Genomic DNA, 57,671 nt, shown 5'->3' with positions numbered 1-57,671 from the left:
AAGAGTAGGTGACAGCTGATGCAACGAGTAACCAATTGTGTGCTGCATCACGAAGATCAAGTTCTCTTGCTGCAAAAGCCAAGACGGGGCTGGTGGGTAGCACCGGGCGGCAAAATGGAAAGCGGAGAATCGGTCAAGGATTCAGTCGTTCGAGAATATAGAGAAGAAACAGGTATTTATATTTTAAATCCGCAGCTGAAAGGTGTTTTTACCTTTATCATAAAAGAAGGCGATCAAATCGTTCAAGAGTGGATGATGTTCACCTTTATGGCAGATTCATTTACCGGAAAAAACGTAACAGAGTCAGAGGAAGGCATTTTAAAATGGCATGACGTAAAGGATGTGCCTCATTTGCCGATGGCTCCAGGAGATTCCCATATTCTTGATTTCATGCTCAAAGGAAAAGGACTTCTGCACGGCACTTTTACGTATACACCCGATTTTGAGCTGATTGCTTATCGGTTAGATCCTCAGGGAGAATAATACATGAACCGTTTTCATAAAGAAGGAGAGGAAGCAGGCATGAATACACAAAAACAAGAAGATATTCAGCTTGTGATTATTACAGGAATGTCAGGTGCGGGGAAAACCGTAGCCATTCAAAGCTTTGAAGATTTAGGCTACTTTTGTGTTGATAACCTGCCGCCATCACTTTTACCGAAATTCCTAGAACTCATGAAGGAATCGAATTCCAAGATGAGCAAGGTCGCTCTTGTGATGGATTTGCGCGGTCGCGAATTTTTTGACAGCTTAATTGCGGCATTAGATGAAATGAGTGATCTTGACTGGATCACGCCAAGAATTCTATTTTTAGATGCAAATGATAAGGTACTTGTCTCAAGATACAAAGAAACGAGACGTTCGCATCCCCTTGCGACAACAGGTTTGCCGCTTGAAGGAATTGCAATGGAGCGTGAGCTGTTAGAGGAGTTAAAAGGCCGGTCTCAAATGATTTTTGATACATCGGATTTAAAACCAAAACAGCTGCGAGAAAAAATCGTCACGCACTTTGCCACGAACCAAGGTCAGGTGTTTACAGTAAACGTGATGTCCTTTGGCTTTAAATACGGTCTGCCGATTGATGCTGATCTTGTCTTTGACGTGAGATTCCTGCCGAATCCTTACTATATTGAGAGCATGCGTCCACAGACTGGAAACGATGAAGAAGTGCGCTCTTATGTGATGAAATGGAGTGAAACGCAAAAATTCACAGAGAAATTAATCGATCTTCTCAGCTTTATGCTTCCGTCGTATAAGAGGGAAGGAAAAAGCCAGCTTGTGATTGCCATCGGCTGTACAGGCGGGCAGCATCGATCCGTGACACTAGCCAACTATTTATCGGAGTATTTTAAAAACGATTACTATACACATGTCACTCACCGGGACATTGAAAAGAGAAGCAGAAAATAGATGACAACACTACCAAAGGTGGTCATTCTTGGCGGAGGCACTGGCTTATCTGTTTTGCTCAGAGGGCTAAAAACGAAGCCAGTGGACATTACCGCTATAGTAACGGTTGCTGACGACGGAGGCAGCTCAGGCAGACTGCGGCATGATTTGAATATTCCCCCTCCAGGTGATATTCGAAATGTCCTTGCGGCTCTCTCTGATGTTGAACCGCTTGTAGAAGATTTATTTCAGCACCGTTTTAACAAAGGGAATGACTTAACAGGCCACTCACTCGGCAACCTCATTCTTGCGGCCATGACAAATATAACCGGTGATTTTTTTCATGCCGTCACTGAAATGAGCAAGGTTTTAAATGTGAGAGGAAAAGTATTGCCAGCAGCAAATTCAAGTGTTGTTCTTCATGCGGAATTAGAAAATGGGCAAATGGTGACAGGAGAATCGAAAATTCCCACCTATGGTGAGCGAATTAAACGAGTGTTCCTCACACCCGATACGATTGAACCGCTGCCAGAATCTATTCAAGTCATTCGTGAGGCGGATTTGATCGTCATTGGGCCTGGCAGTCTGTATACGAGTATTTTGCCAAACTTGCTTGTCCCGCATATTGGAGAAGAAGTGATTCGCTCAAAGGCGAAAAAAGTGTATATTTGTAATGTCATGACGCAGCCGGGGGAAACGCTTTCCTACAGTGCAGCTGATCATGTTCAGGCATTAAATGATCATATGGATCGTCCATTTATTGATACAATTTTTGTGAACAATAAAGAAATTCCAGAAGAAATCAAAGCAAAATATGCAGAAGAACAGGCACAGCCTGTCCAATTCGACACAGATGCACTGAAAGCAATGGGATTAGAAGTGATTCCTGGAGAAATCATTACATATGACCAGCATGTCATTCGTCATGACACGCTGAAAGTAGCCTCGCTGCTTGTCGATCTGCTGCATCAGAAAAAATAGGAATGGGGGTGGCAAGGATGTCATTTGCATCCGAAACAAAAAAAGAGCTGACTAATCTGGACGTGAAGGACTGCTGCACAAAAGCAGAGCTTTCTGCCCTCATCCGTATGAACGGTTCATTATCTTTCTCTAATCGAAAATTGATTTTAGATATACAGACAGAGAACGCAGCCATTGCAAGACGGATTTATACGCTGCTCAAGAAAAAATACGATGTGACAGTCGAACTGCTCGTACGTAAAAAAATGAGATTGAAAAAAAATAACGTGTATATTGTCAGACTGGTAGAACGAGCGAAAACCATTTTAGAGGACTTGAAAATATTAGGTGAGCAATTTGTATTTGAGCGCAATATTTCAGAAGAGCTTGTGAAGAAAAGATGCTGCAAGCGCTCCTATATGAGAGGTGCTTTTTTAGCAGGCGGTTCTGTGAATAACCCAGAAACGTCCTCCTATCACCTTGAGATTTTTTCACTATATAAAGAACATAATGATGCCCTTTGTGAGCTGATGAATCAATTTCATCTCAATAGTAAAACACTTGAGCGCAAAAAAGGGTACATTACGTACATGAAGGAAGCAGAAAAAATCACGGAATTCTTAAGCGTTGTGGGCGCTCATAACTCACTGCTTCGCTTTGAAGATGTGCGAATCGTCCGAGACATGAGAAACTCCGTCAACCGGCTCGTCAATTGTGAAACAGCAAACTTGAATAAAACGATTGGTGCTTCACTGCGTCAGGTCGAGAACATTCAATTTATTGATGAAAAAATTGGACTTGATGCCCTGCCGGATAAGCTTCGTGAAATTGCCAAACTGCGAGTCGACTATCAAGAGGTCACGCTGAAGGAACTTGGAGAAATGGTGGAAAGCGGCAAGATTAGCAAGTCAGGGATTAACCACCGTTTAAGAAAGCTAGATCAAATCGCAGAACAATTACGAAACGGACAAGCTGTTACACTCAAATAGGAGAATGAAAAAGGGAGGCAGATCATATGGTGGAAAAAACGGTCACCATCCAGCTGAAAACAGGCTTGCAGGCACGTCCAGCTGCTTTGTTCGTACAAGAAGCCAATCGCTTTGGTGCTGATATTTTTCTTGAGAAAGATGGAAAAAAAGTCAATGCGAAAAGCATTATGGGTCTCATGAGTCTTGCGATCAGCTCTGGGGTTACTGTCACACTGATTGCAGATGGTGCGGATGAACAAGAAGCCATTGAGGCGTTAACAGATTTTATCAATCAAGAAAACTGAGTCTCTTCAAAGGCTCAGTTTTTTTAGGAGGGAATGTCATGATTCAATCAGCTTTTTTACAGAAGATCGGTTATGAAGGCAAGTCCATCACCTTTAATGACTTGCCTGTATTATTAAAAAAAATGGCCTATACCTTTCCATTCGAAAATAGATCTGTTTTGAACAAACAATCCTACGCTTTGAATCAAGAAGGATTGAAGCAGCATCTTCTGGAAGAAAACAGAGGAGGTCTTTGTTACGATCTCAATCCTCTCTTATACTATGTATTAAAAGAGGCTGGGCTCTCTGTACAGCTTCTTCAAGGGACAGTGTATATCAAAGAAGCGGACACGTGGGCCATTGATGGCACGCATGTAGCCATCATGTTGAAGCATCATAACGAGCGCTTTCTCATTGATGCGGGATTTGGTGTGAATTTACCTCTTCAGCCTGTGCCTTTTACAGAAGATTGGGTGGAAGGAGCGTCTATTCGGTTTCGCGTCAAAGCAGAGAAAACCGAGAAGGGGACATATCTGCTCCAATTAGATAAGGGAGATGGTGCTGAAACAGGCTATGCTTTCAAATTGAACGAGGTGGACGAGGCTGCATTGGTCCAATTGAGACACGAGATTTATGAAAATGAATCCTCTACTTTTAACAAAAGACCACTTGCGTCAAAGCTCACGCCAACAGGACGTGTGGTCGTTACTGAGGATCATGTCACCACACATGAACATGAAGAAGTGTCGAAAAAGCCGCTTCCGGTTCCTTTTGAGGATTACGTGAAAAAGCTTATACCGTAAACCCATACTAAAAGACAGCCCCTGATGAAACAGGGCTGTCTTTTTTATTGATTATCGAATACGTGTGAAAGTCGCATAATGGTCTGTTGTTTTGTAAATGAGCCAGTCGCTTGAATACACAAGACGGTCAGCATTGCGGAAGCCTGAAACGTAGTTGATGTCTGCCTCACGCCATGTGCGGCCGCTTGCTGAAGGAAGACGTCCTTCCCGGTTTGAGAAAATATCTCCACCGATGCTTTTACCTGGCGCCACTTCTGCTAGATTTCCCTTAGATGCCACCCATCCGAGAGCACTTGCTTGTGATTTCGTAATGTAGTTATCAGGCAATCGTTTGTAGCGAATTAAATAATCTGCTACACCATCAAACGTATTAATGACGGCAAGGGTACGTACATCTGGCGTGAGCTGAATAGAAGCAGTTTCAGTTGTGGCTGTTGGTGTAAGGGGTGTTTCTGCATGAGCTTGCTGCGGGACAAATCCAGAAAACAGAATAGCAGCGATCAGAGCGAACATAGTCAAAACTGAACTCAATCTTTTCATCTTCATCCTCCTATTAAGGAAATCCGATGCCGTCCTCTTGATGCTTGTCTACCTCATATTATAGCACCCGAACATGAAGGAAATGTAAAGAATCAGGATCTTTGCTAAAATGAGACTTTTCTCCTGAATCCTCTTAAAGAAATAAATAAAAAGACGCAGTTCAGTTCCCTGCGTCTTATTTGATCAAGAGGAAGCAAGCTCCTTCACAACATCAACAGGCGCCTTCCCATCTATTCCATGAATCACATTATGAATGGCTCGTTTCAGCATGAGATCCCTTGTTGTTTCAGTAGCGGAACCGATGTGAGGGGCTAGGGTGACATTGTTCATCTCTTTGAAAGGATGATCCTCTTGAAGCGGTTCCTGCTCATACACATCAAGACCAGCGCCTTTGATCCATCCCTTCTGAAGTGCTTGAATGAGGCTTTTTTCATCCACTGTTTTCCCACGGGAAATGTTTACAAATAAAGCCGTTTGCTTCATTAACTTCAATTCTCGTTCCCCAATCATATGATACGTTTCCTCGGTCAGCGGTGTAATCAACACAATGATATCAGCTTGTTTTAAAAGATCATCAAGTGCACAATAGACAGCGCCATACGCCGATTCAGCCTTTTCATTCCGGCTTCGGTTATGATAAAGAACATTCATATCAAAACCATGTGCTGCCCGTTTGGCAACTTGTTCTCCAATACGTCCCATGCCAATAATACCGAGCGTTTGGTGATGTACATCGATGCCAAAGATCTCTTCTTCCTGTACGAATTTTGTCCATTTTCCTTCACGGATAAAACGATCAAGCTCGGCGATTCTTCGCGCAGAGGAGAGAATGAGCGAAAAGGCAAGGTCAGCCACGGTATGATCGAGCGTATAAGGGGTGTGCGTACCAATCACGCCTCTTTGCCTCATCGCTTCTATATCGAAATTGTCATAGCCGACAGAGTTATTACTCACTACCTTGAGTTTTGGTGCGTGATCTAACAGCTCTTGATCGATTTTCGTTCCAGACGTTAAAAGACCATCAGCGTGCTGCAGCTTTTCAAACAAAATGTCTCTTGGAATAGGGTCTTTGGATTGCCAAACCTCGTATGTACAATGTTCCTTTAGCATTTCCTCAAAAGAAGCAGGTAAGGGTTTGGCGACAAAAATGTGTGGTGTCACAGTCAATTCGCTCCTTTCACATGGTCATCTTACTCCTTTTATTATAAAGCAACCATTTCGGCAGAACACGTTTGAATGTTAGCAGCTCAATATTTAATATACTAAAATAACGGTAAAGAAAGACATTTTCTTAATGAAAAAGTAGATTCATATGCCATCTGATGCATTTTTATCTATATAAAAATAAGCGGATAGTAGAGTATACATGTGAATTTGCAAGATTTTACGAGAGATTATCTGACAAACTGGAAAATAGATCGAGACTTTTTGATAGAAAATTTATTATATTTGAAATGTATTAAACGGGATGGTCATTTTCTACTAAACCATTTTATTGTCTTTTAGTGTGATGAGAACAATAGATTGAAAACAAACCCGCGAATCCGCTGGGATGCAGCGTAAAATAGAGAAAATAATGATATTTCTTCTCATCGTTTTCTCATTTTTTTCTTTTTTTTCTATCATTTTTCTTCTCTATTCTTGAGAACACGAGAAGGAAAAGGGGGACGGGCACGAGCTTACGTTACTTAAAAAAAGATGGGAGATGGCAAAATGGGATCAAAATTAGAACAGATTCTTCAGCACAATTCAGAGTTTGTGAACGAGAGACATTATGAGCCTTACAAAGCGGGGAAATTTCCTGAGAAAAAACTGGTCATTTTAACGTGCATGGATACCCGTCTTTTGGAATTATTGCCGCAATCTATGGGACTGCGCAATGGGGATGCAAAGATCATTAAGAATGCGGGCGCCATCGTGACACATCCGTTCGGCAGTGTGATGCGGAGTATCCTGCTAGCTATCTATGAGCTAAAGGCAGAGGAAGTATGCATTGTAGGTCATCATGAATGCGGAATGGCAGGTCTTGCGGCGGATCCTTTACTTGAAAAGGCGAAAGCACGTGGAATCGAAGAGAAATGCTTAAGCATTGTGAAAAACTCAGGAGTCGATTTAAAGGGCTGGCTGACAGGCTTTGATTCAGTTGAAGAGAGCGTGGCCCAAAGTGTGAAATTAGTGAAAGAACATCCACTGATGCCAAGTGATGTGGCTGTTCATGGACTGGTGATTCATCCAGCAACAGGAAAGCTGGATGTCGTTGTGAAAGATAAACTGATTGACCCGCAGTATACCTAAATCATCTACACATACTTAAAGGAGGCCAACACATACCATGCGTTTTTATGGAAGATTTGAAGGGTACAATTCATCAAAGTTTAGACGCGATTTAATCGCTGGGCTTGTCGTGGGGGTTGTGGCAATTCCTTTAGGCATGGCATTTGCCATTGCATCTGGTGTCGGACCAGAATATGGATTATACACAGTCATCGTTGCCGGCATTTTGATTTCATTGTTTGGTGGTTCAAAGTATCAGATCGGCGGGCCGACTGGGGCGTTTGTTCCAATTTTATTCGGGATTGTCAGCCAGTACGGTATTGAAAACTTGCTTATTGCCGGTTTTATGGCAGGCTGTATGCTTGTATTATTCGGAATATTCAAACTAGGAAAGCTCATGAAGTTTATTCCTCGTCCGGTTATCATCGGTTTTACTGCTGGCATTGCTGTCATTATTTTTTCAGGACAGATTGCCAACTTCCTCGGATTAAAGGGTGTTGAAAAACATGAAAGCTTTTTCCTCAATATGAGAGAAATCGTGGTCCATCTCGGTACCACAAACAGTCTCGCCATCATCACAGCCGTCACCGGGCTCATTGTGATTTTGGCGGCACAAAAATACATTCCCAAAATACCTGGTGCTCTATTAGGTCTATTGGCTTCTACGTTTCTCGCCGTTCTTTTCTTTCAAGGACAAGTTGAAACGATTGGCTCTGCATATGGTGAAATCCCTCGTCAGCTGCCAACCTTCGCTTTTCCTGAATTGACGATTGAAAAAATGATATACCTCCTGCCTCCAGCAATTATCATTGCACTTTTAGGCGGCGTGGAATCGATTTTGTCCGCAATGGTTGCTGATAATATGAAAGGCTCTAAACATGACAGCAATAAAGAGCTTGTTGGACAAGGAATTGCCAATATGGCGGCACCGCTTTTCGGAGGAATTCCAGCGACGGGCGCTATTGCCCGCACGGCAACGAACATAAAAAATGGAGGAGCAAGTCCGATTTCTGGTGTTGTGCATGGCGTTGTCGTCTTGCTAATCTTAATGGTATTTGCGCCATATGCGTCAATGATTCCACTTGCTGCAATGGCACCAATTTTAATGTTTGTTGCTTGGAATATGAGTGAGAGAAAAGAATTTATCAATATTGTGAAAGTGAAAAATGCCGATTCGCTTGTACTTGTCGTGACCTTCCTGCTCACAGTGATCGGTGATTTGATTATTGGCGTCACCGCTGGTCTCATTTTAGCGTTTATCGCTTTTATCAAAAAAATGAGCCAGACGACCAATATCCATACAAATGTCGCTGTTCCTCAAATGGAAACAGCAGCTGCTTTAGAAAAACAGACAGACGAGAAAGGGATCAGTATGTATTCCATCGAAGGGCCGCTCTTTTTCGGAACAACAGATTCATTGGAAAATTCGATTTTGGACCATGTTCAAACAAAACCAAAAACACTTATTCTGCTTATGAATAAAGTCAATTATATGGACACGTCGGCAGAAGCGGTTCTCATGAATATCTCCAATCGGTTAAAGCATCATAATGGAAAGCTGATGATCGTTGGGCTTCAATCACAGCCTAAGGAGCTTTTGCATCGAACAGGTCTTTTCCATCATATCGGAAAGCAGCATTTCTTTGAACGAACAGATGACATCTCACCACAGCATCTTTAAGGCTTAGAAAAACACGTGACAGCTGGTCACGTGTTTTTTACTGACTCTTTTTCTCCAGAAAAACGCTTTGTGAGTTTCTGTTGATGAGCGCTGAAGACCTCTTCTACTGTGACGTCATAGAGATCCGCTAAAATGAGGAGGTTTGCTAAGACATCTCCCATTTCTTCAATGAGTTCTTTCTTCAGCTCAGATGATTCCTGTCTCTGCTCATCAGGCCGGTCTCGTCCAATTTCTATTGCTCTAACAGCACGAGCGAGTTCTCCCGTTTCTTCCATTAAGAAGCCTAACCGGATAAACGGTCCATATTCTGTCCAATTTCTCATTTGATAAAAATCCTTGATCCACTTCTCCATTTCAGTTGTTTGCATTCTCTCTATACAGCTCCTTATATGGTGTTCACTCTTTTGATTTTACACTATATATAGAAGAAACGGCTGTTTTTTTACAAATCATTATAGTAGAATGAGTGAAGAAATCATAGAGAGAGATGGAGCTGTTTTGATGAAAACGATTTGTGTGTTTGCTGGTTCAAATCCAGGTGTAAACGATGTCTACAAACAAAAGGCTGTAGAGCTGGGGGCTTATATGGCGAAGCAGGGCATTCGTCTTGTTTACGGCGGATCGCGTATTGGGTTAATGGGCGCGATTGCCGATGAGGTCATGAGACATGGCGGGCAAGTGATCGGTGTCATGCCTAAGGGGCTTTTTAGAGGAGAAGTCGTGCATCAAGAGCTGACAGAGTTAATTGAGGTAACAGGCATGCATGAACGAAAAGCGAAAATGAGCGAGCTGGCCGATGGGTTTATTGCGATGCCAGGTGGCTTTGGTACATATGAAGAATTATTTGAGGTGCTGTGCTGGGCACAAATCGGCATCCATCAAAAGCCGATTGGATTGTATCAAGTGAATGACTATTTCAACCCGCTTATGGACATGGTGAAGTTTAGTGTACAGGAAGGCTTTTCAAATGAATCACACCTTCAATTGTTACATGCTTCGAGCGAACCGGAGGAATTAATCACGCAGATGGCTTCTTATCAAACACCGTCTCTTCAGCAGAAATGGACGGAGCTGTCTTAAAGTATGTTTAAATGACAAAAAACCGTCTGTTCAAGGAACAGACGGTTTGTGTTGTGATCATTATTTTTGGTCTTCTGTATTACGGGTCAAGACTTTGTCAATGAGTCCGTATTGAAGTGCTTCTTCCGCTGTTTTGAAGTTGTCACGATCTGTATCGCGCTCAATGACTTCAATTGGCTGACCAGTACGTTCAGCAAGTACTTGGTTCAGTTTATCGCGTAAAGAAAGGATTCGTTTTGCCGCAATTTCAATTTCTGTTGCTTGACCTTGGGCTCCGCCTAGTGGTTGGTGAATCATGACTTCACTGTTTGGAAGAGCATAACGCTTACCTTTTTCACCAGCAGCAAGCAGGAACGCACCCATAGATGCAGCCATACCAATACAAATAGTTGATACCTTTGGTTTAATAAATTGCATCGTATCGTAAATGGCCATACCAGCTGTGATTGAACCGCCAGGGCTGTTAATGTAGATAGAAATATCTTTTTCTGGATCTTCAGCTTCTAAGAAAAGCAGCTGTGACACGATGGAGTTGGCAACATTGTCATCGATCGCAGAACCAAGCATGATAATACGGTCTTTTAAAAGACGAGAATAAATGTCGTAAGCTCTTTCCCCACGATTTGTTTGCTCAATGACTGTAGGTATTAAATTCATAATGTTCCTCCTTCACCTTTTAGGTAAGTATGTAATTCTTAATTCAATGATACATTTTTGGTCAATAAAGGTCAAACAAAACGCTGACCTAAATTCAAATACCCCTATCCATTTTCCCCAAAATCATTCCACTTCAAACCATCATAATAGTTTATGTATCCAAAGTAAGAAAATACATCATCATGACGAATGATTAATCATTGCTTTCTCGCAGTATTTCCCTTATAATTTGATATGCTGACGTTCAAAAAACATATCGTGCGCTCGTAGCTCAGTTGGATAGAGCGGTGGTTTCCGGTACCACGTCTGCCGGGGGTTCGAATCCCTCCGAGCGCGTACTTGACCTTGTTTACGATAGACAATGGTCTCAACGAAGCCCTCTCCTTTGGAGAGGGTTTTTTTGTTCCGCCTCATGTATGATTCACTTTTAAAACGTTTCATCTATGAATGTTTATTTATGCTATAATTAATAATCATTCTCAATTAAAGGTGGTTTTGTAAGTGAAAAAAATGATTTGGCTAGTCAGTCTGCTGGCACTGCTGTTAGTAGCATGCGGGCAGAAAGAGAATAAAGAGCAAGCAGCAAGTACGCGTACATATACAACGGAAACGGGTGAAAAGATCACGATTCCTGCCAAGCCGAAGCGGATTGTTGTGTTAACAGCGCAGCTTGGGAACTTTAAAAAGTTAGGTGTGACACCTGTTGGCATGACAGATGTTTATCCTAAATCATCCTTTTTAGATGAAACAGGTGTGAAGCGGGTGCCGATGGAAAATGTGGAGGTGATTGCAAAGCTGAAGCCTGATTTAATCATTGCTTATTCACAAAACGAACAGATTGAAAAGTATAAAAAGATTGCCAAAACGATCACGTTTACGACAAGTGAACATAGCTTCAAAGAGATGCATATTGAAATTGGAAAGATTCTTGGAAAAGAAGCGTTAGCGAAAAAACAAATACAAGAAATGGACGAGAAGCTGAAGAAAGACGGAGAAGAAGTGAAAGCGAAAATTGGTGATGACAAGACATTCTCCATTATGGATGTCCAGCCAAAGCAAGTGTACTTATTTGGTACGGACTTTGGCCGCGGCGGGGAAGTCATCTATCAAGGCTATGGATTCAGCTTACCTGAAAAGGCAGAAAAGGCACTTCCAAAGGAAGGCTATCTTGGAATTTCATTAGAAGAAATGAATGAGTATACAGGAGACTATTTACTTGTACCAACAAAGGATGGAAAAGAGCCAAATCTTGATATTACGAACAGCGGTGTATGGAAGAAAAATCAAGCGGTGAAGCAAGGGCATGTCCTGTACTATTCAATCAAGGAATTTATCTATGCAGATCCGATCTCCATTGAAAAACAGTCTGATGTATTTAAAAAAATGCTGCTCAAATCATAATGTGAAAAAGACAAAGTGCTTATTAGGAGACTTTGTCTTTTTTTCTGCCACTTTATCATGAAATACTGGACATAAGACTCATTTCTCTCCTTTTCAGGCGTATTTGTTGAGCCGGCTTGCTGTATATGATTAACATGGAAGGGAATTGACAATGAGGAGGAATTTCTTGTGGCGAAGATTTTATTGATTACGTTTCCAGCTGAAGGACACGTGAACCCTATGTTAGGAATGATTAAAGCTTGGGCGGATCGAGGCGATGAAGTGCATGCGGTCACAACTGTACATTATGAGGAACGAATCAAACGCTTAGGCGCTCACGTACATATACATCCAGACTATATTCGGACATTACATGTGGAAGAAGGAGATTTAGATTCCATGCAGCCGTTCTTTCATGCCATGCTGCAAACATCATATGATATTTTAGAGGTAGTGGAAACACTTTCTGATAAGCATTCATTTGATTTGGTCTACTTCGATATGTTTGGGGCAGGGGAGCTTGTTCGAGATTACTTGCGCATTCCGAGCATTGGATCCAACCCATCTTTTGTGCTGCAAGAGGCGCATTTTGATACACCGCTATACAGAAAGGATGAGAAAGCCGATCATCTGTTAGAAAAAATACAAGAGCGTTTTGGCGTTCAGCCAACGCGTTTGATGCAATTTATGAAAAACCGTGGAGAACTGAATATCGTTTATACAAGTGAATATTTCCAGCCTTCTGTTGATTCATTAAACGATTCGTTTGTTTTCATTGGACCGAGCTTTCTAAAAAGAGCCGACCAGCATGATTTCCCGCTGGAAGCACTTGAGCAAGAAAAAGTCGTTTTTATTTCCATGGGCACCGTTCTTGGGGATACAGAAGCATTTTTTAATATGTGTATAGATGCCTTCGCAGACTTTGACGGAAAAGTAATCATCGCAACAGGTGAAAAAGTAGATCGTTCTCTCTTAAAAGAGGCGCCTGCTCATTTTCTGATCGAGCCTTATGTGCCGCAGCTTGAGGTGCTCGAATTGACAGATGTGTTTGTAACGCACGGCGGAATGAACAGTGTCAATGAAGGTATTCATTACCACGTTCCGATGGTCGTCATTCCAGTCGACAAAGATCAGCCGATGGTGGCACAAAGAGTGACCGAATTATCTGCTGCCTGTGCACTTGATAAAGATCAGCTGACAGCAGAGGAGCTAAGAGAGACCGTTGAGACGGTTTTAGGCAGTGATACGTACCGGGCGGGGATTGAGAAAATTGAAGAAAGCTTCCAAGCAGCAGGTGGAACAGAAAAAGCATTAAGGGTGATCGATCAATTTATACAAGCGAAACAGACTCAATCATGAGTCTGTTTTTTTATGAAAAGACGTTGTATTTCCCATTTCTGTATGCTAATATTCAATTCGTAATCATTTCGATTAAAAATCGTAATGATTACGATAATGTTGAATTGGAGGAAGTACATATGAGTGATCAACCTGTTTACATAAAGAAGAAATATGAGAAAAAGCATCCCTATGTGACATACACTTTGATGCTGTTTTCAGTGATGGCTTGTTTTTTATTGGCCTCATGCTCTGGAAACAAAGCATCTTCCAGCATGAATGATAGAGAAGAAGATGAGCTCGTGTATGCAAGTACAAAAGATATCAGGGACATTAATCCCCATCTATACGGCGGAGAGATGGCTGCTCAAAATATGGTGTTTGAATCGCTTGTCGTCAATACAGAGAAGGGCGTTCAGCCTGCCTTAGCGAAAAGCTGGGACATTTCAAAAGATGGAAAAACCTACACCTTTCATCTTCGAAAAGGTGTGACTTTTTCAGATGGTGAGCCTTTTAATGCAAAGGCAGTGAAATTGAACATTGATGCTGTCGTCAAAAATATTGAAAAGAACGCTTGGCTTAATCTCGTATCCGAAATCAAATCCACAAAGGCGTTAGATGACGATACATTTGTTCTCACGTTGAAAGAGCCTTATTATCCTACGTTAGAAGAGCTGGGCTTAACACGCCCCTTCCGTTTTATTTCTCCAAAAAGCTTCATTGATGGAACGACTGCAAAAGGAGTCAAAAGCTATGCAGGTACAGGTCCTTATGTTCTAAAGGAACATAAGAAAAATCAATATGCTGTTTTTGAAATGAATGACCACTATTGGGGGAAAAAGCCGAAAATTTTAACCGTGAAATGGAAAGTCATGCCGGATCACCAGACCATCTTACTTGCGCTCCAAAAAGGAGAGGTAGATCTTTTATTTGGAGCAGATGGTGACATGATCGATGGAGACTCATTCCAGGCTTTAAAAGAAGCAGGTCAATATGGTGTAACCGTGAGCCCTCCTGTTGGTTCAAGATCGATTGTCATTAATTCAAACCAGCCAATCACAAAAGATCCGAAAGTAAGAGAAGCGTTTCAATACGCCATTCAAAAGGATATGATCACAGAAGGCATTTTAAATGGAACGGAAAAGATGGCACACACATTGCTTGCCCCTTCTGTCCCTTACGCAAATATTCCATTGAAAAAGAAAACTTATCAAAAGAAGAAAGCAGAGGCAATATTGGATGAGGCAGGCTGGAAGATGAAAGAAGACGGCTATCGCTATCAAAATGGCAAACTGCTGAGTGTGGCTATTTATTATAATTCCGATAATGCGGGTGAAAGAACGATCAGTGAATCAATTCAACAAGATTTCAAGCAGGTGGGGATCAAGCTGGATATTAGAGGAGAAGAAAAACAGGCATTTTTAGATCGGCAAAAAACAGGAAAGTTCGATCTGATGTACTCGCTGTCTTGGGGACTTCCTTATGATCCACAAACTTATGTCTCTTCATTCCGTGTAGCATCTCATGCTGATTATCAAGCCCAATTAGGACTGAAAAAGAAAAAGTGGCTGGACGAGACGATTACGGAAGTATTAGTAGAACCAGATGAGCAAAAGCGGAAACAAATGTATCAAGAAATATTGACGTATATCCATGATGAAAATGTCTACATCCCAATCTCTTATTCTGTGACAAAGGCCGTTTATAATAAGCGCCTGAAAGGCGTAGGTTTTCATGTGTCTCAGTATGAAATCCCATTTGACCGTATGTATTTTGCGTCATAAAACGGAGGTAGAGACATGACTCGCTATCTCTTAAAACGAATATTGATGCTTTTCCCGCTTATGATCTTCATCACCTTCTTTGCTTTTGTACTGCTGACGATGCGGGCAAGTGATCCAGCTGAGGTCGCTTTGCGAGTGAATCAAGTCACACCAACAGAAGAAATGATTGAATCGATGCGTCAGGAATTAGGCTTAGACCAGCCGTTTTTCATCCGCTATGCCACATGGCTTAAAGATGGATTAACAGGTGATTTTGGTAAGAGCTATGTCACACAGGAGCCGGTTTTTAATCTTATCATGGAGGCGCTGCCTGCTACATTGCAGCTTGCAGGAGCAGCGCTCTTTTTGATCATATTGCTCAGTTTGTTATTCGGGGTGATTTGTGCATATGCTGCTCATTCCTGGGTGGACCGGATCTTGAGAGCCTTTGTGTTTATCGCCGCTTCAATGCCTAGTTTTTGGCTGGGGATATTGTTGATTTGGCTTTTTTCTGTCAAATTCAATTGGGTCAATACGAGTGGAATGGAAGGGTTCAAATCGATTCTTCTTCCAGCTGTCACATTATCATTAGGCTACTTATCGACCTATGTGAGACTAATACGTAATCAAATTCTAAAATTTCAGCACGAGCCCTTTGTTTTTTACGCAAGAGCACGTGGTTTAAAGGAACGAACCGTTCAACTGAAAGTCATGAGGCATGCCCTGCAATTAGCGGTGACAGCACTTGGCATGTCTATTCCAAAGCTCATTGCGGGAACTGTTATTATTGAGAACCTTTTTGCTTGGCCAGGGGTTGGCCGGTTGTGTGTAACAGCTATTTTCCATGCTGATTTCCCCATAATTCAAGCCTATTTGTTTGTGATGGGGTTCCTGTTTGTTATGTGCAACCTCATTGCTGATGTGATGCAAATGACCATGAATCCGCAGTTGCGAAAGGAGGTATGACAACGATGATAGGGTGGCATCAATTAAGAAAAGACCGTATGGCGATTCTTTCAATCTGGCTGTTAGCACTTGTCGCATTAGCTGGACTGTTTGCGCCAGTGTTAGCACCACATGACCCAACAAATACGAACATTCTTCAAAAATATGCCGGTATCAGTCTTACTTATCCACTCGGAACGGATCATCTAGGGAGATGTGTATTGTCTCGGCTTTTATATGGAATTCGGACAACAATGCTTGCGGCCATGCTGACGATGTGTATCACGATGCTCATTGGCAGCGTACTTGGACTCATGGCAGGCTTTTTTCGAGGAAAGGTGGATGGAGTTTTGATGAGGCTGTGTGATGTCATGCTGTCCTTTCCGGCAGAGGTGATGATTCTTGCAGTTGTGGGAATACTCGGACCTGGACTATTCAATATTATTTTGGCGAATGTCCTAGCGAAATGGGCCTGGTATACAAGAATGATTCGTTCGTCTGTCCTTCAATATGCGAATGAACCTTCTGTTCAGTTTGCAAAGGTATCTGGCGGCACACCCTTTTACATATTGAGGAGACATCTATTTCCTCGCATCTCAGGAGAAATTGCTGTTTTTGCGACACTTGATGCGGGCTGGGTAATCTTAAATATATCAGCACTGTCTTTTCTTGGGTTAGGTGTGAGTGCACCTACACCAGAATGGGGCATGATGCTCAACGAGGCGAAGAATGTTATGGTGACACATCCAGCCCATATGCTTGCCCCTGGACTTGCCATCTTGTTTGTGGTCATGGCGTTGAACTTTTTAGGAGACAGCCTTCAGCATGCCGCGAATCCTGCCATGCATCATACCAGAAAGAAAGGGGTGAGGCCATTTGCCTTTAATCGACGTAAAAAATCTGTCCATACATGATCCACAGCAGCAAAGGAATATAGTGACGAATATCACATTTTCTTTACACCAACAACGCTGTTTAGCCGTCATTGGAGAAAGTGGCAGTGGAAAATCAACTGTCGCAAAAGCGTTAATTGACCTTGTCTCACCTTCGCTAGAAGTGAAAGGAACGATCATTTTTGACGGCAAAACATTGACAAATCAAGAAGCGCATCAATGGCGGGGGAAACGAATAGGTTTCATCTCACAGGATGCCATGAATGCATTCAACCCTATTGAAACGATTGGTCATCAAATGATGGAAACATTTCAGCAGCACTTGGGCTTACGCGGAAAAGAAGGGAAAGCCCATGCTATGGCTGGGCTTGCACGTGTCCATTTAAAAAATCCATATGATTTGATGAAAAAATATCCGTATGAACTGTCTGGGGGGATGCTTCAGCGTGTGATGATTGGCATCACGATGATGCTTTCTCCTGACGTGATCATTGCAGATGAGCCAACTGCATCGCTTGATGCCTTCAATCGGCGTGAAGTCATCAGACAATTACACAGACTAAAGGAAGAAACCGGTGTTACCTTGATCGTTATATCGCATGATTTAGGCGTCGTTCAGGCAATCGCCGATGAGTTGATGGTCATGCACCAAGGAGTAATGCTTGAGCATGGGTCAGCCAAGGAAGTGTTCACATCACCCGAGCATCCCCAAACAAAGCATTTACTTGAGACGAGGCTTCGATTATCTGCCCCTACTGAAGCACTGCGGCAGCAGAAGAGAGTGGAGGCGTTCCCATGTTGATCACAGCTTTCGATCTAGTCAAACACGGTGAGAAGAAAGGGCTTTTTTCAAAACAAAAGAAACCAAAAGACCGCATATCAAATGTTTCGTTTCAAATCGAAAAAGGACAATGTGCCGGATTAGTCGGTGAGAGCGGCAGTGGCAAAAGTACATTGGCACGTATACTGCTCGGTTTAGAAAAATTAGATAGAGGCGATGTGCAGATTGAGGGCATGTCAGCTGACAAGTGGCGAAGGATGAACCGGGGGAAAATGAGTGTTGTCTTTCAGGATTATCTATCTTCTGTTCATCCTTCCTTTACGGTGAAAGAGATCATAGCAGAACCGATGCGTTTGTTAAAGCAGAATCAGAATCTGGATCAGAAGGTTTTGTCATTACTTGAGCAAGTCAGACTGCCTTCGTCTGTGCTGAATCAATATGCTCATCAGCTAAGCGGTGGTCAGCTCCAGCGAGTGTGCATCGCACGAGCCATATCGACGCATCCAGCCATTCTTATACTAGATGAAGTCTTGAGCTCACTGGATGTCTCTGTTCAAGTACAAATATTGGAGCTGCTTGAGACATTAAAACAAGAGCTAGACATGACCATGCTTCTCATTACTCATGATGTAGAAGCAGCGGTGTATCTATGTGACAGCCTTCTATTTTTACATGAAGGAAGCCTAGTGGAAGAATGCAAAAAGGACGAACTGTTTGAAGTGTCCCATCCATTTACACTCCAGTTAATCGATTCACTTATGCCATTTCAGCTTGACAAAAAATAACCAATCTTTTATCGTATACGTAACAAACGACGGAAGGGTGACCCAATGCAATGAAGTACTAATCCTATGACTTGTAAGCAAAATGAACGAACGAAGGCAGTGAGCAAACGATCGGTTTGCCATGTTTGCTGCGTTTTCATTTTTTAGCTTCGGAATAGGATGGTACAGCTTGGGAATCAAAAAATGAAGTGATTGATACGTGGGATGTGTGTGTTCAAATATGAACGGCACACCATACTGGATCAATCTGCTTATTTTTGTACACCATTTTGCCTCCTATTCTGAGAATGGGAGGCTTTTTCATGTCTCCTGATACGAAAGGAGAGGATTGGATGTTATTAAAAGCCAATCAGTTAAAGGTATTTCGGAAAGATCGCTTGTTATTTGATATTGAGGAACTAGTCATCCATCAAGGTGATCGCATTGGTCTTGTAGGGACAAATGGCAGCGGCAAAACGACTTTATTGCATGTGCTGGCGGGGCAGCAAACACCAGACAGCGGCACGGTGGCCGCCACTGCGACTTGTACACTGCTTCCTCAATTGAAACAAGGAGATGGCAGACAGAGTGGCGGTGAAATGACCCAGACTTATATTGAAAGAGCATTAAGTCGGCCGTCTGCCCTTTTATTAGCAGATGAACCGACCACTCATTTGGATACGGAGCATATTGAGTGGCTGGAAGAAAAGCTGCGTCATTATCAAGGTGCTCTTATTGTTGTTTCACATGATCGTGCTTTCTTAGATGCAATATGTACGGAGATTTGGGAGCTGGATCATGGGAAGTTTCATCATTACAAAGGCAACTACACACATTTTGCACAGCAAAAAGAGCTGGCACATCGTCAGCAGGTGGAAGCGTACGAAGCTTATACACAAAAGAAAAAACAGTTAGAGCATGCGCTGGAAAAGAAAAAGAAAAAGGCGGACAAAGCAACAAAGCCCTCCCAAAAGGTGAAATCCTCAGGGCCTAAAATTGCAAAGCCATACTATGCAAATAAGCAAAAAAAGCTGCAAAAAACAGCCAAATCCATTGAAACCAGGATGGAGAAATTAGAAAAGGTTGAGAAGGTAAAGGACATTCAGCCGATCCAAATGACTCAGCATACGATGAAGGAAGTAGCAAGCCGTACCATTTTGCGAGTGGAAAATGTAGATGGCAAGGCGGGCGATAAAGTGCTTTGGAAGAAGGCGAATGTGGAAGTGAGGGGCGGAGACAAGGTTGCCATTATCGGAAAGAACGGGAGCGGAAAAACGACATTTCTCCGAATGTTAGTGAATGGACATCCCGGAGTTACTTGCTCAGAGGCTGTCAAGCTAGCGTACTTCCGTCAGGATCTTTCAGGACTGAAGGTAGACGAATCGATTTTACAAAATGCGCTGAAAGAGGCGGTTCAAGAAGAGTCAGTGGTTCGAACGGTTTTAGCGAGACTAGGATTTAGAGGGGATGATGTGCATAAGCCTGTTGGCGTATTAAGCGGGGGAGAACGGGTGAAAACGATGCTTGCGTCCTTACTCGTCAGTGATGCCAATGTTCTCATGCTGGATGAACCGACGAACTTTTTAGATCTAGCCGCAGTTGAAGCACTTGAGGGTCTCTTGAAGGATTATCCAGGTACCGTTGTGTTTGTTTCCCACGATCGCAGGCTGATTGAGGAGGTTGCCACTCGTATTTTCCATATTCATGAGGAACGTATTGAAGGATTTGACGGCACATATGAAGCATATAAACAAAAGGAAGAAAAACCAGCTGTGACAAATAAAGAAGAGGAGCTTCTATTAATTGATATGCAGCTGTCTGAAGTGCTCAGCCGTTTAAGTATTGAGCCGTCGCAAGAGCTTGAAAAGACATTTCAAGCATTATTGAAGCAAAAAAAGTCTTTGGAGTCCTAAAAGAAAACCCCTGTTTACTCTACAGGGGTTTGTTCATGTCGTTCTTTTTTTAATTGTTCAAGTTCACTCACTGTGACGAGCTGGTAGCCTTGTTTGGTGAGTTCACGGATGATCTTTACTGCTGCTTGAGCTGAGCTTTCATAAATATCGTGCATTAACACTGTTCTGCCATCTGCTGCATGTGAGAGAACGCGGTTTGTGATCTGCTGGCTGTTGCGGATTTTCCAATCCTCAGGATCAACATCCCACAAAGTGACTTTCATCCCAATCGCCTGATTGATGTCTTGATTTGTACCGCCATATGGCGGTCTAAAGTGCGTAGGTGTATATCCGCTTGCTTTCTCAATCAGCTGCTGAGTGTCCTTCACTTGTTTCACGGCTTCTTCTAAAGGCAGTCTTGTTAATAAAGGGTGATTGTAGGAATGGTTTCCGATCTCATTCCCGCCTTTTAGAATGTCGGCAAGCATTCCAGGATAATATTGCACCCTGCTGCCTAAGACGAAAAAGGTGGCATGTCCTTTATTTGCCTTCAGCGCATCTAAAATTTTTGAGGTTGTCGCTGGATTCGGTCCATCATCAAATGTGAGTGCGATGGCTTTTTTATTCGGGTCAAGCTTTGATTTTTGCGGAAGCTTGATGGCTTTTCTTTTTGGGTTCGGTTCTTTCATTTCATTTTTATTTTTGATTTTATCCATATATTCTGGCTTTAATATGTCCTTCAGCAATGTCTTTTTGATTGCGAGTGTTTGCGGACCGAGATCCTCCGCGGCTACTTGAGATGCTGGGAAATAAAATTCTACATATTTGTCTTTCAAGGCAAATTGACTGAAGTTTTGAGCATCAGGGGCTGTTCCTTTCTGAAGGAGAGGCTGATCCTTAGATAAGGTTTTATCCTTTCGAAGCTCCGTATATGTAATATAGGATAATTTCTTTAAATAATTGGTTTTAGGCAGAAATAAATCTTTTGTGTCAAGAAAGGTTTTTTTCTGAAAATCATAGTTAATCGTGAGATGATTGGTGGTTCCATTTTGCTGGCCAGTATACGTATAGGTCGTAAAGCGAATGGCAGCAGACTGCTTCGCATAATGTATCATTTCATAATCAATATTCAGTTCATAGCGTTTATGTTCATCGATATCCTTTGCTTCACTGAATGTTTTTTTGAAATGCTCTAATGCTGAATTGGCATAGCTTTGAATCTTGTCATCTAGCTCTTTTTGATGAAAAAGAGGATAGTTGACTGCATATCTCATAAATTTCCCGTCATTTACGAGAGTGACAATTTCCACGTTTTTATAGTTCGTATCTTGCTTTACATTTTTCTTCTCTGTACCGCTTGCTTGTTGATTTTGAAAGAAAGCAACTGCTCCAATGACGACTGCAAGCGCAAATAGGACGATAATCCATTTTCCCTTTACTGACACAACTTTCAAATCTCCTCTCATGACGGGTCATTCTTTATTAGTTTGACATCTTTTTGTAATATTTTTATAACATTTGACTTACTTTTGTAATTTTAGTGGATTTTCATGCAAAATGTCAACTATTTTCCTATTAAAATATGAGAAAACATGATTGGCCGTTCTGAGCGGCAAAAAGAAATCTCCTTTCTCTGCTCCGCACATACCTTCATTTAATTAAAAAATAGCGTGTACATTGATTTTTTAGAGGCTGGCGGCTATAATTTTGTTGATTATGATTCTCATTTTCAAACTGACTTTTAATGAAGAAAAGGATGACACCGATTTTGCAGGATAAGCGAAAACCTCAACAAAAACGATCATCACATATTCTGTTCTTTTTGATATTTTTTGTCGCCGTTATTGGATTAGCAGCTGCCATGTTTTTTGCTGTGTCATACGGTGCAAAAACATTGTCTCTGCAAACGGTTTGGACAGCTGTATTTGACTACCAGTCAAATGTCACAGAGCAGCAGATCATCCATGAATTAAGACTTCCTCGTGTTTTAGGGGCAGCTCTAGTGGGAGCGGCGTTTGCTGTAGCGGGTGCTCTTATGCAGGGCATCACAAGAAATCCTCTGGCAGATGCGGGGATTTTAGGTATTAATGGCGGTGCGATGTTTGTGGTCGCTCTCTGTTTTGCTTTTTTCCCAGGAATGCCTTATTCGGCACTGATGTTTTTTTCCTTTATTGGTGCTGTGCTCAGTACGCTGCTGATCTTTGCGATTGGGGCGGCTGGCGGCGTATTGACACCGCTGCGTCTCACTGTAGCAGGAGCGGTTGTAGCCGCATTGCTTCATGCGCTCAGCTCTGGGATTGCGATTTATTTTGACCTGAGTCAGGATTTGGCTTTTTGGTATGCAGGCGGGGTAGCTGGTGTGAAATGGCCGCAGCTGACGATTCTTGCCCCGGTTATTCTGATTGTGATCGTATGGGCAATGCTATTAGGCCGGTCACTTTCCTTACTATCGCTCGGTGAAGATACAGCGGCGAATTTAGGGGTGAAAACCCGGCAAGTGCGAATACTAGGCATGACCGCTGCTGTGTTATTAGCAGGGGTTTCTGTATCAGCAGTCGGGTCGATTGGGTTTGTCGGTCTTGTCATCCCGCATATTGCACGAAAGCTTGTTGGTGTAGACTATCGTTTCGTTATTCCGATGTCAGCGATATTAGGCGCAGTGCTGCTTGTCTTTGCAGACCTTGCCAGCCGTACAGTCAATCCGCCAAGAGAGCTTGCCATTGGCGTGATGGTGGCACTTGTTGGTGTTCCTTTCTTCTTATACATTGCCAGAAAAGAAGGGAGGAACCTGTCATGAGAGAGAAACAGCGTGCTCTTGCCGTGACAGTCGTTTTGCTTTGCCTGAGTGCGGCTGTTGTGCTGTATAGTTTAAATACCGGTACGCTGAAACTAAGCCCTGTCATGGTCGTCAAGACACTATTTGGCTTTGGAGATTTCCAAAGTGAAACGGTGCTGTTTGACTATCGTCTGCCTCGAATCGTGGTGACGATGTTAGCTGGTATTGGTCTTGGCATTGCTGGCGGCATTTTGCAAAGCTTATCCCGTAACCCGCTGGCCGATCCTGGAATCATTGGACTGAATGCAGGGGCAGCATTTGGCTTAATTGTGTTTGTGACATATTTTCATGCACTTGAAGGCAATCCGTCTCTTCTTATTCCGCTCTTTACGTTTGGCGGCGGACTGCTTGCGGCAGCGGTTATTGTGCTTCTTGCATATGACCGGCATGAGGGGCTTGTTCCTATCCGTCTGATTTTAGTTGGCATTGCGGTTGCTGCGGGTTTTAGTGCACTCACCTTATATTTGTCATTGAAGCTTGATGAAGATACATACACGTTTGCTTCAAGATGGCTTGTGGGCAATGTATGGGGGAGAGACTGGATTCATGTGCTGGCGCTTCTGCCTTGGATTGTATGCCTTGTGCCGCTCACGCTGATGCAGTCAAACACGCTCAATGCATTGACATTAGGAGATGCTGTCGCCTCAAGTGTAGGTGTTCGTGTTCAGCGTAAACGTCTTCTCCTCTTGACCTTAGCGGTAGGCCTCGCGAGTGCCAGTGTTTCGATGACAGGCGGTATTGGCTTTATAGGCCTCGTGGCCCCGCATTTGGCCAGGCGGCTTGTCGGGTCATTGCATCAGTATTTTTTACCAGTTAGTGCGCTGCTTGGCTTGTTGATTTTGGTCAGTGCCGATACAATCGGACGTTCTATCTTTGCTCCAAATGCGATACCGGCGGGTGTGGTCGTGGCCTTTATCGGTGCCCCGTATTTTCTCTATTTATTAACTAAAACGAAATAAACATGAAAGAGGAACTCATCATGAAAAAACTACTAGTGTTTGGATTAACGCTCTGTTTCTTGCTGCTTGCCGCTTGCGGACAACAGGAAACAAAGAATACAACAAATGAAAAGACGAATGGAACACCAAAGATTGCTTCCTTGTCCATTCATTTAACAAATGACTTGTTAGCACTCGGTATCAAACCGGCGGGCTCTGTTGTAGGAGGAGACTTAAAAGATTTCCTTCCACATGCGAAAAAGCAGCTGAGTCAGACGAAGAAGCTCGGCATTGCAGCTGATCCAGATATGGAATCACTGCTTGCGTTACAACCAGATGTTATTTATGTTGATGAAGAATTAGCCGGACAAGACCTATCGAAATATAAGAAGATCGCCAAAACAGAAGTGTTTAATTTAAATGATGGCACATGGCGGGATCATTTGAAAAAAATCGCCAAACACGTCAATAAAGAAAAAGAAGCGGATCAATATATTAAGAATTACAATCAAGAAGCAAAAGAAGTCAAATCGCTCATCAAGAAAAAGATTGGAAACGGAAAAGTCATGGCGATCCGTGTGACGGCAAAGGAGCTTCGCGTATTTAGCATGAAGCGCCCAATGGGTCCTATTTTATATCAGGATTTAGGCCTGACTCCTGTCGATGGTGTGAAAAAGCTGGACAGCAAGCGCCCATTTGAAGTGATTTCTCAAGAGGTTCTTCCTGATTATGATGCTGATGCTATCTTTGTCGTTGTCAACCGTGATGATAAAGCGCAGCAGGCATTCAAGCAATTAGAAAAGACTCCGATATGGAAGGGTCTAAAAGCAGTGAAGAAAAACCAAGTCTATCCGATTGCAGATCAGCCTTGGCTCGATTACTCAGCTCTAGGCAATAAAATGGCATTGGATGAAGCAAAAGAGATGTTTTCTAAATAAATAGCAAATGAAATCAGGCATCATTCCGCATATAGGAATGATGTCTCTTTTTTTGATTCGTTCTTCTATTCATTTGGCTGCTGCATACATATGAGAGAGAACGAGCAATACCGTCCGTAAGAAGAGGAAAGGGAGGGGTTACAGTTGGAGGTTCAAAAAATTAGTGCAGGTACAATTGCAAGGCTTGTGCTGCTTTTACTGGCGCTTGTTAACAGTGCGCTAACTGCTGCGGGAAAAAGCCCAATTCCTATTGATGAAGAAGGCGTTCAGCAATTCATCACACTTGCCTTTCTGGGGATTACATCACTATGGGCCTATTGGAAAAACAATGATATAACGAAAAAAGCACGAACAAAAAAAGAAGAATAAGAGAAAAAAGAGCCTTTCATGAATCAAAGGCTCTTTTTCATCGAAGCGCAAACGCCTCTCCCCGCAATCATTCTTCCTGAAAGGCTTACGCCCGGCGTTCTCCCATGTTGTTGAGGAAAGCTTTTACTTCCTCAATGCTTAAGCCAATTGCCTTCGCTTCACTCATTAGACGCTTCCACTCTGCTATATTTGAATCAGTCAGCTTTCTATGGGTGACATGTAACGACTTTTCTTCCTGCTCCTTTCGGTACGTTTGGAGCAGCTGATAGAGCTCTTCTTTAGGCATGCCGGCTTGGACGGCATTGACGATATGCTCCCGCCATTCGTGTTCACCACCCTCAGCGTAATGAAACATCATCGTCTCTGCATCAAACAGCTCTTGTAAATCAATCTCTAGTGAAGAGGATACCTTTTTTAAGAACTGGACAGATGGATTTCTGTGGACACCACGCTCAATTTTGCTTAAATATGACTTAGAGACATGGGCATCTTCAGCCAGCTGCTGAATCGAGTATCCTTTTCTCTTTCGGTAAATGCGTATCACCTTGCCTATCATTCGATCAATGATCTCCCTTCTCCCCGGCGAATAGTTCTGCGACCTTTTCGTTCATTATAAGAAATAAATTGTTCTTTATAAAATTCAAAAACGTAAGAATCAGGAAGTAAACAAAAGAAAACGAACGATTTCGTTCTTTAAAAAGAACTATAAGACCTATTATGACATTTTTCTTTGCGGGTATTATCTTTTATAATCCAATCATTAACAAAAAGAAACCATATATAACCTTTTTGTGATGAAATCGGGAGGTATCTATGAATGAGAATATAGGTTTTAAGCAGCTGTTTTCTGTCATTAAAGAGAAAATGGCCCTTCTGATCCTGATTGTCCTGATCGTAACGGGCATTTCGGCCTATTATCAGTTCTATGTCTCGACTCCTGTATATCAGGCAACCACTCAAATTCTTGTTCATAAACGCAGCAATGACGCACAAGCAGATTTAAACGATATTCAGATGAACCTTCAATATACACGTACCTTTCAAGTTTTATTAAAAAGCCCAATCGTCATTGAAAAAGTAAAAGAAACACTCCATCTCACAGAATCAGCAGAAGGACTAAAACACAAAATTGCCACAAGTACAGAAAATGAGTCTGAGGTCATCAATATTTCTGTACAAGATGAGGATCGCGCGAAGGCAGTCGCCATTGCGAATACTGCAACAGAGGTGCTGCAAGAAGAAATCAAAAAAACAATGAATATGGATCGCATTAATGTTTTGTCTGAAGCCAAGCTGTCTAACACGATTCTGATGAATTCGAGGAAATTCGTTCATATCGTTCTGGCATTAGGCGCCTCTTTATTAGGGGGAATGACACTCATTTTCTTAATGAATTTACTCGATGATACTGTAAAACGAACACATCAAATAAGAGAAGAGATCGGATTGCCGTCGCTAGGCAGTGTCTATCAGATGCAGGCAGACAGGAGGGCCAAAAAAGACAAGCAGTCCGTCATAACGGGAGGACAGAACATTGATCTTTAAGAGGAAGAAAAGAGAAAAGAGAGATTTATCCTGTATTTCTGTATTAAATCCTCACTCTGTCATTGCGGAACAATTCCGTACGATCCGAACAAACATCGAATTCACATCGATCCAAACAAGGCTGAAATCGATATTAGTGACCTCCTCCTTGCCGAAGGAAGGGAAATCATTTACGGCTGCAAACTTAGCAGCTGTTTTTGCACAGCAGAACAAGCGGGTGCTGCTCATGGACGCTGATTTGCGAAAGCCGGCCATTCATGAATATTTTGACCTGAGTCATCACACCGGTTTGACGAATGTGCTATTAAATAATTGCAGCTTGGAAGAAGCCATTTTACCTACACCGATTGAGCATTTAGAGCTGCTTCCGAGCGGAACCATTCCGCCGAATCCAGCTGAGCTGCTCTCCTCTTCTGTGATGAAGCAGCTATTTTATGAGATTGAACAGCAATATGACATGGTGATTGTTGATTCCACGCCGCTTCTGCCAGTTGCAGATGCAAAGATCTTGGCGAACCGGACGGATGGGAGCATTCTCGTTGTCTTAAGCGGCAAAACAAAGATTGCTGCTGTGAAGAAATCAAAAGAAGTATTAGAGGGAACAACAAGTAAACTGCTTGGAGCTATGCTAAATGGCAAGAAAGAGAAAAAGGGCAGGCTGTACATGTATTAAAAAGATTGATAGGTGATGTCTCCTAATCTTTAACAATGGAGGCACTCGATCCTGCTGTGGGCATAACCGGTGCCTTAGATGCTCGTCATCAGTAGTGGGGTGTGAGGACGGGTTTGATGCCCATGTTACGTAAGAATAGAGATGCTTTAAAAAGGGGGAGGAGCGTTGACTTACGCCCAAAGATTATCAATCATCGTAGCACTAGATTCATATCTCATCTTAGTTGCCGTCTTTTTTGGTTTTCAATTTGTCCAAGAGGCGGCTTTAACCGTTTATACATTTGAAATGCTCGCCATTTCTTCGCTCAGTCTGCTCATTGGGCACCATCTATTTGCCTGTATGTTTCATGTGTACAAGCAAGTATGGGCTTATACAGGAGTAAGAGAGTTATTTTCTTTAATGAAGACCTTTGTGTGTTCTTTTTTATTTTCGATGACGATGCTGTACCTTTTCGTGCAGACATGGCCATTTCGATTTTTATTCATTGTGTGGCTTTTTCATATCTTATTCATCGGTGCCTCTCGGATGGCTTCTAGGCTATTTCATGACGGAGCAAAACGGCTTCAGGCAGAAAAGGAGCGGGCATTAATTATTGGCGCCGGATCAGCGGGGACCATGCTCGTTCGTCAGCTTCAGCAATCGAGTGATGTACATATTGAGCCAGTCGCCTTCATCGATGATGACAAGACGAAACATAGGCTTGAAATTATGGGTCTGCCTGTTATAGGAGGAAAAGAACAAATTCAAACAGCTGTCGTGATGATGGATATTCAGAAGATCATCATTGCCATTCCATCCAAAAGCAGCCACACCTTAAAAGGGCTGTATAAGGAATGTGTAGCGACCGGAGTCAAAACACAGATCATGCCGGAAATGGAGCAGATTTTAAAAGGAACCCATGCGCTGAATCAATTACGGGATGTACAGCCAGAGGATTTACTAGGGAGAGAACCGATTCAATTAGATACGAGCCGTCTATCTGTACATTTAAAAGGAAAAACGATCATGGTCACAGGGGCAGGCGGATCAATTGGGTCAGAAATCTGCCGTCAAATTTGTGTGTTTGCTCCTCAAGCGATTGTACTTGTGGGACATGGAGAATTTAGCATTCATTCTATTTTACTAGAGCTGAAAGAATTATATGGAAACAGCATCAGACTCTATCCACAAATTGCGGATATTCAAGATAAACAGAAAATGAGTGAAATCGTTGGTCAGTTTCAACCGGATATGATTTATCATGCTGCGGCACATAAGCATGTTCCGCTCATGGAGATCAGTCCGAAAGAAGCTGTGAAAAACAATATTATCGGGACAAAAAATGTCGCAGAAGCCGCACACGAGCACGGCATTGAAACATTCGTCCTCATCTCATCTGACAAAGCGGTCAACCCTGCCAATGTGATGGGAGCCACAAAGCGGTTTGCTGAAATGCTGATCATGCAAATGGGGGCAAGCAGCGAAACAAAATTTGTCGCTGTTCGATTTGGAAATGTACTTGGAAGCAGGGGGAGCGTCATCCCTATTTTTAAGAAACAAATCGAGCAAGGCGGGCCGGTGACGGTCACGCACCCAGCCATGACAAGATATTTTATGACCATCCCAGAAGCATCAAGGCTTGTGATTCAGGCAGGTGCACTGGCAGAAGGAAGACAGATTTTTGTTTTAGATATGGGGGAGCCAGTGAAAATCGTAGACCTCGCAGAAAACCTCATTCACCTCTCAGGCTACACCACAGACCAGATTCCGATTACTTTCACAGGCATTCGTCCTGGGGAGAAAATGTACGAGGAACTTCTCAACCAACATGAAAAAGCACAGGAGCAAATCTTCCCGAAAATTCATATCGGCCATGCGCTGGATGGTGACCCATATGTGCTGAACCGCTTTATCCATGAATTTGACATGATGAGTGAAGAGGAAATGAGACAAGCATTGTTTGCTGCCATTGCGTCGCATGATATGTTGTCCGAACAGATGAAACGAGAGGAGGAGCCGCTTGCTAATGAAGAAAAAAGTCTTGTTTTGCGCAACGGTTGATTATCACTTTAAGGCCTTTCATCTTCCGTATTTCCGGTGGTTTCAGGAAAAAGGATGGGAAGTACATACAGCGGCAAATGGCCAGCTGGAGCTGCCCTATGTGAATCAAGCTCACTCGATTCCGATTCAGCGCTCTCCTTTTCATGTCCGCAACCGGCTTGCGTATGTAGAACTGAAGAAGCTGTTAGCAAAAGAGCACTATGATTTCATCCATTGTCACACACCAATGGGAAGTGTCATTGGCAGGCTTGCAGCCAAAGGCGCGCGCAAAAAAGGAACGAAGGTTCTTTACACGGCACATGGCTTTCACTTTTGGCAGGGGGCGCCGCTTCAAAACTGGCTGCTCTATTATCCAATTGAGAGATTTCTTGCGCGCTATACAGACGCACTGATCACCATTAATGGAGAGGATTTTAAAAGAGCAGACCGTCTATCAAATGAGCGGGCATCTGTTTATTATGTGCCCGGTATGGGTGTGGATATGAAACGGTTCGCACCAGTCGATGAAAAAGAGAAGCAGCGTCTTCGCTCAGCCTATGGCTTTCCCTCGGAAGATTTTATCGTGCTGTGTGCTGGCGAATTAAATACGAATAAAAATCAAGGGATGCTCATCAAAGCATGTGCACAGCTGTCTAGGAAAATACCAAATATAAAGATCGTGTTTGCTGGGGAAGGGACAATGAGGCCAAACTACGAAAAGCTTACCCGCCAGCTCCAGCTTGAAAAGCATGTTCACTTTGCTGGGTTTTGCAAACAAATGGAGGAATGGATGCATATGAGCGATGTGTGTGTTTCCACCAGCTTGAGAGAAGGGCTCGGCATGAACCTGCTTGAAGCGATGTCGGCAGAAAAACCCGTCATTGCAACGGAGAATAGAGGGCATTGTGAGCTTGTCAAACATGGCGTCAATGGTTTTTTAGTTAAACCGCAGGATGTGAATGGTTTAGCTGATTATTTGCAGCAGCTCTATGACAAAAAGGATCAGCTGCCCCTCATGGGAAAAGCGGGACGCTCTATAGCGCATGCATTTGCACAGGAACAGACAGTCAGTGCAATGGAAGAAATTTATACAATCTATATGGATCAAGCAGAGAAGGTGATACAGCATGCATAAACCAAAGGTGTCAATTATCATGGGCGTCTACAATTGCCAAGAGACAGTAGAAGAAAGTATTGAATCCATTCTTCATCAAACATATGAAAACTGGGAGCTCATCATATGTGATGACGCATCAACAGATGGCACTTATGAGAAAGTGCTGTCTTATACAAAACGACACCCTGAAAGAATTCGCCTGATCCGTAATAAACAAAATCAAAGGCTCGCTGCCAGTCTCAATCGCTGTCTGGCTGAAGCGAGGGGAGAGTTGATTGCAAGGCAGGATGGCGATGATCTATCGGTGCCTGTTCGTTTAGAAAAACAGGTTCATTTCCTCGATACATATCCTGAATACGATGTGGTCGGTACGGCGATGACGGTTTTTGATGAAACGGGAACAAGGGGTGTGCGGGCACTTGTTTCAGAGCCTGATCGGAAGGTGATGGCAAGAGGGACTCCTTTTTGTCATGGGACCATTATGATGAGGGCTTCTGCTTACAAAGCTTTAAATGGATATCGCTCTGTGAAAACAACGAGGCGGATGGAAGATATCGATCTTTGGATCCGCTTTTTTGCTGCTGGGAGGAAAGGCTTTAATTTACAAGAGCCGTTATATTTTGTGAGAGAGGATGAAGCGGCCTTTCAGCGGCGAAAGTTTCGATATTCGATGGATAATGCCTGGCTCGTTTTGAAAGCATGCTGGCTATTAAAGCTATCGCCGCTTGACTATTTATTTGCTCTAAAGCCGGTGGTCCGTGCCTGCTTGTCACCGAAGGTCATGAAGCTTTATCATCGCCGGAAGCTGGCGTCGTCTATGCTGAAGAGGAGGGCTGTTCGGGATGAGTAAGCCAAAGCGCGTGCTTCATATTGTGGGCGGGATGAACCGCGGCGGTGCTGAAACGATGATTATGAACATCTATCGTGCACTCAACAGGAATGTCCTTCAATTTGATTTCATTACCCACCGGCAGGACGTCTGTGATTATGATGAGGAAATTCGCGAGCTTGGGGGACGCATCTTTTATGTCCCGAGTATTGGGGCGTCCTCTCCGGTTGCTTTTGTGAAAACATTGACAAAGACAATTAGGCAAACAGGACCCTATCAGGCAGTGCATGCACATACGGATTTTCAGACAGGCTTCTCCGCACTTGCTGCAAAAATAGCGGGTGTGAAGGTTCGCATTTGCCATTCCCATAATACAGCGTGGAAGCAGTCGCCAAACTGGCTGGATCATATGATGCTCAAAGGGTTTCGTCAGCTGATCTTTGCATTCTCTACACAGCTTGTTGCATGCGGCGAGGATGCCGGAGTCTTTTTATTTGGACAGAAAAAAATGCAGAATGGGCAAGTTGAGGTGCTACCAAATGGGATTGATTTATCCCTTTTTTTTCAGCCTGATCCAGACGAAAAGGCAGAGATGAAAAAGCAGTTCCATCTTCACGGAAAAAACATGGTCATCGGTCATATTGGGCGGTTCCATGAGCAAAAAAATCATGTTTTTTTTATGGAGCTGGCACAGACCTTAAAGAAGCAAGGCGTTTCATTTCAGCTTGTCCTCGTAGGGGATGGACCGCTGAAGCAAGTAGTCGAATCGTATGCGGAGAAGGCTGGCTTGATGGAGGACATTGTCTTTACAGGCGTCGTATCAGACGTTCCGCAGTATATGAAAGCATTTGACGTTTTTGTGATGCCTTCTTTGTTTGAAGGTCTTCCGCTTGTATTAGTGGAAGCACAGGCGTCTGGGCTGCCTTGTGTGATTTCAGATCATATTACAGAGGAAGTAGATTTAGGCTGCGGGCTTGTGAAAAGGATGTCGCTGGGAGATTCCGCGCATGAATGGATGAAGGCGGTGCTTGAAGCATATCATGCAGAACCTCCTCTTCAAGAGACCATTACCTCACAGCTTGAACAAAGAGGATTTGATGTGAAACAGAATATTACACGTGTGATGAATCTATATGGACTGTAAGGAAGGAATGGCAGATGGCGGTTTATTTGGTGAACATGATCATGGTCTATTTATGGTCGAGCTTTGCCGCATTTTACGGCAGACGTGATGATACCATTCAAAGCGGATGGCGGCCTAACAAGCTTCTTGTGTTTTTTCCGTTTTTGTTTCTTTGTATTGTCTCTGGGATTCGGTACAAAGTAGGAACCGATTTTGTCACATATGGACAGATGTATGAGTTCTCCATCAACTATGAAAGGCCTTGGCATATATTCGGATTCGGTGTGGATAAAGCCGCAACGGATCCGGGGTTTACGTTTATTTTATGGATGCTTAATCAACTGTCTCATGATCCGCAAATCATGTATATCTCAGTCGGAGCCATTACTTATTTTTTTATTATCAAGACACTTATTCAATATGGCCGTCCATTTGAGCTGAGTATGTTGCTTTTTCTTGGGACCTTTCATTATTATGCGTCATTTAATGGCATGCGTCAGTATATGGTGGCAGCGATTCTTTTTTATGCCATCCGGTTGGTGATCAATGGTCAGTGGAAATTGTATTTTCCGCTCGTCCTTGTATGTTCATTGTTTCATTCATCGGCTCTCATCATGATTCCTGTTTATTTTATTGTGAGGACAAAGGCTTGGTCTTGGATGATGCTGTTCTTATGCCTGATTTTCTTAGGCTTAACCGCGCTTTATGACCGTTTTGTCTCAGTGTTTGTCGTGATGCTGCAAGGAAGTTCATATGGTCATTACGAGGAATGGCTCACAACGAATACGAATGGAATGAATGTGACAAAAATCGGTGTCTTGATTTTGCCGCTTCTGCTCGCTTTCTTTTATCGGAAACGACTTCGTGAGCTGACACCTGAGAGTGATTACATTGTGAATTTTTGTTTGCTTGGTTTCTTGTTTGGCATCCTTGCAACGAAGGATGTCATTTATGCAAGATTTCATATTTATTTTGGTTTGTATCAGCTCATTTTACTGCCATATTTCACACGTATTTTTGATCAGCGGTCTAATGTGTTTATGTATGTAGGGATTGCTGTTTGCTATATTCTGTACAGCATCATGCTGATGCCGTTCGATTCTTCGGTTTTGCCGTATAGAACGATTTTTACAAAGTAGATTTGAAGAAAGGTGGGGCATGCTTTAATGCCAGCTATCAGTCTATTGGTCGCAGTTTACAATACGAGTCAATATGTGGAGCAATGTCTTCAATCAATTGCGGATCAAAGCTTTTCTGATATAGAAGTCATTCTTATCAATGATGGATCGACCGACCGCAGCGGAGAATGTCTTGAAGCATTTGCTGAGCGTGATGAGCGTTTCCGGGTGATCCATCAATCCAATCAAGGGTTAGGCGCTGTGAGAAACAGGGGCATCGAGGAAGCGAAAGGGACGTATCTCGCCTTTGTGGATTCAGATGATATTCTCGCTCCTCATTACTGTGAAGCTATGTACGAAAAAGCCGAAATGACCGGGGCAGATCTTGTTGTGAGTGAGTATTGGATTCAATTTGAACAGTCAAAGAGAACGATACCAACGACGCTGTTAGACAAGCGGTCAGCCGAAAAAACGGATTTAATCAAAGCATTATTACACGGAGACTTGACTGGATTCTCATGGAATAAGCTGTATCGGCGTACCTTTATGGAAAAACACCACATTCGATTTCCGCTGCGGGGTGAGCTTGAAAACATTGAAGATCAATATGTGACGCTGCGCTGTTTTTCTTTATCACGCAGCATCGATTTTGTTCATGAGCCCCTTTATTACTATAGGGTTCATCTGTCATCTATTGTACAGCGATATCAGAAGCAGTATTTCCATCATGGACTGACCTTTTATCATGCACAGCACTCGTTTTTAAAAGAGTATGATGACGTCTCTCTGTATGAGAAAGCATTAGACTTTTTTATCGTCAATCATACGCTTCATTGTATGCTCAACGAATGGAAGAGCCAAAATGATCTCTCTATTCAGGAAAAGCTTGGTCACATGCGGGAAATGGTGACACACGATGCTTTCCAGCATGCTGTCAAACAAGTGGAACCATCGAAGCTCACAGCTCGAAAGCGTATGATTTTATTTCTTGCTAAGTGTCGATTGATTTATCCGCTTTCTGCTGCGGCATCAAGCTATCAAAAATGGATCGAATATCAGACAAGGAAATAGGGGTGATGGGATTGACATTGCAGCAATTGAAGGCAAACGCCGCAGAGTGGCTGCTCTTAAAGGTCAAATATCCGCTTGAGTATAGACTGAGCCGCCAAAGGCTGCCAGAGCTGAGTCATCAGAAGAAAATCATTCTCACGCTGCTGCCGGGACATGATAATTTAGGGGATCATGCGATTGCCTATGCGAGTTATTGTTTTTTAAAGAAACACTTTCCAGCCTATGACATCATAGAAGTGGACATGAAAGAGATCTATCGCCTCGCCCGTCCGCTAAAGCGCAGCCGGCATCCAGATGACATCGTCTGTATCATCGGTGGGGGCAATATGGGGGATTTATACCGGTACGAAGAATGGACGAGACAATTTATCATCAAGACCTTCAAGTCCTATCCCATGATTCAGCTGCCTGCCACTGTTCATTTTACAGAAACAAAGAAAGGGAAAAGGGAGGAACGACGCGCCATACACACGTATAAGCAGCACCCAAGACTGCTCCTCATGGCAAGAGATCAAACAACCTATGAATGGATGAAGCAGCATTTTCCTGATCAAAATGTATGGAAACAGCCTGATATGGTGCTGTCATTAGACGAATCGTCAAAGGATGAAACACGTGAAGGGGTTTTGCTTTGTCTACGTGAGGATCAAGAAGCATATCTCACAAAGGAGGAGCGTCAGCAGCTGCAGCAGTATATCCAAGAGACATATGATCAAGTCGGTTTGATCACAACAACAATTGGCAAACGGGTCGATCGAACAACTCGCTTAAATGAATTAACGGCTTTGTGGACGGAGTTTAAACAAGCACAGGTCGTCGTGACAGATCGTCTGCATGGCATGATCTTTTGTGCGATCACTCATACACCGTGTGTTGTCCTGAGATCGTTTGATCATAAGGTGATGGAGGGATTTGAGTGGTTGGCTCACCTTCCGTTTATGACCCTTTTAAAAGAACCAAATGAGACCGCTGTGAAAGAGGCCGTTCATCAGCTGATGAAAACAAGTGGTCAAAAGGGAGAGGAAGCTGGATGAGGGCTCTTAAACGCTGCGTGAAAGCACAATGAATCGAGCGTTTCTTTATAATGCCAGTGCGAACTTAATCACATTTGTCCTGATGATGCTCATGTCTGTTTGTTTAACACCTTATATTGTTCATACGCTTGGAGTGGAAGCATTCGGCTTAATCCATCTAACGCAAAATATGATCAACTATTTATCGGTCATTACCGCTTCGTTAAGTGCGGTTGTTGTGCGTTTTTTTTCTGTGGCGGCTCATAAAGGAGAGATAGAGAAGGCGCAGCGCTATCTCGCTTCCTATTTCGTCAGTTCGTTTTTACTATCTATTAGTCTCTTTTTGCTTTGTCTTTTCATATCTCATCAGCTGGTTGAGTGGCTTCATGTGCCCGTTCATCTCGCAAAAGACACACAGACCGCCTTTATTTTAGGGGGTCTTTTATTTATGCTCAATTTCGTCATGTCTGGCATTGGGGCTGCACCGTTTTATGCGAATAAGCTCTATGTATCAAGTGTTGGACAGGCAATTCAAATGTTTTTGAGAGCACTGATGATTGTCATCCTGTTTACATGGACGACACCAGCCATTTGGCATATTCCACTTGCGGCTGTCATTGGAAGCTTAGCGGCTATGGGAATCGGTATCTATTATTTTAAGAAACTCATCCCTTGGTTTTCATTTAAGTGGCGGCACGTCTCATTATCGTCTAGTCTCACTCTTGTTCGATCAGGGGTCTGGCATTCATTTGAGCAAATGGGGATTTTGTTGTTTTTACAAATTGATTTATTGATGACCAACTTGCTCATTGGAGCTGAAGCGACAGGCAAATATGCGGCGATTTTACAGTTTCCATTATTATTACGCACACTGGCAGGGACACTGGCCGTTGTGTTTGCACCAACGATTACGAAATTTTATTCGAATCAGGACAAAGAGGGGCTCATTCAATATGCTGCAAACGCTATTAAGTGGAGCGGCTTATTTGTTGCGTTCCCAGCCGCACTTTTAGGAGGTCTCGCTGGTCCGCTCATGCTTCTATGGCTCGGGCCTGCTTTTGAGGAGCTAAAATGGCTTCTCATGATTCATGCGGCTTATTTATGTTTGACCTTGATGTTTTTACCGCTCACATATGTGCCAACCGTGTTTAATCGTTTTAAAGTTCCTGCGGTTGTCACCCTTATATTAGGTGTGTCTAATGTGCTTTTTGCCTATGGATTGACTCATATGCTGCAGCTCGGTTTATATGGCATTGCATCAGCGGGGGCAATGGTTTTATTGATTAAAAATATCGTGTTTCTGCCATTTTATACGGCCAGCATCACGAATCAGAAACGCACCATCTTTTACAAGCATACGCTGGTTCCGCTTGTAGGAGCGCTATTTATTTGGGGCGTCTGCGCAGGAATTCAAGCGGTATATAACGTGACTTCATGGTGGGAGCTGTTTTGTATTGGCGGGCTTTGTTTCATTCTCTATATAGGCTACTTGTATCTGTTTGCAGGAACGAAACGAGAGCGGATGCAGCTGATGCGTAAGGTAAAACATGCGGTCTCCCGCTAATATGAAAAGGAGATGCAATGATGAAAAGATTGATAGATGTGATGGTGGCATTGACGCTGCTCATCGCAGGCAGTCTTCTTTTTCTTCTCATCTATGGACTGATTAGATGGAAAATTGGAACGCCTGTGGTGTTTCGGCAGAAGCGGCCTGGTCTGTATGGCAGGCCTTTTATGCTCTATAAATTTCGGACAATGACCGATGAACGCGACGAACATGGGGAGCTACTGCCAGATCATCTGCGATTAACAAAAACCGGCGCCTTGATTCGAAAGCTTAGTCTTGATGAATTGCCGCAGCTTGTCAATGTACTCAAAGGAGAGCTCAGTCTCGTCGGGCCAAGACCGCTTTTGATGGAGTATTTGCCTATGTATACAGAGGAACAAGCAAGGCGTCATCTTGTAAAGCCCGGCATAACAGGTTGGGCACAGGTGAACGGCCGAAACACGCTTTCCTGGGAGGAGAAATTCACCTATGACCTTTGGTATGTCGAGCATCAATCGTTTTGGCTCGATATGAAAATTCTATGGATGACCTTGCTGAAAGTCATGAAAACAGAGGGGGTGCAGCAGCCGGATCATGCCACAGCTGAAAAATTTAAAGGAACCGATATGTAAGAAGCAAACCATTGGTTTAATTGGGGCTGGAGGACATAGCAAAGTCATCCAAGATCTCATTTTTGCACATTCTGATTACTCATTATATGCGGTGTTAGATGATCAATTTGAAGAGGAGGTCACTCAAAGCGGCATTTTGTATGGACCGATCTCCATGAGTGAGCAACTGAGAGAGACAATGCCTCATATGAAATGGTTGATTGCGATTGGACAAAATGAGATCAGACAGCTCATGAAGGAACGTCTCTCATTTGAAGACACAGAATATGCCACACTCATTCACCCAGAGGCGGTCATAAGTCCGTCAGCTGTCATTGGAAAGGGGACTGTCGTGATGGCAAGGACCGTGGTTCAAGCCGATGCAGTCATCGGTGAGCACGCGATAATGAATACAGGGTCTATCGTGGAGCATGACTGCATACTCGAATCGTTTGTGCACCTGTCACCAGGCGCGGTTCTGACTGGCGGTGTTTCCGTGCGAGAGGGTGTCCATATTGGGGCAGGTGCCGTGGTGATACCGGGTACAACGATCGGAAGCTGGACGGTCATTGGCGCTGGCGCGGCAGTAACAAGAGATATACATGATCAGAAGGTCGCTGTAGGAAACCCTGCAATGGAAATCAAAGATCGGAAAGAAGGTGGGAAATGATGAAAGAAAGGAAGCGAATTTACTTATCTCCTCCACATATGAGCGGAAAAGAGTATCTCAAAATAGAGGAAGCCTTCAAAAGCAACTGGATTGCGCCGCTTGGACCGCTTGTGAATGAATTTGAGCAGACAGTGGCGGACTATGCAGGAGTGAAGACAGGAGCTGCTTTATCCTCAGGAACAGCAGCGATTCACCTTGCTTTAAAGCTGATAGGTGTACAAAAAGGAGACATTGTCTTTTGTTCCACCCTCACGTTTGTTGCAACGGCAAATCCGATTTTATATGAACAAGCGGTGCCCGTTTTTATTGATTCTGAAAGGGAGACGTGGAATATGTGCCCGCTCGCTTTAGAGAAAGCCTTTGTTGAATCAAAACGTCTTGGGAAAAAACCTCGCGCGGTCATTGTCGTCCATTTATATGGGCAAAGTGCAAAAATGGACGAGATCATGGCTCTGTGTGAAGCATATGATGTACCCGTCATTGAGGATGCCGCTGAATCGTTAGGTGCGCTGTATAAAGGAAGGAAAAGCGGCTCAATGGGCAGGTTCGGTATCTATTCTTTTAATGGAAATAAAATCATTACAACATCAGGGGGCGGAATGCTTGTGAGTGATGATGAAGCAGCGATTGAACGATGCCGCTTTCTTGCGTCACAGGCAAGAGAACAAGCCATGCACTATGAGCATCAAGAGATGGGATACAACTATCGCATGAGCAACCTCTTAGCAGGTGTCGGGATTGCTCAAATGGAAGTGCTGGACGAACGTGTTGATCAAAAGCGCCGCATTTTCCAGCGTTATCAGGACGCTTTATCAGAAGCGGAGGGTCTTCATTTGATGCCAGAATATCAAGAAACGAAATCCAACCGCTGGCTGACGGCATTGACCATTGAACGTGATACAAAATTGTCTCCAGCAGATATCATTCTTGCTTTAGAAAAAGAACAAATCGAAGCAAGGCATGTATGGAAGCCGCTACACCAGCAGCCGCTCTTTCGTCATTGCCCTTTTTATACTGCGGAAAAAGGGACGCCTGTATCCGAGCTGTTATTTGAGAGGGGGCTTTGTCTCCCGTCTGGAACGAGCATGACAGATGCAGAACAGGAGCGTATCATCCATATACTTCATGACATGCTGCGAGAAAAAACATTTACCTCTTCACAGGCTGCTCATTCGTAAGCAGCCTGCCTCTCTTTCTATCAAATTTCTCAATTTATGGATTAACTAGGAACGATCGTTGTCATTTCGTTTCAAATATGATATTGACAAGGGCTCTCTTCCTCCTTAAAATGAAAATGATTATCAGCATCAATTAGGAGGAACAACTTATGACTATTTGGAATAATTTTCCGAAAATTAAAATAAATACTGTGTTACCCTTCCTGCTTATTCTCTTTTTATTAGTAGGATGCTCTCAAACAAGCAATGGAGCGGATGGAAATAAGGATCACCCTGACATGATCACAATGGCTTGGCCAAGAGATGTTGGTGAAATGAATCCACACGTATACAACCCATCACAATTGTTTGCACAATCAATGATTTATGAGCCGTTGGTGAGCTATCAAAAGAATGGAAAGCTGAAACCAGAATTAGCGAAATCATGGGATGTTTCAAAGGATGGCAAGGTGTATACGTTCCATTTAAGAGACGGAGTAACATTCTCAGATGGCTCTGAATTTAATGCGGATATTGTTAAAAAGAACTTTGATACGATTTTAAAAAATAAAGATTTACATAGCTGGTTAGGTGTCATTAAGAAAATCAAAAAGACAGAAGCCGTTGATAAAAAGACATTTAAACTCACATTAACAGCACCATATTATCCAACTGTGCAAGAATTAGCCGTTGTTCGTCCAGTTCGTTTCTTAGGTGAAGCAGGCTTCCCTAAAAACGGAGATACGTCAAAAGGAATTGAAAAACCAGTGGGGACAGGCCCTTGGGTTTTAAAAACATATAAAAAAGATGACTATGCCATTTTCGAACGAAACGATCATTATTGGGGAGAAAAACCAAAGGTAAAAGAAATCAAGGTAAAGGTCATCCCAGATGCGGAAACGAGAGTCATGGCATTTGAAAAAGGAGATGTGGATCTACTTTACGGAGAAGGAACCATTAGCCTTGATTCTTACAAACAGCTAGAGGCAAGCGGCAAGTATGAAACGAAAATGTCAGAGCCTGTTGCAACGAGACAGCTTGTCATGAACACAAAAGTGGATCAGCTGTCAGATGAGAAAGTGCGTCACGCCCTTCAATATGCGTTCAATAAAAAATCAATGGTAGAAGGGGTCACCTCTGGTTTAGAGGATGAAGCAGATCACATCCTGCCGACAAACATGCCGTATACGTCAAACATTCAAGTGAAGTCTTTCAAATATGATGTGGACAAAGCCAAAGCATTGCTGGATGAAGCGGGCTGGACACTTCCAAAAGGAAAATCCGTTCGAGAAAAAGATGGGAAAAAGCTTGAGTTCAGCATGATGTATGACTCGGCAGAATCGATTCAAAAAGCAATGGCTGAGACGCTGCAAGCAGAATGGGCAGCCGTTGGTGTTGGTGTCAAACTTGAGGGTGTGGATTTGGCTACACAGGTTCAGCGGTTTAAAGCCAATAAGTTTGATATGAACTTCTTTAGTAATTACGGAGCGCCGTATGATCCGCATACATTTATGAACGTTCTCTCATCAGATGGTTTTGGATTCAAAGAAGCCATCTCAGCCTACTCAAATAAGGAAAAGCTGATCAAAGAAATGACGGAAATTCCATCAACAACAAATGAAAAGAAACGTAAAGCACTGTATTCGTCCGTCTTATCCTCTTTACAGGATCAAGGGGCAATTGTGCCAATCTCTTATTTTAAAAAGACAGCCGTTTATCAAAAAGCTGTGAAGGACTTTGAATTCCCTGCGAATCGTGATGAACATCCTTTCACAGGCATTAAGCTGAAGTAACAGAAGGAAGGTAAGGAAATGGGCCGCTATATCGTCAAACGAGTGCTATCAATTATTCCTGTATTTTTATTAGCCACACTGCTCACAACTGGTATGATTCACCTTTCGCCAGTTGACCCGGCTGAGGCATATTTAGCAGCGGCTCATATCCAGCCTACGGATGAAATATTAGCGCAAAAACGAAGTGAATTCGGCTTAGATGAGCCATTTTATATGCAGTATCTTCGTACCATTGAAAAAGTCATTCACCTTGATTTCGGCCGGTCGTATATGTCGAATCAGCCTGTCGTTGATGACGTGATTTATCGAATACCGGCGACGATTCAATTGGCACTTACCAGTCTACTGATCGCTATTTGTGTCAGCATTCCACTCGGCTTTTTCAGCGGCATGAGGAAAAATGGTGCCGTTGATCATGTGAGCCGGCTTATTTCTTTCTTAGGAGCATCTATCCCGACGTTTGTCTTGGGGTATTTGCTCATCTTCTTTTTTTCAGTGAAGCTTGACCTCTTACCAGTTGAAGGGATTGGCACATGGGAGCATCTCATTCTGCCGTCCATCACACTGGCAGTCCCTTTAATTGCTACGTATACAAGGCTGTTACGGTCAAGTGTGAGTGAGGCGCTTCAAGAGCCTTTCGTTCAATATGCGAGAATCAGAGGATTGAAGGAACAATCGATCATGTTCAAGCATGTGTTCAGAATTGCGATATCGCCGATGCTGACCGGACTTGGGGTGAACCTCGGCAAGCTGTTAACCGGAACCATTATTGTAGAGGCCGTTTTCTCATGGCCAGGGTTTGGCCGCTTTTTTATTGAATCGATCTTTAACCGGGATCTGCCAGTCATTCAATTTTATGTCCTCATGTCAGCCTGTATTTTTATCTTGAGCAGCTTGATCGTTGACTTATTCCAGCTGATTATTGACCCCCGTATTTCTAGAAAGGAAGGCCGCCAGCAATGATGACAAAAGTAAAACATCTCTTCTCTCATCAAAAGATGATCTCGATCTGCGCCCTGCTGCTCGGTCTCCTGCTGATTGTGACAATATGTGCACCATGGATCGCTCCACATGATCCGGCAGCTGTCAATCTAGCGATGAAGCTAAAGGGGTCTTCGTGGGAGTATCCTCTTGGAACAGATCAATTAGGGCGGTGCAATTTATCTCGTATTTTATATGGTGCACGTGTTTCGCTCGGCTGTGCGTTATTAATCTTTCTTTCTTCGTTATTCATTGGTTTAATTGTCGGCCTGTTTTCAGGATACAAAGGCGGCTGGATTGATCATGTTTTGATGAGAATCTGTGACGGTGTCATGGCATTTCCAAACCTAGTGCTGATCCTTGGATTAGTCGGCATCTTCGGTCCGGGACTTTCTCAAGTCGTACTAGCCTTGATGCTTGTGCAATGGGTGTATTATGCCCGCGTCTTCCGAGGAATGGTGCTCAGTTTAAAAGAACAGAACTTTATTGCAGCTGCAAAAATCAGTGGGACCTCGCACTGGAACATCATGAGAAAGCATATGATTCCCAATGTCCTGCCGCCATTAGCAGTCATTGGAACACTCGAAATGGGCTGGGCGATTATGGACATTTCTGCGATGTCTTTCCTCGGATTAGGGGTACAGCCTCCTATGCCTGAATGGGGAGCAATGATTCATGAAGGGAAGTCGTATATTCAAACGAATCCTCAGTTGATGCTGTACCCAGGTCTTGTGATCATGACTGTGGTGATTCTGTTTAATTTACTAGGAGAAGCCCTTTCAGAGAAATATGGCATCAAACGCCGTGTGTAAAGGAATGATCAATGTGCAAGAGTCCATTTTACAAATAGAGAACCTGCATGTGCATACGAAAACACCTCAAGGGACAACCCCTCTTATTCAAGAAGTATCGTTTGAAGTAGGGCGCGGTCAAATCCTTGGATTAATTGGTGAGAGCGGCTGCGGGAAAACAGTGACAAGTATGTCGATCTTACGTATGCTTGATCGAAAAACAACTGAAGTCACTGGCAGTATCACATTACAGGGACGAGAATTGATCGGTATAAGTGAAAAGGATATGCGGTCCATTCGCGGCAAAGACATCTCGTATATTATGCAAAATCCCATGAACAGTTTTACGCCGGTATGGACAATTGGACATCAGCTGGTTGAAACCATCCGCCGGCATACTTCTGTCAGTAAAAGGCAGGCACAAGCACAGGCAATGGATGCGTTAGCGCAAATGAACCTGCCTCAGCCAGACCAGCTGTTCAACAAGTATCCCTTTGAATTAAGCGGAGGGATGCTGCAGCGTATCATGATCGCCATGGCTGCCTGTATGCACCCGCCTCTCATCATTGCTGATGAGCCGACAACTGCTTTAGATGTACACAATCAGAAACGGGTGCTTCAGCATCTGAACCAAATTCGTCATGACTATGGAACGGCCATTTTACTCATTACCCACGATCTTGGTGTCATTGCTGAAATGGCAGATCAAGTTGTCGTCATGAAACAAGGAGAAATTGTTGAAAAGGCAGGAGTTCTTGAACTTTTTGAACAACCAAAGCATGATTATACAAAAAAACTATTAGCAGCTCGTCCATCCATCCCAGCTGTTTGCCCGATTTGAGGTGAGAAGGCCCTTGCATTTATTAGAAGTAAAAGCAGTCAGTCATGCATACAACAGCCGGTCGTTTCTAATGAGAAAAAAAGGCGCAGCCCCCGTCCTGAAAAGCGTCAATTTGAATATTGAAGAAGGCACCTGTCTTGGGCTGCTGGGACAAAGCGGCGCAGGGAAAAGTACACTTGGCCGTATCATACTTGGTTTAGAGAAACCAAGAGCTGGACAGGTACTTTTTGAAGGTCAGGATGTCTATCGTGCAGATCAGAAAACATGTAAGCATTTTCGCCGGCATGTGCAAGCAGTGTTTCAGGATTCCTATTCCGCGGTAAATCCAAGATGGACAGTTGAACAAATTTTATCTGAACCGCTTGAAAACTATGAAACCATGAGCCGAAAGGAACGTAAAAATGTATTGATTCACTGGCTGGAAAGAGTCGGGCTCGCTGAAAAGGATTTGTCTAAATATCCGCACCAATTCAGCGGCGGCCAGCTGCAAAGGATCAACATCGCTAGAGCTTTATTGCTCCAGCCAAAGCTCATTGTACTTGATGAATCTGTCAGCAGCTTAGACATGGTTACACAGGCTGTCATTTTAGATTTATTAGTAGAATTAAAGAAGGAGCTGGGTGTGGCTTACTTATTTATTACACATGATATGACAGCAGCCTATCACTTAAGTGATCAATTGGCGATTCTTGATCAAGGAGAGCTTGTGGCCCAATTTCAATCAAAAGAAGAATTCTTTTCATCAGAAGAGGAAGCGGTGCGAAAAATGAGAGATGCAATGCTCGCAGACCATCCTTTGTCACGAACGATTGGCAGACCGGTTCGGTAAAGGTTTATTAACAACGTCTCTTTGAGAAGAGGCTCAGCGTGTAGACAAACCCTCGCATTCTTTGTCAGTTCTGCGCTCCGGTGCTCACGAATGTCAAATTCGCTCTGCTCCGGTGCTCGTCCTTCCTAGACTGCAAAGGTTTTCTATCACGCTGAAAGGAAGACAAAGGGCTAAAATAAAGATCATTTTAGCCCTTTGCAGGCAATTTGCGCCTCTTTGAGAAGAGGCTATTTTTCATGAAAGGCAGGTGGCATCGTGAACCATCGAGCGTATTTAGCTTTGGCCATTCCTTTAACAATTTCAACGATGACCACTCCATTACTTGGAGCTGTTGATACAGCGGTTGTCGGTCAGCTCGCAAATCCCGCTTATATTGGAGGCGTTGCGGTCGGCAGTCTCATTTTCAGTACATTATATTGGCTGTTTGGTTTTTTACGGGTAAGTACATCTGCTTTTGCCGCCCAGGCAAACGGAGCGCAGAATGAGGAGCAGGGCATTCTTGCTTTTCTAAGACCTTTTTTCGTCGCCATCATCGTCGGACTTTGTTTTATTGCCCTGCAATGGCCGATTATTCAATCTGCTTTTCTAGTGATCTCTCCTGATGCTGATGTCCGTCAATTTGCCGCAGACTATTTTCATATTCGCATTTGGGGAGCGCCATTTACTTTAATGAATTATGTCATATTGGGCTGGCTCATGGGGATGGCAAAAATGAAAGAAGCCCTTTCTTTACAAATCTTGATCAATGTCATGAATATGGCTCTTGCATTTCTGCTAGTTCATGTGTTTTCGTTTGCGGTCAAAGGAGTTGCGGCAGCGACTTTGATATCTGAACTAACCGCTTTTGTGTTAGGGGCATGGATCATCATGAAGCATTCGTCAAACGGATTCCAGATGCCTTCCATTAAGAAAATCATGGATACACAGGCAGTGCAGAAAATGTTTCATGTGAATAAAGATTTGTTTATCCGCACGATCTGTTTGCTAGTGGTCATCAACATGTTTACAGCAAAAGGTGCTTCTTTTGGTACAGAGCTACTGGCAGCCAATGCCATCTTATTTCAAATTCACTACATCATGGCTTATTTGTTCGATGGTTTTGCCAATGCGTCCAGCATCCTTGTTGGGCGGTCAGTTGGTGCAAATGACCGTTCTCTTTATGAAAAAACTTTAACCCTTTCAAGGCAGTGGGCACTTGTTATGGCATGTGTCATTGCGGCGGTTTATTTTCTATTAAAAGAACCGATATTGAGCTTGTTTACAAGTCTCCCTCAGCTGCTTGACGTGACATTACGCTATGCAGACTGGCTTGTTCTTTATCCGTTTGCGGCTTGTTTCGGTTTGGTCATTTACGGCGTATTTACAGGTGCGACAGAAATTGTCCCTGTTAGAAATTCGATGCTGTTTGCAATGATTTTGTTTATCGTAGTTCAAACCGCGGTCACGCCCATTTGGCATAATCATGGTCTATGGTTTGCCTTTATCATCTATACTGTAGGGCGGTCAGGTTTTTTGATGATGTATAAATCGCGGCTGGATCAGAAGCTTTTCGCATATGATAAACACCCTTTGCCATCTTGACAAAGGGTGTTCTTTTCGTTCATTCGCTTTCTTTTTTCACCTTTTGATAGGCTTCATCAAGATGCTGAATTCGCTTCAATACAACCGCATTTTTGGTCAGCTGGTCTTGAACAAGCGTCGACACTACTGAGCGGTAATAGGCATTCATCGCATGAACTTTGTCTTCATTTTGGTTCATGGCGATGTGCTGTTTCAAGTTGTCGACAAAGTATGGAACGGAAAAAAGTTCAGACATAGAAATCACTCCTATTTCGTATATACGGTCCGTCAATCTTCATGTAAAATGATGAGAGGGAGGGGAGACAATGAGCCTTAAACTGCAACAAGAACAGGTATTAAAGCAGGTGCTCACACAAGAACTCAGGCAGGCCATTACGCTGCTGCAGCTGAATTGCGCAGAGCTCGGCGAGTATCTTGACCAGTTAGCGCTTGAGAACCCTCTGATTGAGCGGAAAGACACGGACAACTATCAACCAGTTTATCATAAAAAATCACAAGAACGAATGACAGAGCCGTATCGAACGCATCAAAAAGAAAGCCTGCAAATGTTTTTAAAAAAACAGGCGATTGATTTGAATTTAAGTGAAAAGAATCAAAGAATCTTTCGTTTTATGATTGAGTCCATTGATTCCAATGGCTACCTAAATGAACCGATTGACGCTATGGCAGCTGTCTTAGAAGTGCCACCTGAAGAAGTAGAAGCCGTCCTTCATCAGCTGCAATCGCTAGAGCCTGCCGGGATTGGCGCAAGATCATTACAGGAATGCATCCTTCTTCAGCTGAGAAGAAAAAAGGATCGCTGGTATGAAGCCGAGCGGATCATCGAAGAGCATTTCTTTCTTTTTGCCAGAAAGGCTTGGAAGGAAATTGCGGCGAAAACAGGTGTTTCAATGAAAACACTCCAAGCCGTACAAGATGAAGTGTCTCAGCTTGAACCAAGACCAGGCCTTCATTTCTCATTTGATGAAGAGCATGTGTATATCGAGCCTGATGTGACGATTACTGTGGTGCAGGATCACATTACATTTGAGCTGAATCAGCGCGCTTTTCCAGACGTTGAAATGAATGAAGGCTACTTCGCCATGATTCAAGAACAAAAGAGGCACGAAGCATACACGTATTTAAAGGAAAAAGAGCAGCAGTACAATTGGCTTGCCCAAGCGCTGAAGCAAAGAAAGCAAACGATGACTCATGTCGTTCGTGAGATTATCTCACATCAGACGGATTTTTTCCTAACAGGGAAACATAAAATGAAACCGCTTACCATGAAACGGATCGCAGATATACTGCAAGTCCATGAGTCCACAGTGAGCCGTACTGTAAAAGGGAAAATGGTGCAAACCCCTTATGGTCTCATGGAAATGAAACAATTTTTCCAAGCAAAATTAGAAGGGCATTCGCTAGAAGAGGCGTCCAGCTACACAGTCAAAACGCACATTGCAGAGCTCATTCAAACGGAAAATAAGAAAAAACCGTATTCAGATCAGCAAATCATGACGCTGCTTCAGCAAACCTTTGGCATCCGCGTGTCGCGCAGAACCATTGCAAAATATCGCGAACAAATGAATCTTCCAGCCTCAACGCTGAGGAAGCGCTACGATTAAAAAGAAGTACTTGCCAGAACATGGCACGTGCTTCTTTTTTGTTGGAAGCAAGGCAGCCGAAGATTTCTTGAAAATTAAAGAGGGGAGACGTGTGATCGGAAATTTTGGGGTAAAGTATAAGATAGGGCATGAGCCGATAGGGATAGACAACAGTGATGAGGTGAGACCAATTGAAATATAAACAAATCAAAACAAAAAAAATATATGAAGAAATTGCGGATGCATTAATTGAATCCATTCGTACAGGTGAGCTTCTTCCAGGGGAAAAATTAGATTCGGTTCAAGCGCTTTCAGAAAGCTTTCAAGTCAGCCGTTCCGCTGTAAGAGAGGCACTGTCTGCTCTTAAAGCGATCGGATTAATAGATATGAAGCAAGGGGAAGGCACGTATGTGAAGCAGTTCGATCCTGAGCAGCTCACATTTAGTCTGTCTCCTGCATTTTTGATGAAGCAGCATGATATCACGCAGCTCCTTGAATTAAGAACCATTATTGAGACGGGTGCTGTCAAAAAGGCAGCGCTTTTGCGAACGGACGATGACCTTCATCAGCTGCGTGAGGCACTCGAACAAATGAAACTCGCAGAAGCGAATAAAGAAATTGGTGAAGAGGCAGACCTCTCCTTCCATCTCGCTTTAGCCAAAGCCTCAAAGAATGATTTATTAAAGGCGTTAATGAATCAGGTCTCCACCTTGCTGGTAGAAACAATGCGGGAAACGAGAAAAGTCGTCTTGTTTTCAAGGAAAGCCTCCATTCGGCAGCTTTACAAAGAACATGAACACATTTACAAAGCTGTTATGGCAAGACAGCCGGAAGAAGCAGAAAGAGCGATGCTCACGCATTTAAAAAATGTAGAAAAACTGCTGAGTGATGTGAGTCAAGAACCGGCAGGACAGTCAGAACCACAGTAAGCTGTGCCGAATGAGGGCACAGCTCTATTATGAACGAGAAATATGCAGTTTCTTCATGCGATATTGCAGACTTTGCCTGCTCATGCCCAATATCTTTGCAGTCTGTGAAATATTATCGTCCATTTTTTCTAAGTAATGGACGATGTATTGTTTTTCGAATCGTTCCATTTGGGTTTGAAAATCAGTCGTATGTTCTGGGCTTGTATAAATAAACGTGTCAGCTGCTGCGGTATGCTGCAAAGGATTCGTCTGTAATTGCGCTGCAGGACGACCTTCCCCGTGCTTAAATCTAAAATGATATGGAAGGTGATGCATGCATAAGTAATCCTCATCCATCATCATATTCATCCCCGCTTCAATCACATGCTCCAGTTCCCGTACATTCCCCGGCCAATCATACGCTTGAAAAAGGGCTAGTACCTCTTCGTCAGCCGCCTTCACCTCCATTTGAAACAGCTCATTATATTTTTGAATAAAATGACTGACAAACGTAGGAATATCTTCTTTTCGCTCAGAAAGCGGCGGAATAAATAAGGTGACAATACCTAGCCGATAAAATAAATCCTTGCGCATGCGTCCGCCTGCGATAGCATCCACAGGGTCCTCATTCATATTGGCAATGACTCTTACATCAACAGCGATTTCTTTTGTGCTGCCTAACCTTCTCACCCGCTTCTCCTGTAATACGCGCAGCAGTTTTGCTTGAAGACCAGGATTTAATGAGTTGATCTCATCAAGCAGAAGTGTACCACCCTGCGCCTGTTCAAATAAACCGGGCTGATCAGTTGCGCCGGTAAAAGCCCCTTTTTGTGTACCAAAGAGCAGACTTTCAATGAGATTATCAGGCAGTGCCGCGCAATTCTGGGTAATAAATGGTTCAGATGACCGGCTGCTGCCGTTATGAATGCTTTGAGCAAATAGTTCTTTTCCTGTCCCTGTTTCTCCTACAATGAGCACATAGGAAGAGGTACGTGTCGCTCGTTTTGCATGCTCAATCACCTCTAAAAACGCAGGGCTTTGTCCAATAATGGAATCAAAGGTAAAGCGTGTGCTTCCTTTTTTCTTCATATTGTGGTGAATCAGCCGTTCCAGCTTGGTCACATCATTCGAAATTTCAACCGCTCCTTGGATGAGACCATCTCGAACGAGCGGGTATGTATGATTAATCGTTGTGATTTCTTTTCCATTGTAATTATGATACGTCTGCTTTGCATGAACGGTTTGTTTCCCAGTTCGCAGCGCTTGGACAAGCGTACTGTGCATTTCGTCTTGGAAGACGAAGAGGTCTAATACATTTTTATGGAGAACATCAGAGCGTTTCAAAGACTCAATTTCCATCATTTTTTTATTATAAACAACAGTATTGCCATTCTCGTCAATTGCATGAACCCCGACATCTATTAAATCGAGCATTTGCTTATACAGATCAATCTCATTTGCCAGCTTTGCAGTATACGAATCTTCTTTCATTGCGCCACCTCCAGACGTTACCTCTATTTTACATGAAAAATTTTGCGGTTTCCTCTAAAAAAATTTGCAGGTGCAAATATATTTTGCATGAATAGCCTGTACAATCAGCGCCATGATGCAGGCAGAAAGTTGGCACGATCCTTGCATATCATATGTGTGTAGATGAACTAATTTGAAAAAGGCTAGCTTATAGAAGGAGGAATAGACGATGACACAGACAAATGAATTGATTCAACAAACGGAACAATACGGTGCGGCAAACTATCATCCGCTGCCAATTGTGATTTCAGAGGCTGAAGGAGTTTGGGTGACAGACCCTGAAGGCAATCGATATATGGATATGCTGAGTGCGTATTCCGCAGTGAACCAAGGCCATCGCCATCCCCGCATTATTGAGGCGCTCAAAAAACAGGCAGACCGTGTGACACTGACCTCAAGAGCTTTTCACAATGATCAGCTTGGACCATGGTATGAGAAAATTTGTCAACTGACGAATAAAGAGATGGCACTCCCGATGAATACTGGAGCTGAGGCTGTAGAAACAGCTGTAAAAGCAGCACGACGCTGGGGCTATGACGTCAAGGGAATCGAAGACAATCGCGCAGAAATCATTGCGTGCGTCGGAAATTTCCATGGCAGAACGATGACGGCTGTTTCCCTTTCTTCTGAAGCAGAATATCAAAGAGGTTTCGGTCCAATGCTTCCAGGCATCAAACTGATTCCTTACGGAGATATTGAAGCGTTACGTGAAGCCATTACACCACAAACAGCGGCTTTTCTGGTCGAGCCTATTCAAGGAGAAGCGGGAATTGTCATGCCGCCAGAAGGCTTCTTGAAGGAAGCGAAAGCGCTTTGTGAAAAGGAACATGTGCTGTTCATTGCAGATGAAATTCAGGTCGGATTAGCGCGAACAGGCAAGATGTTTGCATGTGACTGGGAAGATATTGAACCAGATATGCTGATTCTTGGGAAAGCTTTAGGCGGCGGTGTATTCCCAATCTCGTGTGTGGTAGCAAACCGCGATATATTAGGTGTGTTTAACCCTGGATCTCACGGCTCTACCTTCGGCGGCAATCCTCTTGCGTGTGCGGTGTCGCTGGCTGCACTAGATGTCTTAATCGACGAAAAACTTGCAGCGCGTTCTATGGAGCTTGGCGAATACTTAAAAGACAAACTCACGCGCATTCAAAGTCCTGTTATCAAGGAAGTGCGCGGCCGCGGATTATTTATCGGCATGGAGCTGACAGAGGCTGCGAGACCTTATTGCGAGAAGCTGAAACAAGCAGGACTGTTATGTAAGGAAACCCATGAGACCGTCATCCGCTTTGCACCGCCGCTCACGATATCTAAAGAAGATTTAGACTGGGCGATTGGTCATATTGAAGCATTATTTCAAGCATAAATGTCAAAGGGGGAGAAGCCTTCACTTTCTCCCTTTCTCTTTCAACGAACAGCGAATTTTGTCAAAGGATGATGAATAGAAGAGTGAAAGTGGGGAAACGGATTTGAAGCAAGAACAGCATAATGAACTAGAACGTTCCATGAAAAGCAGGCATCTCTTTATGATTGCCTTAGGCGGCGTCATTGGTACTGGTCTTTTCCTTGGGTCAGGACTCATTATCCATCAGGCTGGACCCGGGGGAGCCATTCTATCCTTTATTATTGGGGGATTGTTAATGTATTTGGTGATGCTCTGTCTTGGAGAATTAGCAGTGGCGATGCCGACAGCGGGTTCCTTTCAAGAGTATGCAACCAAATATATAGGCCCGTCCACAGGCTTTATGATCGGCTGGCTTTATTGGTTTAGCTGGGCATGTACAATTGGACTGGAGTTTACGTCAGCAGGCATTTTGCTCCAAAGGTGGTTCCCAGATATCCCTGTTTGGCTGTGGTGTCTTGCATTTAGTGTGATTTTATTTGCCGTGAATGCCATCTCAGCTCGCAGCTTCGCTGAAACCGAGTTTTGGTTTTCAGCCATTAAGGTCGCTGCCATCCTATTATTTATTATCATTGGAATTGGCGCAATTTTCGGAATGATTCATCTGAAAGATGGAGAACCAGCCCCTCTATTTCGTCATTTGACGGATCATGGCGGACTATTTCCTAACGGCGTTTTTGCTATTTTATTAACCATGGTCACGGTCAATTTCTCCTTTCAAGGAACAGAACTTGTAGGGATTGCAGCAGGAGAGAGTGAAAGCCCTGAAAAAACATTGCCGCGATCTATACGAAATATTATTTGGAGAACGATGGTCTTCTTCGTTTTATCCATTGCAGTTCTGGCCGCTCTTCTTCCGTGGCAGACAGCAGGCACTGTCGACAGCCCGTTTGTCGTCGTGCTGGACAAGGTCGGCATACCATATGCTGCAGATATCATGAATTTTATCATCATCACAGCCGTCTTATCTGTAGCAAACTCTGGATTATATGCATCATCACGTATGCTCTGGGCGCTTTCGAAAGATGGGAAAGGTCCCGACTTTACGAAAAAACTGTCCAAGCGTAAAATTCCGATCAATGCATTATTGGTGACAATGGGTGTATCTGCACTATCCCTGCTTACAAGTGTTGTAGCACCAAAAACGGTGTATGTATGGCTCATTTCAATTTCTGGTATGGTCCTTGTTGTGGTGTGGATGTCTATTTGCTTGTCTCAGTATTACTTTAGAAAACAATTCATAAAGGCGGGCGGAGATGTAAAGGATCTCGTCTTCCGAACACCGCTCTATCCATTTGTTCCATTAGCAGGCTTTATCGCATTTGGCATCGTCCTCATCAGCTTATTTTTTATCGAGGATCAGCGAATCGGCCTTTATTGCGGAATCCCGTTCATGGCTGCCTGCTACATTATTTATTATCTCAAAATCAAACCGAAGGAAGAGGTAAAACAGTTTGGAACCATCACAAAAACATAAGCAGGTCCTGAAAAAAATGTGCATGCTGATATCACCAGCATGCACATTTTCAATCGTATATTCATTCTATATAAAGGAAATAAATATTTTGAAAAGAAATATCATCGCAAGAACCTTGATGACAAGCAGGTTATCGGTGAAAATGTGTCTATTTTTTGTCTAAATGTGTTTCTAAGAGTTGAAAATGCAAGATTATCCTGTTAAAATAATTAAAGAAAGCAGGGATTGATTTTTTTTGGCTGTGGCGGGACGTTTTTTGTCACAGTGGGACGTTTTTAGTCCAACGTGAAAAGAAAGGGTCGTTAGCCATGAATCGTTTATTGGAAGCTCAAAAAAAATTATTGCCAGATCTTCTCATCGTTATGCAAAAACGCTACGACATTTTGCAGTACATCAGATTAGCTGAACCAATTGGCCGCAGAAGTCTTGCGACGAGTCTTGGTCTCAGTGAGCGTATCTTACGTGCTGAAGTTCAGTTTTTAAAAGAACAAAATCTGCTGGATGTCAAAACGAGCGGCATGATGCTGACGAGTGAGGGTCACGCTTTGCTTGAAATGCTTGAAGGAATGATGAAGGACGTTTTAGGTTTAACTTTTTTGGAAAATACATTAAAGAGAAAGTTAGGCCTGGAAGAAGTCATGATCGTTTCTGGTGACAGTGACGAATCCCCGTGGGTGAAGCAAGAAATGGGAAGAGCTGCTGTCCAATGTATGAAAAAAAGGTTTACTGGAAATAATATCGTCGCCGTCACTGGCGGAACGACGATGGAAGCCGTTGCCGAAATGATGACCCCTGATGCCAAAAACCGCGATATGATGTTTGTCCCTGCGAGAGGCGGTCTTGGGGAGAATGTAAAAAATCAGGCAAACACTATTTGTGCCCACATGGCTGAAAAAGCTTCCGGTACTTACAAACTGCTGTTTGTTCCAGGACAGCTGTCAGAAGGTGCATACTCTTCCATTATTGAAGAGCCGTCCGTCAAAGAAGTGCTTCAAACGATTAAATCGTCCACGATGCTCATTCATGGTATTGGTGAAGCAAAAACAATGGCGATGAGACGAAATACACCAGCTGAAGATTTAAAAAAGATTGATGAGCATGACGCAGTGACAGAGGCCTTTGGCTATTACTTTAATCGTGATGGTGAGGTCGTACACAAAGTGCACTCCGTCGGCATGCAGCTAGATGATCTAGAAAGCATTCCACATATCATTGCTGTTGCAGGTGGATCATCAAAGGCGGGGGCGATTGAAGCTTATTTCAAAAAACCACGCCGAACGGTTCTCGTCACAGACGAAGGAGCCGCAAAAGAGTTATTAAGGGAGTCAATTGATCCCTCAATATAAAACATTGTGACCTATAAAAGGAGGAAACATCATGGCAGTAAAAGTCGGTATTAACGGATTTGGACGTATTGGACGTAACGTATTTCGTGCAGCATTAAATAATCCTGAAGTTGAGGTAGTAGCGGTTAACGATCTAACAGATGCTAACATGCTTGCACACCTTTTACAATATGACTCTGTTCACGGAAAACTAGATGCAGAGGTTTCTGTAGACGGTACAAACTTAGTAGTGAACGGTAAAACAATCGAAGTATCAGCTGAGCGTGACCCTGCGAAATTAAGCTGGGGTAAACAAGGCGTAGAAATCGTTGTTGAATCTACTGGATTCTTCACAAAACGTGCAGACGCTGCGAAACACTTAGAAGCTGGCGCTAAAAAAGTCATCATCTCTGCTCCTGCTAACGAAGAAGATATCACAATCGTTATGGGTGTAAACGAAGACAAATACGATGCAGCTAGCCACGATGTCATTTCTAATGCATCATGTACTACAAACTGCTTAGCACCATTTGCAAAAGTACTTAACGATAAATTTGGTATCAAACGCGGTATGATGACAACTGTTCACTCATACACAAATGACCAGCAAATTCTTGACCTTCCGCACAAAGACTACCGTCGTGCTCGTGCAGCTGCGGAAAACATCATCCCAACTTCTACAGGTGCTGCGAAAGCTGTTTCACTTGTATTGCCTGAACTTAAAGGTAAATTAAACGGTGGCGCTATGCGTGTTCCAACACCTAACGTTTCTTTAGTTGACCTTGTTGCTGAATTAAACCAAGATGTAACAGCTGAAGACGTAAATGCAGCGCTTAAAGAAGCAGCTGAAGGAGAACTTAAAGGAATCCTTGGCTACAGTGAAGAGCCATTAGTATCTGGTGACTACAATGGTAATGCAAACTCTTCAACAATCGATGCTCTTTCTACAATGGTGATGGAAGGCAGCATGGTGAAAGTGATCTCTTGGTACGATAACGAGAGTGGATATTCTCACCGCGTTGTTGACCTTGCAGCTTACATTGCAAAACAAGGTCTTTAATTTCTCACACTGAAGGAACTCACTTGGTTCTTTCCTAGAGACACGATATAATGAAGACGGACAAGGGAAGGGGAAGCATCCCTTTCCCTTTTTCTCTGTTTTTATCCGTTCTGCACGATTTCTCGTTTTGATGAGGGCAAAATGGGAAAAGGATAAAGAGAGTCTTGTCCAATGCGTAAGGAAACCAGAATAAAGGAGGATCTCCTGACGAGCATGAATAAGAAATCAGTAAAAGACATTGACGTAAAAGGTAAAGTTGTGTTCTGCCGCGTAGATTTTAACGTTCCAATGAAGGACGGAGAAGTGACGGATGATACTCGTATCCGCGCAGCATTACCAACGATTGAGTATTTAACAGGACAAGGCGCAAAGGTACTGCTAGCTAGTCATTTGGGTCGTCCGAAGGGTCAAGTTACTGAAGAACTGCGTCTGACACCTGTGGCAAAACGTCTGCAAGAGCTTCTTGGAAAAGAAGTGAAAAAAGCAGATGAAGCTTACGGCGACAACGTGAAAAAGCAAATCTCTGACTTAAAAGAAGGAGATGTGCTAGTGCTTGAAAACGTTCGTTTCTATCCTGGTGAAGAAAAGAACGATCCTGAATTATCAAAAGCATTTGCTGATTTAGCCGATGTGTATGTCAATGATGCGTTCGGTGCTGCACACCGTGCACATGCATCGACAGCAGGAATTGCAGCTTATCTTCCGGCTGTTTCGGGCTTCCTCATGCAAAAAGAGCTTGAGGTGTTAGGAAAAGCCATTTCAAATCCTGATCGCCCATTTACAGCGATTATCGGCGGCGCAAAAGTAAAGGATAAAATCGGTGTGATTGAAAGTCTTCTTGATAAAGTAGACAACCTCATCATCGGCGGCGGACTTGCTTACACATTTGTGAAAGCACTTGGTCACGAGGTAGGGAAATCTCTATTAGAAGAAGACAAAGTCGATTTAGCGAAATCCTTTATGGACCGTGCAAAAGAAAAAGGCGTGAACTTCCTGATTCCAACAGATGTTCTGGTAGCCGACGACTTTTCAAATGATGCGAATACAAGCATTGTGCCAATCTCTGAAATTCCAAGTGATCTAGAAGCACTTGATATTGGAACAGAGACAAGAGAAAAGTATGCTGACGTTATTAAAAACAGCAAACTTGTTGTCTGGAACGGACCAATGGGTGTATTTGAAATCGATGCATTCGCTAAAGGAACAAAAGCAATCGCAGAAGCACTGGCAGAAGCAAAAGATACATATTCTGTCATTGGCGGTGGAGATTCAGCAGCAGCTGTTGAGAAATTTGGTCTTGCCGATCAGATGAGCCATATTTCTACAGGCGGCGGCGCTTCACTTGAATTTATGGAAGGCAAAGAACTTCCTGGTGTTACTGCATTAAACGATAAATAAGACCAAAACTGCTATAAGGAAGTGTCAATCATGAGAAAACCAATTATAGCTGGGAACTGGAAAATGAACAAAACACTTGGCGAAGCAGTCAGCTTCGTTGAAGAAGTTAAGTCATCTATTCCATCTCCTGACAAAGTGGAATCCATTGTCTGTGCGCCAGCTCTTTTCCTTGAAAAGCTAAACAGCCTATCAAACGGAACAGACCTTAAA

56 protein-coding genes and 1 tRNA gene (1 of these 57 running past the window's edge) are annotated in these 57,671 nt (G+C 43.3%); 49 read left to right on the top strand and 8 right to left on the bottom strand.

What is annotated here, in order from left to right:
- Positions 1 to 18 precede the first annotated feature (18 nt).
- The 6 genes from ACP69X_RS01860 to ACP69X_RS01835 are packed head-to-tail and all read left to right on the top strand — an operon-like array spanning position 19 to position 4,404.
- Complete coding sequence (locus tag ACP69X_RS01860; protein WP_024423553.1) at positions 19 to 483, top strand: 8-oxo-dGTP diphosphatase; 465 nt, start codon at positions 19 to 21, stop codon at positions 481 to 483.
- 39 nt (positions 484 to 522) lie between these two features.
- A complete protein-coding gene (rapZ, locus tag ACP69X_RS01855; RefSeq protein ID WP_041088634.1) occupies positions 523 to 1,410 on the top strand; it encodes an RNase adapter RapZ in 888 nt (295 codons plus the stop codon).
- Positions 1,411 to 2,370 (top strand): gluconeogenesis factor YvcK family protein, encoded by a 960-nt coding sequence (locus tag ACP69X_RS01850; protein ID WP_034281026.1) that lies wholly within the window; start codon positions 1,411 to 1,413, stop codon positions 2,368 to 2,370.
- 17 nt (positions 2,371 to 2,387) lie between these two features.
- Positions 2,388 to 3,338, top strand: coding sequence for a DNA-binding protein WhiA (gene whiA, locus ACP69X_RS01845; RefSeq protein ID WP_003213321.1), 951 nt, complete (start codon positions 2,388 to 2,390; stop codon positions 3,336 to 3,338).
- A gap of 26 nt (positions 3,339 to 3,364) precedes the next feature.
- The gene (locus tag ACP69X_RS01840) at positions 3,365 to 3,622 is read left to right on the top strand and encodes an HPr family phosphocarrier protein (RefSeq protein ID WP_024423549.1); all 258 of its coding nucleotides are present in this window, start codon (positions 3,365 to 3,367) and stop codon (positions 3,620 to 3,622) included.
- Positions 3,623 to 3,660: 38 nt separating this feature from the next.
- Complete coding sequence (locus tag ACP69X_RS01835; RefSeq protein WP_411242578.1) at positions 3,661 to 4,404, top strand: arylamine N-acetyltransferase family protein; 744 nt, start codon at positions 3,661 to 3,663, stop codon at positions 4,402 to 4,404.
- 51 nt (positions 4,405 to 4,455) lie between these two features.
- Here the strand turns inward: ACP69X_RS01835 and ACP69X_RS01830 are convergent, their stop codons facing one another.
- Both ACP69X_RS01830 and ACP69X_RS01825 read right to left on the bottom strand, forming a co-directional pair.
- On the bottom strand, positions 4,456 to 4,944 hold the full coding sequence (locus ACP69X_RS01830) for a ribonuclease domain-containing protein (RefSeq protein ID WP_268464324.1): 489 nt from the start codon (positions 4,942 to 4,944) through the stop codon (positions 4,456 to 4,458).
- 183 nt (positions 4,945 to 5,127) lie between these two features.
- Entirely contained in the window at positions 5,128 to 6,105 is a 978-nt protein-coding gene (locus tag ACP69X_RS01825) for a 2-hydroxyacid dehydrogenase (RefSeq protein WP_064498004.1), read from the bottom strand.
- Positions 6,106 to 6,657: 552 nt separating this feature from the next.
- Here ACP69X_RS01825 and ACP69X_RS01820 point away from each other — a divergent pair.
- Positions 6,658 to 7,239, top strand: coding sequence for a beta-class carbonic anhydrase (locus ACP69X_RS01820; RefSeq protein ID WP_047203875.1), 582 nt, complete (start codon positions 6,658 to 6,660; stop codon positions 7,237 to 7,239).
- A 37-nt stretch (positions 7,240 to 7,276) separates the two neighbouring features.
- A complete protein-coding gene (locus ACP69X_RS01815) occupies positions 7,277 to 8,899 on the top strand; it encodes a SulP family inorganic anion transporter (RefSeq protein ID WP_268473728.1) in 1,623 nt (540 codons plus the stop codon).
- 26 nt (positions 8,900 to 8,925) lie between these two features.
- Here the strand turns inward: ACP69X_RS01815 and ACP69X_RS01810 are convergent, their stop codons facing one another.
- Entirely contained in the window at positions 8,926 to 9,267 is a 342-nt protein-coding gene (locus tag ACP69X_RS01810) for a MazG nucleotide pyrophosphohydrolase domain-containing protein (protein ID WP_058837578.1), read from the bottom strand.
- 133 nt (positions 9,268 to 9,400) lie between these two features.
- On the opposite strand from ACP69X_RS01810, the gene ACP69X_RS01805 reads away from it, so the two are divergent.
- A complete protein-coding gene (locus ACP69X_RS01805) occupies positions 9,401 to 9,979 on the top strand; it encodes a TIGR00730 family Rossman fold protein (RefSeq protein WP_041088147.1) in 579 nt (192 codons plus the stop codon).
- Positions 9,980 to 10,039: 60 nt separating this feature from the next.
- On the opposite strand, the gene clpP is transcribed toward ACP69X_RS01805, so the two are convergent.
- Entirely contained in the window at positions 10,040 to 10,636 is a 597-nt protein-coding gene (gene clpP / locus ACP69X_RS01800) for an ATP-dependent Clp endopeptidase proteolytic subunit ClpP (protein ID WP_024427684.1), read from the bottom strand.
- 260 nt (positions 10,637 to 10,896) lie between these two features.
- Here clpP and ACP69X_RS01795 point away from each other — a divergent pair.
- The 9 genes from ACP69X_RS01795 (at position 10,897) to abc-f (ending at position 20,413) form a co-directional block, all read left to right on the top strand.
- Positions 10,897 to 10,972, top strand: a tRNA-Arg gene (locus ACP69X_RS01795).
- Between the two features lie 174 nt (positions 10,973 to 11,146).
- Entirely contained in the window at positions 11,147 to 12,037 is an 891-nt protein-coding gene (locus ACP69X_RS01790; protein WP_426052483.1) for an ABC transporter substrate-binding protein, read from the top strand.
- Between the two features lie 168 nt (positions 12,038 to 12,205).
- Entirely contained in the window at positions 12,206 to 13,375 is a 1,170-nt protein-coding gene (locus ACP69X_RS01785; protein WP_426052362.1) for a macrolide family glycosyltransferase, read from the top strand.
- Between the two features lie 119 nt (positions 13,376 to 13,494).
- On the top strand, positions 13,495 to 15,138 hold the full coding sequence (nikA, locus tag ACP69X_RS01780) for a nickel ABC transporter substrate-binding protein (RefSeq protein ID WP_426052361.1): 1,644 nt from the start codon (positions 13,495 to 13,497) through the stop codon (positions 15,136 to 15,138).
- Between the two features lie 15 nt (positions 15,139 to 15,153).
- Complete coding sequence (gene opp1B / locus ACP69X_RS01775; protein ID WP_426052360.1) at positions 15,154 to 16,083, top strand: nickel/cobalt ABC transporter permease; 930 nt, start codon at positions 15,154 to 15,156, stop codon at positions 16,081 to 16,083.
- 5 nt (positions 16,084 to 16,088) lie between these two features.
- Positions 16,089 to 16,976, top strand: a complete 888-nt coding sequence (gene opp1C / locus ACP69X_RS01770) for a nickel/cobalt ABC transporter permease (protein WP_411242583.1) — start codon at positions 16,089 to 16,091, stop codon at positions 16,974 to 16,976.
- Entirely contained in the window at positions 16,939 to 17,757 is an 819-nt protein-coding gene (locus ACP69X_RS01765) for an ABC transporter ATP-binding protein (protein WP_041088158.1), read from the top strand. Before opp1C ends, ACP69X_RS01765 begins: the two co-directional genes overlap by 38 nt.
- Entirely contained in the window at positions 17,751 to 18,521 is a 771-nt protein-coding gene (locus ACP69X_RS01760) for an ABC transporter ATP-binding protein (RefSeq protein WP_338527296.1), read from the top strand. The genes ACP69X_RS01765 and ACP69X_RS01760 overlap by 7 nt, the downstream gene beginning before the upstream one ends.
- A gap of 332 nt (positions 18,522 to 18,853) precedes the next feature.
- Positions 18,854 to 20,413, top strand: a complete 1,560-nt coding sequence (gene abc-f / locus ACP69X_RS01755; RefSeq protein WP_426052482.1) for a ribosomal protection-like ABC-F family protein — start codon at positions 18,854 to 18,856, stop codon at positions 20,411 to 20,413.
- A gap of 14 nt (positions 20,414 to 20,427) precedes the next feature.
- On the opposite strand, the gene ACP69X_RS01750 is transcribed toward abc-f, so the two are convergent.
- Positions 20,428 to 21,837 (bottom strand): polysaccharide deacetylase family protein, encoded by a 1,410-nt coding sequence (locus ACP69X_RS01750; protein WP_041088163.1) that lies wholly within the window; start codon positions 21,835 to 21,837, stop codon positions 20,428 to 20,430.
- A 323-nt stretch (positions 21,838 to 22,160) separates the two neighbouring features.
- Here ACP69X_RS01750 and ACP69X_RS01745 point away from each other — a divergent pair, with 323 nt between their 5' ends.
- The 4 genes from ACP69X_RS01745 (at position 22,161) to ACP69X_RS01730 (ending at position 25,473) form a co-directional block, all read left to right on the top strand.
- Positions 22,161 to 23,189, top strand: coding sequence for a FecCD family ABC transporter permease (locus tag ACP69X_RS01745; protein WP_175297118.1), 1,029 nt, complete (start codon positions 22,161 to 22,163; stop codon positions 23,187 to 23,189).
- Entirely contained in the window at positions 23,186 to 24,187 is a 1,002-nt protein-coding gene (locus tag ACP69X_RS01740; RefSeq protein ID WP_039181585.1) for a FecCD family ABC transporter permease, read from the top strand. Before ACP69X_RS01745 ends, ACP69X_RS01740 begins: the two co-directional genes overlap by 4 nt.
- 17 nt (positions 24,188 to 24,204) lie before the next feature.
- Positions 24,205 to 25,104, top strand: a complete 900-nt coding sequence (locus ACP69X_RS01735) for an iron-hydroxamate ABC transporter substrate-binding protein (RefSeq protein WP_370333474.1) — start codon at positions 24,205 to 24,207, stop codon at positions 25,102 to 25,104.
- A gap of 144 nt (positions 25,105 to 25,248) precedes the next feature.
- Positions 25,249 to 25,473: a phage holin gene (locus ACP69X_RS01730; protein ID WP_024423530.1), complete on the top strand. Its 225-nt coding sequence runs from the start codon at positions 25,249 to 25,251 to the stop codon at positions 25,471 to 25,473.
- Between the two features lie 85 nt (positions 25,474 to 25,558).
- On the opposite strand, the gene slrR is transcribed toward ACP69X_RS01730, so the two are convergent.
- A complete protein-coding gene (gene slrR, locus ACP69X_RS01725; RefSeq protein WP_073978959.1) occupies positions 25,559 to 26,029 on the bottom strand; it encodes an HTH-type transcriptional regulator SlrR in 471 nt (156 codons plus the stop codon).
- 257 nt (positions 26,030 to 26,286) lie between these two features.
- Here slrR and ACP69X_RS01720 point away from each other — a divergent pair, with 257 nt between their 5' ends.
- The 19 genes from ACP69X_RS01720 to ACP69X_RS01630 all read left to right on the top strand — a co-directional run bounded on the left by ACP69X_RS01720 (position 26,287) and on the right by ACP69X_RS01630 (position 46,781).
- Entirely contained in the window at positions 26,287 to 27,018 is a 732-nt protein-coding gene (locus tag ACP69X_RS01720) for a YveK family protein (RefSeq protein ID WP_024423528.1), read from the top strand.
- A complete protein-coding gene (locus ACP69X_RS01715; protein ID WP_041088172.1) occupies positions 27,008 to 27,691 on the top strand; it encodes a CpsD/CapB family tyrosine-protein kinase in 684 nt (227 codons plus the stop codon). The genes ACP69X_RS01720 and ACP69X_RS01715 overlap by 11 nt, the downstream gene beginning before the upstream one ends.
- Before the next feature lie 165 nt (positions 27,692 to 27,856).
- On the top strand, positions 27,857 to 29,731 hold the full coding sequence (locus ACP69X_RS01710) for a polysaccharide biosynthesis protein (RefSeq protein WP_041088174.1): 1,875 nt from the start codon (positions 27,857 to 27,859) through the stop codon (positions 29,729 to 29,731).
- Positions 29,697 to 30,845 (top strand): glycosyltransferase family 4 protein, encoded by a 1,149-nt coding sequence (locus ACP69X_RS01705; RefSeq protein WP_426052359.1) that lies wholly within the window; start codon positions 29,697 to 29,699, stop codon positions 30,843 to 30,845. The genes ACP69X_RS01710 and ACP69X_RS01705 overlap by 35 nt, the downstream gene beginning before the upstream one ends.
- A complete protein-coding gene (locus ACP69X_RS01700; RefSeq protein ID WP_411264081.1) occupies positions 30,838 to 31,677 on the top strand; it encodes a glycosyltransferase family 2 protein in 840 nt (279 codons plus the stop codon). Before ACP69X_RS01705 ends, ACP69X_RS01700 begins: the two co-directional genes overlap by 8 nt.
- Complete coding sequence (locus ACP69X_RS01695; protein ID WP_041088180.1) at positions 31,670 to 32,800, top strand: glycosyltransferase family 1 protein; 1,131 nt, start codon at positions 31,670 to 31,672, stop codon at positions 32,798 to 32,800. Before ACP69X_RS01700 ends, ACP69X_RS01695 begins: the two co-directional genes overlap by 8 nt.
- 14 nt (positions 32,801 to 32,814) lie before the next feature.
- On the top strand, positions 32,815 to 33,918 hold the full coding sequence (locus ACP69X_RS01690) for an EpsG family protein (protein ID WP_041088182.1): 1,104 nt from the start codon (positions 32,815 to 32,817) through the stop codon (positions 33,916 to 33,918).
- A gap of 27 nt (positions 33,919 to 33,945) precedes the next feature.
- Positions 33,946 to 34,968: a glycosyltransferase family 2 protein gene (locus tag ACP69X_RS01685; RefSeq protein ID WP_041088184.1), complete on the top strand. Its 1,023-nt coding sequence runs from the start codon at positions 33,946 to 33,948 to the stop codon at positions 34,966 to 34,968.
- 11 nt (positions 34,969 to 34,979) lie between these two features.
- Positions 34,980 to 36,002, top strand: a complete 1,023-nt coding sequence (locus ACP69X_RS01680) for a polysaccharide pyruvyl transferase family protein (RefSeq protein ID WP_041088643.1) — start codon at positions 34,980 to 34,982, stop codon at positions 36,000 to 36,002.
- A gap of 28 nt (positions 36,003 to 36,030) precedes the next feature.
- The gene (locus ACP69X_RS01675; RefSeq protein WP_073978964.1) at positions 36,031 to 37,545 is read left to right on the top strand and encodes an MATE family efflux transporter; all 1,515 of its coding nucleotides are present in this window, start codon (positions 36,031 to 36,033) and stop codon (positions 37,543 to 37,545) included.
- A 20-nt stretch (positions 37,546 to 37,565) separates the two neighbouring features.
- The gene (locus ACP69X_RS01670; RefSeq protein ID WP_041088644.1) at positions 37,566 to 38,159 is read left to right on the top strand and encodes a sugar transferase; all 594 of its coding nucleotides are present in this window, start codon (positions 37,566 to 37,568) and stop codon (positions 38,157 to 38,159) included.
- Positions 38,122 to 38,808 carry an acetyltransferase gene (locus ACP69X_RS01665; RefSeq protein WP_426052358.1) on the top strand — a complete coding sequence of 229 codons (687 nt, stop codon included), beginning with the start codon at positions 38,122 to 38,124 and terminating at the stop codon, positions 38,806 to 38,808. The genes ACP69X_RS01670 and ACP69X_RS01665 overlap by 38 nt, the downstream gene beginning before the upstream one ends.
- Positions 38,808 to 39,986 carry a DegT/DnrJ/EryC1/StrS family aminotransferase gene (locus ACP69X_RS01660; RefSeq protein ID WP_041088190.1) on the top strand — a complete coding sequence of 393 codons (1,179 nt, stop codon included), beginning with the start codon at positions 38,808 to 38,810 and terminating at the stop codon, positions 39,984 to 39,986. The genes ACP69X_RS01665 and ACP69X_RS01660 overlap by 1 nt, the downstream gene beginning before the upstream one ends.
- 149 nt (positions 39,987 to 40,135) lie before the next feature.
- The gene (gene nikA, locus ACP69X_RS01655; protein WP_426052357.1) at positions 40,136 to 41,758 is read left to right on the top strand and encodes a nickel ABC transporter substrate-binding protein; all 1,623 of its coding nucleotides are present in this window, start codon (positions 40,136 to 40,138) and stop codon (positions 41,756 to 41,758) included.
- Positions 41,759 to 41,776: 18 nt separating this feature from the next.
- Positions 41,777 to 42,721, top strand: coding sequence for a nickel ABC transporter permease subunit NikB (nikB, locus tag ACP69X_RS01650; RefSeq protein ID WP_041088194.1), 945 nt, complete (start codon positions 41,777 to 41,779; stop codon positions 42,719 to 42,721).
- On the top strand, positions 42,718 to 43,551 hold the full coding sequence (nikC, locus tag ACP69X_RS01645) for a nickel ABC transporter permease subunit NikC (RefSeq protein WP_039181542.1): 834 nt from the start codon (positions 42,718 to 42,720) through the stop codon (positions 43,549 to 43,551). Before nikB ends, nikC begins: the two co-directional genes overlap by 4 nt.
- 4 nt (positions 43,552 to 43,555) lie before the next feature.
- The gene (nikD, locus tag ACP69X_RS01640; RefSeq protein WP_175297119.1) at positions 43,556 to 44,371 is read left to right on the top strand and encodes a nickel import ATP-binding protein NikD; all 816 of its coding nucleotides are present in this window, start codon (positions 43,556 to 43,558) and stop codon (positions 44,369 to 44,371) included.
- A 13-nt stretch (positions 44,372 to 44,384) separates the two neighbouring features.
- Positions 44,385 to 45,200, top strand: a complete 816-nt coding sequence (nikE, locus tag ACP69X_RS01635; RefSeq protein WP_041088196.1) for a nickel import ATP-binding protein NikE — start codon at positions 44,385 to 44,387, stop codon at positions 45,198 to 45,200.
- A gap of 255 nt (positions 45,201 to 45,455) precedes the next feature.
- The gene (locus tag ACP69X_RS01630; RefSeq protein WP_041088198.1) at positions 45,456 to 46,781 is read left to right on the top strand and encodes an MATE family efflux transporter; all 1,326 of its coding nucleotides are present in this window, start codon (positions 45,456 to 45,458) and stop codon (positions 46,779 to 46,781) included.
- Positions 46,782 to 46,800: 19 nt separating this feature from the next.
- On the opposite strand, the gene yvfG is transcribed toward ACP69X_RS01630, so the two are convergent.
- Positions 46,801 to 47,016 (bottom strand): protein YvfG, encoded by a 216-nt coding sequence (gene yvfG / locus ACP69X_RS01625; RefSeq protein WP_024423509.1) that lies wholly within the window; start codon positions 47,014 to 47,016, stop codon positions 46,801 to 46,803.
- A gap of 70 nt (positions 47,017 to 47,086) precedes the next feature.
- Here yvfG and rpoN point away from each other — a divergent pair, with 70 nt between their 5' ends.
- Positions 47,087 to 48,385 (top strand): RNA polymerase factor sigma-54, encoded by a 1,299-nt coding sequence (gene rpoN / locus ACP69X_RS01620; protein WP_041088200.1) that lies wholly within the window; start codon positions 47,087 to 47,089, stop codon positions 48,383 to 48,385.
- Between the two features lie 170 nt (positions 48,386 to 48,555).
- The gene (locus ACP69X_RS01615; protein WP_269102546.1) at positions 48,556 to 49,293 is read left to right on the top strand and encodes a FadR/GntR family transcriptional regulator; all 738 of its coding nucleotides are present in this window, start codon (positions 48,556 to 48,558) and stop codon (positions 49,291 to 49,293) included.
- A gap of 27 nt (positions 49,294 to 49,320) precedes the next feature.
- Here the strand turns inward: ACP69X_RS01615 and ACP69X_RS01610 are convergent, their stop codons facing one another.
- The gene (locus ACP69X_RS01610) at positions 49,321 to 50,763 is read right to left on the bottom strand and encodes a sigma-54 interaction domain-containing protein (protein ID WP_073978999.1); all 1,443 of its coding nucleotides are present in this window, start codon (positions 50,761 to 50,763) and stop codon (positions 49,321 to 49,323) included.
- Between the two features lie 208 nt (positions 50,764 to 50,971).
- On the opposite strand from ACP69X_RS01610, the gene ACP69X_RS01605 reads away from it, so the two are divergent.
- The 6 genes from ACP69X_RS01605 to tpiA all read left to right on the top strand — a co-directional run.
- The gene (locus tag ACP69X_RS01605; RefSeq protein WP_041088206.1) at positions 50,972 to 52,165 is read left to right on the top strand and encodes an ornithine--oxo-acid transaminase; all 1,194 of its coding nucleotides are present in this window, start codon (positions 50,972 to 50,974) and stop codon (positions 52,163 to 52,165) included.
- A gap of 139 nt (positions 52,166 to 52,304) precedes the next feature.
- Positions 52,305 to 53,678 carry an amino acid permease gene (locus ACP69X_RS01600; RefSeq protein WP_052468279.1) on the top strand — a complete coding sequence of 458 codons (1,374 nt, stop codon included), beginning with the start codon at positions 52,305 to 52,307 and terminating at the stop codon, positions 53,676 to 53,678.
- 308 nt (positions 53,679 to 53,986) lie between these two features.
- On the top strand, positions 53,987 to 55,024 hold the full coding sequence (locus ACP69X_RS01595) for a sugar-binding transcriptional regulator (RefSeq protein ID WP_041088211.1): 1,038 nt from the start codon (positions 53,987 to 53,989) through the stop codon (positions 55,022 to 55,024).
- A 31-nt stretch (positions 55,025 to 55,055) separates the two neighbouring features.
- Positions 55,056 to 56,063: a type I glyceraldehyde-3-phosphate dehydrogenase gene (gap, locus tag ACP69X_RS01590; RefSeq protein WP_007500174.1), complete on the top strand. Its 1,008-nt coding sequence runs from the start codon at positions 55,056 to 55,058 to the stop codon at positions 56,061 to 56,063.
- Between the two features lie 213 nt (positions 56,064 to 56,276).
- Positions 56,277 to 57,461, top strand: coding sequence for a phosphoglycerate kinase (locus tag ACP69X_RS01585; RefSeq protein WP_024426073.1), 1,185 nt, complete (start codon positions 56,277 to 56,279; stop codon positions 57,459 to 57,461).
- A gap of 30 nt (positions 57,462 to 57,491) precedes the next feature.
- Positions 57,492 to 57,671: the 5' end (the start) of a triose-phosphate isomerase gene (tpiA, locus tag ACP69X_RS01580; RefSeq protein ID WP_017359213.1), read on the top strand. The gene runs 582 nt beyond the window's last position; the window shows 180 of its 762 coding nt (coding positions 1–180); its start codon is at positions 57,492 to 57,494; its stop codon lies off the right edge, out of view.

Source organism: Bacillus sp. DC4300-2b2 (assembly GCF_049895685.1).
Classification (GTDB): Bacteria; Bacillota; Bacilli; order Bacillales; family Bacillaceae; genus Bacillus; species Bacillus safensis.
This window is presented reverse-complemented; position numbering and strand designations above follow the sequence as displayed.

Excerpts from the sequence above, each read along its gene's own strand:
- ACP69X_RS01670 (WP_041088644.1), top strand. The coding sequence starts at position 37,566 with ATGAAAAGATTGATAGATGTGATGGTGGCATTGACGCTGCTCATCGCA.
- ACP69X_RS01705 (WP_426052359.1), top strand. The coding sequence starts at position 29,697 with ATGAAGAAAAAAGTCTTGTTTTGCGCAACGGTTGATTATCACTTTAAG.
- slrR (WP_073978959.1), bottom strand. The coding sequence starts at position 26,029 with ATGATAGGCAAGGTGATACGCATTTACCGAAAGAGAAAAGGATACTCG.
- ACP69X_RS01740 (WP_039181585.1), top strand. The coding sequence starts at position 23,186 with ATGAGAGAGAAACAGCGTGCTCTTGCCGTGACAGTCGTTTTGCTTTGC.
- abc-f (WP_426052482.1), top strand. The coding sequence starts at position 18,854 with ATGTTATTAAAAGCCAATCAGTTAAAGGTATTTCGGAAAGATCGCTTG.
- ACP69X_RS01610 (WP_073978999.1), bottom strand. The coding sequence starts at position 50,763 with ATGAAAGAAGATTCGTATACTGCAAAGCTGGCAAATGAGATTGATCTG.
- ACP69X_RS01840 (WP_024423549.1), top strand. The coding sequence starts at position 3,365 with ATGGTGGAAAAAACGGTCACCATCCAGCTGAAAACAGGCTTGCAGGCA.
- ACP69X_RS01695 (WP_041088180.1), top strand. The coding sequence starts at position 31,670 with ATGAGTAAGCCAAAGCGCGTGCTTCATATTGTGGGCGGGATGAACCGC.
- nikC (WP_039181542.1), top strand. The coding sequence starts at position 42,718 with ATGATGACAAAAGTAAAACATCTCTTCTCTCATCAAAAGATGATCTCG.
- ACP69X_RS01860 (WP_024423553.1), top strand. The coding sequence starts at position 19 with ATGCAACGAGTAACCAATTGTGTGCTGCATCACGAAGATCAAGTTCTC.
- ACP69X_RS01675 (WP_073978964.1), top strand. The coding sequence starts at position 36,031 with ATGAATCGAGCGTTTCTTTATAATGCCAGTGCGAACTTAATCACATTT.
- opp1B (WP_426052360.1), top strand. The coding sequence starts at position 15,154 with ATGACTCGCTATCTCTTAAAACGAATATTGATGCTTTTCCCGCTTATG.
- clpP (WP_024427684.1), bottom strand. The coding sequence starts at position 10,636 with ATGAATTTAATACCTACAGTCATTGAGCAAACAAATCGTGGGGAAAGA.
- nikA (WP_426052361.1), top strand. The coding sequence starts at position 13,495 with ATGAGTGATCAACCTGTTTACATAAAGAAGAAATATGAGAAAAAGCAT.
- ACP69X_RS01690 (WP_041088182.1), top strand. The coding sequence starts at position 32,815 with ATGGCGGTTTATTTGGTGAACATGATCATGGTCTATTTATGGTCGAGC.
- whiA (WP_003213321.1), top strand. The coding sequence starts at position 2,388 with ATGTCATTTGCATCCGAAACAAAAAAAGAGCTGACTAATCTGGACGTG.
- ACP69X_RS01605 (WP_041088206.1), top strand. The coding sequence starts at position 50,972 with ATGACACAGACAAATGAATTGATTCAACAAACGGAACAATACGGTGCG.
- ACP69X_RS01850 (WP_034281026.1), top strand. The coding sequence starts at position 1,411 with ATGACAACACTACCAAAGGTGGTCATTCTTGGCGGAGGCACTGGCTTA.
- ACP69X_RS01665 (WP_426052358.1), top strand. The coding sequence starts at position 38,122 with ATGCCACAGCTGAAAAATTTAAAGGAACCGATATGTAAGAAGCAAACC.
- gap (WP_007500174.1), top strand. The coding sequence starts at position 55,056 with ATGGCAGTAAAAGTCGGTATTAACGGATTTGGACGTATTGGACGTAAC.
- nikA (WP_426052357.1), top strand. The coding sequence starts at position 40,136 with ATGACTATTTGGAATAATTTTCCGAAAATTAAAATAAATACTGTGTTA.
- ACP69X_RS01585 (WP_024426073.1), top strand. The coding sequence starts at position 56,277 with ATGAATAAGAAATCAGTAAAAGACATTGACGTAAAAGGTAAAGTTGTG.
- ACP69X_RS01820 (WP_047203875.1), top strand. The coding sequence starts at position 6,658 with ATGGGATCAAAATTAGAACAGATTCTTCAGCACAATTCAGAGTTTGTG.
- rapZ (WP_041088634.1), top strand. The coding sequence starts at position 523 with ATGAATACACAAAAACAAGAAGATATTCAGCTTGTGATTATTACAGGA.
- ACP69X_RS01595 (WP_041088211.1), top strand. The coding sequence starts at position 53,987 with ATGAATCGTTTATTGGAAGCTCAAAAAAAATTATTGCCAGATCTTCTC.
- ACP69X_RS01815 (WP_268473728.1), top strand. The coding sequence starts at position 7,277 with ATGCGTTTTTATGGAAGATTTGAAGGGTACAATTCATCAAAGTTTAGA.
- ACP69X_RS01660 (WP_041088190.1), top strand. The coding sequence starts at position 38,808 with ATGAAAGAAAGGAAGCGAATTTACTTATCTCCTCCACATATGAGCGGA.
- nikD (WP_175297119.1), top strand. The coding sequence starts at position 43,556 with ATGATCAATGTGCAAGAGTCCATTTTACAAATAGAGAACCTGCATGTG.
- ACP69X_RS01600 (WP_052468279.1), top strand. The coding sequence starts at position 52,305 with ATGAAAAGCAGGCATCTCTTTATGATTGCCTTAGGCGGCGTCATTGGT.
- ACP69X_RS01720 (WP_024423528.1), top strand. The coding sequence starts at position 26,287 with ATGAATGAGAATATAGGTTTTAAGCAGCTGTTTTCTGTCATTAAAGAG.
- rpoN (WP_041088200.1), top strand. The coding sequence starts at position 47,087 with ATGAGCCTTAAACTGCAACAAGAACAGGTATTAAAGCAGGTGCTCACA.
- ACP69X_RS01790 (WP_426052483.1), top strand. The coding sequence starts at position 11,147 with ATGATTTGGCTAGTCAGTCTGCTGGCACTGCTGTTAGTAGCATGCGGG.
- ACP69X_RS01810 (WP_058837578.1), bottom strand. The coding sequence starts at position 9,267 with ATGCAAACAACTGAAATGGAGAAGTGGATCAAGGATTTTTATCAAATG.
- ACP69X_RS01685 (WP_041088184.1), top strand. The coding sequence starts at position 33,946 with ATGCCAGCTATCAGTCTATTGGTCGCAGTTTACAATACGAGTCAATAT.
- yvfG (WP_024423509.1), bottom strand. The coding sequence starts at position 47,016 with ATGTCTGAACTTTTTTCCGTTCCATACTTTGTCGACAACTTGAAACAG.
- nikB (WP_041088194.1), top strand. The coding sequence starts at position 41,777 with ATGGGCCGCTATATCGTCAAACGAGTGCTATCAATTATTCCTGTATTT.
- opp1C (WP_411242583.1), top strand. The coding sequence starts at position 16,089 with ATGATAGGGTGGCATCAATTAAGAAAAGACCGTATGGCGATTCTTTCA.
- ACP69X_RS01805 (WP_041088147.1), top strand. The coding sequence starts at position 9,401 with ATGAAAACGATTTGTGTGTTTGCTGGTTCAAATCCAGGTGTAAACGAT.
- ACP69X_RS01760 (WP_338527296.1), top strand. The coding sequence starts at position 17,751 with ATGTTGATCACAGCTTTCGATCTAGTCAAACACGGTGAGAAGAAAGGG.
- ACP69X_RS01700 (WP_411264081.1), top strand. The coding sequence starts at position 30,838 with ATGCATAAACCAAAGGTGTCAATTATCATGGGCGTCTACAATTGCCAA.
- ACP69X_RS01830 (WP_268464324.1), bottom strand. The coding sequence starts at position 4,944 with ATGAAAAGATTGAGTTCAGTTTTGACTATGTTCGCTCTGATCGCTGCT.
- ACP69X_RS01835 (WP_411242578.1), top strand. The coding sequence starts at position 3,661 with ATGATTCAATCAGCTTTTTTACAGAAGATCGGTTATGAAGGCAAGTCC.